This window comes from Alloalcanivorax mobilis (assembly GCF_002864685.1).
GTDB classification, from domain to species: Bacteria; Pseudomonadota; Gammaproteobacteria; order Pseudomonadales; family Alcanivoracaceae; genus Alloalcanivorax; species Alloalcanivorax mobilis.
On the sequence record NZ_NMQZ01000028.1, the window covers coordinates 1 to 54,385 of the forward strand.

The following is a 54,385-nucleotide window of genomic DNA, read 5'->3' on the forward strand; positions in this document are numbered from 1 at the left end:
TCCGACTCCGTGGGCCATCCTTCGGACCGTCGCTGTCGCGACGTCCAAATCGCTCCCGGCGATTTTGTCTGGCCGCCGCCGGTCGGAGCATCCTCTGGGGCGTGGTCGAGTCTGGCCGTGGGCGCTATGCTGGGGCTTCCTGATTCGAGGGGGTGCGCCGGTGATCCATGGATTTCATGCCCACGTCTATTACGACGAGCACACTTTCACGCAGGCGGCCGCGCTTTGCCAGGCCGCGCATCAGCGCTTTGATGTGCCGATGGGCCGTTTGCATCGCCGCCCGGTGGGGCCGCATCCCTGCTGGAGTTGCCAGCTGAGCATTTCCATTGAGCAGTTCCAGGAAGTGCTGTTGTGGCTGATGCAGGCCCGCAACGGCTTAAGTGTTTTCATCCACGGTCTGAGCGGGGACGACCTGCGTGACCACACCGAGCTGGTAATGTGGCTCGGGCGCAGCTACCCCCTGGATCTGTCTTTGTTCGGTTCCCCGGCCGACGCCTCCCGTTCCTCACGCTCATAGAGCCATTGCTCGGCCTGATCCAGCCAATCGGGGCCGAGTTGCTCCTGAATATAATCGCGAATGAACTGGCGCACCTTCTGTGAGGCAGTAACGTCTTCGCGGGCGCACAGGTACTCCAGGGCGGCTTTTTTGCGTGGGTCAATCAGCAGGGTCAGGCGAGCGGTGCGTTTTTCCATATGGCTTTCCCGGTCGGCAATGATGTTAATTTGATTAACATGCAGGGCGTATTGTAACGGCATAGTATGCCCATGTTGACCCGCCGCCCACCCTGGCCGGCCACCCTGGCCGCCCACCCAGAGAGTCCCGATGTCCCATCACGATGCTCTTCTTTCGTTGAGACCGTTTCACGCGGTGCGCGAACGCCTGGCCGAAGGGTACGGCAAGGCGGATCTTGGCCGCGATCTGCTGGCCGGGCTGACCGTCGGGGTGATCGCCATACCGCTGTCGATGGCGCTGGCCATCGCCAGCGGCGTGCCGCCGCAATATGGACTGTATACGGCCATTGTCGCCGGCGCGGTGATCGCCTTGACCGGCGGTTCGCGCTTCAGCGTGTCCGGGCCGACCGCCGCGTTCGTGGTGGTGCTCTATCCGATTGCGAAAAGCCATGGCTTGAGCGGCTTGTTGATGGCCACGATGATGGCCGGTGCTCTGCTTATTCTGCTCGCTGTGCTGCGCCTCGGACGGCTGATCGAGTACATTCCGCCGCCGGTGACGCTGGGCTTTACCGGCGGCATCGCGGTGGTGATCGCCACCTTGCAGATCAAGGATTTGCTCGGCCTGCCCCTGGCGGGCTTGCCGGAGTCCTACATCGGCAAACTGCAGGCGATTGTCGGCGCCTTGCCCTCCATCCACTGGCCCAGTATGGCGGTGGCCTCGCTCACTTTTCTGTTGCTGGTGATCTGGCCGCGGCTGCGCACGCCGGTGCCGCCGCATTTGCCGGCACTGATGGCGGGCACACTGCTGGCCTGGTGGTTGAACCACCAGGGCCTGCTGGTCGATACCATTGGCAGCCGTTTCTCTTATCAGCTGGACGACGGCGCGATCGGGCAGGGGGTGCCGGCCGGAGCGCCAATCTTTGCCTGGCCCTGGCTGCGCGCCGGCGATATCGGCCTGCAATGGCACTGGTCGATGCTTCGCGAACTGCTGCCGGCGGCCTTCGCCATCGCCATGCTGGGCGCCATTGAGTCGCTGTTGTGCGCGGTGGTGCTGGACGGCATGAGCGGCAAGCGACACAGCGCCAACAGCGAGCTGCTCGGGCAGGGTATCGGCAACCTGGTGGCGCCGCTGTTCGGAGCGATTCCGGCCACCGCCGCGCTGGCACGCTCGGCGGCCAACTTTCGAGCCGGCGCGCGATCCCCGATCGCCGCGCTGGTACACGCACTGGTGGTGCTTTTTGGCATGGTGGTGTTGGCCCGCTGGCTGGGTTTGTTGCCGATGCCGGCCCTGGCGGCGCTGTTGTTGCTGGTCGCCTGGAACATGAGCGAGGCGGATAAGACCCTGAAGCTGGTCAAAACCGCGCCCTGGGGCGATGTGCTGGTGTTGATAACCTGCCTGTCGCTGACCGTGTTCCTGGACATGGTGGTGGCGATCACCGCCGGTGTATTGCTCGCCGCGATCCTGTTCGTGCGCGAGGTGGCGGGCATGACGCGGGTGACGGACGTGTCCGCCCAGGAGCGTCTTTTGACCGGGCCACTGCCCGAAGGATGGTCGGTGTTCAAGATCACCGGTCCCTTGTTCTTCGCGGCGGCGGACCGGGTGTTCGCAGAGATATCCAACCTGAGTGTCGGCAAGAAAGGGGTTGTTCTGTATATGGACGGCGTCACCGTGCTCGACGCCGGCGGCCTGGCTACTCTGCTGCGCCTGGGCGAGCATTTTATCGCGTCGGGCACCCGCCTGATGATCGCTGATTTAAGCTACCAACCCTTGAGAACCCTGGCGCGGGCTTCGGTGCAGCCGGTGCCGGGGGCGATCAGCTATCACGGCACACTGGCTGAGGCCTTGCGGGTGTTACGCGAAGGCTGACGCCGACTGATGGTCGCGGTTTACCGGATTTTGCGTTTTGCCAGGTTGTTTTGCTGGGCTGGCGCGCGCATCACTGTGTAATCTGAAGGACCCCTTGTCCAGTTCATTCACTTTGCCCAGGAGCTTCCATGAGCGATAAGCAGCCGTTTCTCACCGACATCAAAACGCTCCGTGAACGGGCCCGTAAGCACATTGAGCAGGGCGCGGTCACCGAAGGCTACGCCGCCGACCGGGACACCGTGATCCGGCTTCTCAATGAGGCTCTCGCCACCGAGATTGTCTGCACGCTTCGCTATAAGCGTCACTACTACATGGCGGACGGGCTCAATGCGAGCATCGCCGCGGCGGAGTTTCTTGAGCACGCGCAGCAAGAGCAGCAGCACGCGGACTGGCTCGCCGAGCGCATTGTTCAGCTTGGTGGCGAGCCCAATTTTTCTCCGGAAGGGCTGCTGAGCCGCTCCCACGCGGAATACGTGGAAGGCAATACGCTTAAGGAAATGGTCAAAGAGGATCTGATCGCCGAGCGCATCGCCATCGACAGCTACCGGGAAATCGCTGTTTATCTGGGCGACAAAGACCCCACCACCCGGCGCATCATGGAAGATATTCTCGCCCAGGAGGAAGAGCACGCCGACGATATGGCGGCGATCCTGGAAGCGCTTTGAACCCGGCGGCGCCATGGTGGCGCCGCTGGCAATGTCCGGGGCGCGGCCATGCGCCCCAGAATCGGGAGGCAGATCGCGGATGACGACACCCAGGAAAGAGAGCCGCAACGGTAAGGTTGTCGCCGGCATCCAGATACGCACCAATAACAATCTGGAGATGGAGGCGGACGATTCCCGGCTGAGCCGGTTGTGGGAGCGTTTCAAGGACGAAGAACTGGCCGAACGGATACCGGACAAAGCCGCCGGCTCGCCGGTGTACGGGGTTTATTCGGAGTATGAAAACGGCACGCAAGGCGATTACAGCGTGCTGGCCGGTGTTGAGGTCAGCGACGAAGAGAAAGTGCCGGACGATTACGCCACCCTGATTCTGGAAGCCGGAGAGTACCTGGTGTTCGAGGTGGCCGGCTCGGCGGTGGAGGCCGCCCCGGAAGCCTGGGGTCTGGTCTGGAGCTATTTCGAGCAGGACGACGCGCCACAGCGGGCCTTCGCCACCGATTTCGAAGTCTACTGCCTGGCCGACGATAAGGTCGAACTGTACATCGGTATTAAAGGCGGCTAATCGCGGATCACCCGGCCCCGGTAGACGACCTTGCCACCGCCTTTCCGGGATGTTTGGGGGTCGGTCCGTGGGGCATCGCTATCCGCGCCGTCGGCCGCTCCGCTTCGGCGGTGCGGAGCAGGTGGAGGGGCATTCTCAGACACCGGTTGGCCACGGTACATGCGACGCGCCGGCTCGGGTGGGTCCGCGGCGGTGTGGGTCTCCGTGGTCCCGGCGACGCTCTGAGAGCTTTCGATTTCTCCGCTGTCATCGGTGCCGGTTCGCGCGGCGATCTCGCCCATCAGTCGGGACAATTCCGGGGCCTTGCTGAGGGCGGTGTAGTGTTCCAGTTTGGTGCGCAATGCCTGGTCGGTGAGTGACAGGCGGACATTGAACTCATCGCGGATCAATCGACGGCACTGGTTCACCAGCGCCACCACCCGGTAGTTCATCAACCAGTGGGCGTTCAGTCCAGCATCCATCGCTTTCCCCAGTGATAGCCGCTCCTGTCTTAATCAAGCAGCTTCCGTGCCACCGCTTCGGGGGCGTCGTCTCAGCGGGCGGCGGGGGGCGTCTGTTTATCGTTGTAGACGCGGGAAAAGAAGGTTTTGCTGGCCTGGGCGATGTCTCCCTTCGGGTGCCCTTCATTCTCCCTCTCTACTCTCCAAGGACGGAGCCGCGGGAAATTGATGGCCGGGTCGGCGACGAGACGAGCCTGCGGCCCCGGCCCCGAGCTTGCATGCTCGGGGCGCTACGCTGGGCTAAGCAGTGCTTCGCTTAACCCGGCTTCGCCCTGTCGTCCGCCGCCTCAGTTGGCCGTGCTGTCAGTGGCCAACTGACCCTATCAATTTCCCGCGCCTCGGCAACACAACAAGGGGGGAGCCCTCCAGAACGGCACGGCCGGGCCGTTACGGTCCTGGCGGTGCTATGGACCCGTGGCGGTGACGCTGCTCAGTGAGCGGGGCAAGGGCGGTGCCTGGAGGGAGCTGTTTGGCCAGGGATGGCCAAACTAACAGCGGCCATGGATGGCTTGAGCGGTCCCGGAAGGCACCGGTCTTGTCCCGCGCCCCCATGGCCCAGCCCTGTGAACAGCTAAAAACGACTTTCCCTAAACCGCGATGAACATTATTTTTTCGCCAATACGTCCTTCAAGAAGCGCGCGGTATGGCTGCCTTTTACCTTGGCCACCTGTTCCGGCGTGCCTTCGGCGATCACCTGGCCGCCCCCGTCGCCCCCTTCCGGGCCCAGATCCACGATCCAGTCGGCGGTCTTGATCACGTCCAGGTTATGTTCGATCACCACGATGGTATTGCCGTGGTCGCGCAATCGGGTCAGCACATCCAGCAGCATCTGAATGTCCTGGAAGTGAAGGCCGGTGGTCGGTTCATCCAGGATGTACAAAGTACTGCCGGTGTCCCGGCGGGACAACTCCCGCGCCAGCTTGACCCGCTGCGCCTCGCCGCCGGAAAGCGTGGTGGCGGCCTGGCCCAGTTTGATGTAGCTCAGGCCCACGTCCAGCAGGGTCTGCAAACGCCGTTGCAGAGCCGGCACCGCATCAAAAAAGCCGCGCGCTTCCTCGATGGTCATGTCCAGCACTTCGTAGACGTTCTTGCCTTTGTAGGTGACTTCCAGCGTTTCCCGGTTGTAGCGGCGGCCCTCGCACACTTCGCAGGGGACGTAGATGTCCGGCAGAAAGTGCATCTCCACCTTGATCACGCCATCGCCCTGGCAGGCCTCGCAGCGGCCGCCCTTGACGTTAAAACTGAAACGGCCCGGTTTGTAGCCGCGTGCGCGCGCTTCCTGGGTGCCGGCGAACAGTTCCCGCACCGGGGTGAAAATGCCGGTGTAGGTGGCCGGGTTGGAGCGCGGTGTGCGGCCGATCGGGCTCTGGTCGATGTCCACCACTTTATCGAAGTGCTCCAGGCCCTCCAGGCTTTCATGGGGCGCCGCCTGCAGGGTGGTGGCCTTGTTCAACCGGGTGGCGGCCAGCGGATAAAGAGTATGGTTGATCAGCGTCGATTTGCCCGAGCCGGAAACCCCGGTAACGCAGGTGAGCAGCCCCACCGGCAGGTTCAGCGGGTGGCCCTTGAGGTTGTTGCCGCTGGCCCCGAACAGCGTCAGCCAGCGGTCGTCCTTGTTGGTGTGCCGCTGTTTCGGCACGGCGATGCGTTTGCGCCCTGACAGATAATCGCCGGTCAGGGAGGCTTTGTTGGCCGCCACCTGTTTGGCGGTGCCCTGGGCCACCACCTGGCCGCCGTGCACGCCGGCACCGGGGCCGATGTCGATGACGTGGTCGGCGGTGCGAATGGCGTCTTCGTCGTGCTCCACCACCAGCACCGTGTTGCCCAGATCACGCAGGCGGGTGAGAGTGTTCAGCAACCGTTCGTTGTCGCGCTGATGCAGGCCGATGGACGGCTCGTCGAGCACGTACATGACGCCCACCAGGCCGGCGCCGATCTGGCTGGCCAGGCGTATGCGCTGCGCCTCGCCGCCGGACAGGGTTTCCGCGCTGCGCTCCAGGGTCAGATATTCCAGGCCCACATTGACCAGGAATTGCAGGCGGTCACGAATTTCCTTGAGGATCTTCTCGGCGATCTCGCCGCGGCTGCCGGGCAGTTTCAGGCTGTCGAAATAGGCGAAGGCTTTGCCCACCGCCAGACGCACCACCTCGGGCAGGGTGATCTCGTCGATGAACACGTGCCGGGCCGCTTCGCGCAGGCGCGAGCCGTTGCAGGTCGGGCAGGTGGACGTGGACAGATAGCCGGCCAGGTCTTCGCGCACCGCGTCGGATTCGGTTTCCCGGTAGCGGCGCTCCATGTTCGGGATGATCCCCTCGAACGGATGATTGCGCTTGATGATGTCGCCGCGATCATTGAGGTAGCGGAATTCCACGCTCTCTTTGCCGGTGCCCTGGAGGATCTTTTTGCGCACCGCCTTGGGCAGGCTCTTGAAGGCGACATCCATATCGAAGCCGATGCTCTGCGCCAGCGAGTTGAGCATCTGAAAATAATAGACATTGCGGCGGTCCCAGCCACGGATGGCGCCTTCCGCCAGCGACAGCTCCTCGCTGGTGATGACCTTGCTTTCATCGAAGAACTGCTTCACGCCCAGGCCGTCGCAGCTGGGGCAGGCGCCGGCCGGGTTATTGAACGAGAACAGGCGCGGTTCCAGTTCAGGAATCGAATAGCCGCAATGAGAGCAGGCAAACTTGGCGGAAAACGTCACCTCCTCGGGTTTGCTGCCCTTGGCGGGGGTGTCCATGGAGGCAATGATGGCGATGTCGTCGGCCAGGCCGAGCGCGGTTTCGAACGATTCCGCCAGCCGGTTCTGCAAATCGCCGCGAACTTTGAAGCGATCCACCACCACTTCCACGGTGTGCTTCTTGTTCTTTTCCAGGGCCGGGGTGTCGTCCATGTCGTAAATGCGGCCATCGATGCGCACCCGGATAAAGCCCTGGGCGCGCAACTCTTCGAACAACAGAGCGTGCTCGCCTTTCTTCTCGCGCACCACCGGCGCCAGCAACATCAGCCGGCTGCCTTCTTCCATGGCCAGCACCTGATCGACCATCTGGCTGATGGTCTGCGCCGCCAGCGGTGTACCGTGTTCCGGGCAGCGTGGCTCGCCAACCCGGGCAAACAGCAGCCGCAGATAGTCGTAGATCTCGGTGATGGTGCCGACCGTGGAGCGCGGGTTGTGGCTGGTGGACTTCTGCTCAATGGAAATCGCCGGGCTGAGCCCTTCGATGTGGTCGACATCGGGCTTTTCCATCATCGACAGAAATTGTCTGGCGTAGGTGGACAGAGACTCCACGTAGCGCCGCTGCCCCTCCGCATAGAGGGTGTCGAAAGCCAGGGAGGACTTGCCCGAACCGGACAGACCGGTGATCACCACCAGCTTGTCCCGGGGAATGTCCAGATCCACGTTTTTCAGATTATGGGTGCGCGCGCCGCGAACCAGAATGGTATCCATGAGATGGCGAACCCTCGGCTACTGTCAAAATGAACAGTGTAGTATAGGGCAAAGATCGTGAAGGGGAAAAGAAAGGAAGCGCCGGCACGCCACACGCTTCACGCGGGCACGCCTCCAGGCGTAGGCGCGAGAGCGTGCCGGCGCGGTGCGCGGTGTGGGTTACAGGTTTTCCTGGGCCCAGTTAACCGCCTGCAGGCGGTTGGAGGCGTTGATCTTTTTGAAGATGTTGTAGATGTGGGTCTTGATGGTGTGCGGGCTGAGGCTGAGCACGTTGGCGATTTCGGAATTCTTGGCGCCGGTGGCCATCACCTTCAGTACCTCGATTTCGCGGTCGGTGAGATTCACCTCGTTGCGTGCGAAGGTCTTATTGAAGGCCCGGCTTTTCACCAGATATTGCTGCAGCACCTTGCGCGGGAACCACAGCTCGCCTTCAAAAATGGCTTTAATGCCTTTGGTCAGAAGGCCCTGGGGGCAATCGTGCAGAAAACCGCCATTGACCATGGGCAGGCCCGCCAGCCGGGCGAGGGCTTCTTCGTTATCCACATTGAAGACGCCAATCAGAATATCGCTGTCCAGGCGTTTGTCGGTATCCAGCAGTTGGGCGATCACATCATTGACGTCCACGGAGTGGAAATCCACCAGAAACAGATTCTGCTCGATCCGGCCGAGTTGTTCTTCCTCCACCTGGCCGACGGTTTTGACCGCGACGGCGGGGATCGACTCTTTGTCAAGAAATTCGGTAAGCAGGGCGTTCTGAAGGTGCTGACTCCCCACTACGTACACTTGTGCCGATTGCGTTTCCATTGGTTCGTCCATGATGAGTCCCGAGGATATCGGGGTGAACTACGAAGAAAAACTGATTCAACTGTGAAATCTATCACTGCTTCGGTGGGGGTTCAATTTGCCATTACCGGATCGACACGCTTTCTGCCTCGCCGCCGAGCCGCCGATCCCGGGCCGCCGCGGAAGCGGCCGAGAACGGAACCTCCGACCGGCCAGGGAATCTGATACACTCCACACCCCATTTTTCACTGTCCTTGCTCATGACCGATGCTTCCCAGGCCGCCCTGCGGCGCGCCGAGTTGACCACCACAGGGTCTCTGGCGGCGATTTTTGCCCTGCGTATGTTCGGGCTGTTCATGATTTTGCCGATCTTCGCGGTATTCGGCGCCCGGCTGGAAGGCGCCACACCGCTTTTGATCGGCACCGCGATTGGCGCCTATGGCCTGATGCAGGCGCTGCTGCAGATCCCCTTCGGGATGCTCTCGGACCGGTTTGGCCGGCGGCCGATGCTGGTGATCGGGCTGTTGCTGTTCGTGGCCGGCGGCGTGGTGGCGGCGCTCAGCGACACCATCCACGGCGTGATCGCCGGGCGGGCGCTGCAGGGCGCGGGCGCCATCGCGAGCGTCATCATGGCGTTGATCGGCGATGTTGTCAGCGAACGGCATCGCACTCGGGCGATGGCGCTGATCGGCATGTCGGTGGGTTCATCGTTTATTCTTGCGTTGATTCTTGGCCCGCTGCTGGCCAACTGGTTGGGCCTGAGCGGGCTGTTCTGGCTCACCGTGGTGCTCGGCCTGGTCGCCGTGGTGGTGACTTTATGGGTGCCCTCGCCGGATGTGCGCGCCAGTGAGCCTCTTGCTCTGGGTGAGCGTTTCCGGCGCAGCCTGGGCAGCGCCAATCTGCGCCGGCTTGATCTGGGCATTCTCACCCTGCACCTGACCATGACCGCCTCATTCGTGGTATTGCCACAGCTGCTGCGCCATCGACTGGGGCTGAATCTCGAGCAGCACAGCCTGCTGTATCTGGTGGTTCTGGTGGGCGGGTTCCTGGCCATGGTGCCATTGATTATCGCCGCTGAGCGGCGTGGGGCGATGCCGATCAAACGGCTGGCGGTGACCCTGCTGATCGTCGCCGAAGTGCTTCTGGCCCTGGCGGGCAGCACGCTATGGCACTTTGTGCTGGCGCTGTTTATTTACTTCATGGCTTTTAATCTGCTTGAGGCTTTACTGCCCTCGCTGGTGGGCCGCGCCGCGCCGGCGGGCACCCGAGGCACGGCCATGGGCATCTATTCCACCAGCCAGTTTCTGGGCGTCTTTATTGGCGGCCAGCTCGGCGGCGCGCTTTATCAGTGGGTGGGCGCGGAAGCGGTGTTCTTCGGCTGCGCGGCGATGGGCCTGGTGTGGCTGTGGATCCTGCGGGGCATGGCGGAACTGCCCAAGCTCGACAATCGCGCCATCCGCCTGCGTGCCGGGGTCGACTGGGGAGAGGCCGCCGATCGGTTGCGCGCGGTGCCCGGGGTGCTGGAAGCGGTGGTGGTGGCCGAGCAGAGCCTGGCGCTACTCAAGGTGGACAACCAGCAACTGGATGAACAGGCCCTGGCGGCGCTGACCGCCGATGTGCAAAGCGCCTGAGCCCTTTCCGGGGGCGTCGCCGCGAGCTCGCCCGCTGACCATGCGCAAGGGGGTTATTCGGCGGGCGTAAAGCTGCCACAATAGCCGATCCGCACCATTCCGTGCCGGTATTTTACCGGCCCAGCAGGCCCTCTAGAAACAAGGGAGCAGATAGCCATGGCGAGAGGCGTTAACAAGGTTATTTTAATCGGCAACCTGGGTGCCGATCCGGAAACCCGATTCATGCCCAGCGGCGGCGCCGTGACCAATGTCCGGCTGGCCACCAGTGAAAGCTGGAAGGATCGCCAGACCGGCCAGATGCAAGAGCGCACCGAGTGGCATCGGGTGGTGTTCTTCAATAAGCTCGGCGAGATCGCCGGCGAGTATCTGAAGAAAGGCTCCAAGGTGTACATCGAGGGCTCGATCCGAACCCGCAAGTGGCAGGGGCAGGATGGCCAGGACCGTTACACCACCGAGATCGTCGCCAACGAGATGCAAATGCTCGATGGCCGTGGTGGCGAAGGCGGCGGTGGTGGTGGCTACCAGCAGAATCAGGGCGGGGACCGGCAGGGCGGCGGTTATGCCAACAATGATAATAACGACTACGAGTCGGGCAATGAAGCCAGTAAGCCGCGCGGTAATTTCAACGGCCCGGCGGATGACTTCGACGACGATATCCCTTTCTAAGAGCGGCTAATGATCTTCACGGCAGCGAGTGGTCGCCGGAAAGGGCCGGAGCGATGTGCTCCCGGCGCAGGCGCCGTGAGAATCATGGACAGGCTCTAAAGGCTTTTTTTGGGTGGGTTGACGATGCGGCGTTGGATCGCTCTGGGGGCGGTGTTTTTCCTCAGTTTATGTGTATTCCTGGTGGCGCTGATGCCGGCGGCGGTGGTGGTGGATCGGCTGCCGGCGCTGCGACCCGGTGGCGCTCCATTGGTGCTCTCGCAGCCCCGCGGGCGCTGGTGGGATGCCACGGTGAACGCGCGCTGGCGTGATCAGCAGGGGACGCTGGCCTGGACGTTGGACTGGCACGGCTTGACCCCGGGTTTACAGCTTTCTTTACGTTCCGATGACCTGCAAGGTGACGGCTGGCTGGGTGCCGACTGGGGGGACTGGCGTCTTGAACAATGGCGTGCCACAGTACCGGTCGCCATGATCAGCCGGCAGGTGCCGCAGGGCAATGCCGACGGTACCGCTCATGTTTCCCTGATGGTTCTGGAACTCGCCGGTGGATCGGTGGTCGATGCCAAAGGCACGCTGGATTATAGCGGCGGCACGGTCACCTGGAGCAGCGGCTCGGCTCGGGTGCCGCCTCTGGATGGCCGCCTGTTCATGGGTGAGCAGGGGCCGCGGCTGCGGGTAACCGGGCCGGATCAGCAACAGCTGGTCGAGGCCAGCATCGAGAAGAAGATGTTGAAGGTTCAGGTGCATCGGGCCTGGCCTCAACTGCTCGGTGTCAGCCAGGGGGGCGACCCCTCGGATGTGGTGTTTCAGATGAGTCAGCCGCTGAAGTTCGGCTCCTGAGCCAGCGCCGCGGCGCTGAAGAAAAACAAAATGTGCAGGGTGGCGTGACGTTTCGCGTATCTTGAACGACTGCGCCGCCACACCCGGGCACCGGAGCATCACTTCGGGCCTCAATATAACAAGCGGCAGTGACCGCAGGGCCGACCGGCCTGGAAAAACCGGCCACGGACAACCGGCTGTTTATAGCGAATCTTTTGATCGCCGGTGGGCCGGATAACGATAAGTGGGATTGTGGATTTATGATTCAGTGGGCCCGGAGGGGAAACCAGCAGAAGTGGTCCGGACGGCTGCGTATCGTGATGGCGCTGTTGCTGCTCGTGCTGCTGGCATACGTGATTGCCCAGACCGCCTGGATACTCTGGTATGGGCCCAGCGACGCTCTTCCCCCCTCCTCGTTACAACAGGTGCGAACGGCGGCCGGCGACAACGGTGGCCGGCAACTCTCCCAGTCCCAGGTGGAGGGCTGGCAGCTGTTTGGCCTCTATCAACAAGAAGCGCAGAACAATAATGATCGCCCCGTGGACGCGCCGGACACCCGGCTCAAGCTGGAACTGCTCGGTTTATTCCAAACCCGGGATCGCGACAAATCCTCCGCGATCATCGCGGAAAAAGGCAAGGACGCGGAGCTCTATCACATCGGCGACGGTATTCCCGGTAACGCCAAGATCGACGAAATCTACGCGGATCGCGTGATCCTGCGTCGGCAAGGTCGTCTGGAGACGTTGCGTCTGAACGAACTGAGCGCTCTGGGTGGCGTCACCCAGGTCACCGAGCCGGCTCCCCGCGAGCCTTCTCCAAGCCCGCAAACGGATCTCAGCCAGCAGCGCTCGGCGGTGATTCGGCAATTGGGGCTCAAGCCGGTGAGCGAGGGAGAGACCCAGGGTTATCAGATCGGCGCCCAGGCGCCCAAGCAGTTGATCGAGCAGGTTGGCCTTAACCAGGGTGATGTCATTGTGTCGGTAAACGGCTATCCGCTGGGTACCGAAGACAGCGATCTTGCGGCCATGCAGTCTTATCAGGACACCCAGGCGGCCTCCATCGTGGTCCAGCGTGGCGATCAGCAATTTACCGTGAACTATCCACCGTAGCGAGATTGTTATGGAGCCTTTGAACATCCCCTTTGAAGCCGCGGGCTCCCTGAGCGCGGCGCCGGCCCGGCGGACTCTGGCAGGCACAGTGGGGTCAGGCCGGAACCGCGCAACCCGGAACGTGACGCGCTCGCGCTGGAGTATCGCCTGGCAGGCGGCCATGGTGGCCCTGGTGCTGACGTTGCCGCTGGGCGTGCACGCCCAGCAGGCCAAAAACGAAGTCACTCGCAGCAGTGACGGCAAGTCCTGGACGGTGAACATCCGCAACGCCGACATTCAGGCGTTCATCAGCCAGGTCGCCGAGATGACCGGCAAGAATTTCGTTATCGACCCGCGCGTTCGCGCCCGTGACGTGACGGTGATCTCTAACAAGCCGCTCAGTTCCGATGAGGTCTATCAACTGTTTCTGTCGGTTCTGCAGGTGCACGGTTACGCCGCGGTCCCGGCGGGCAACGTGATCAAGATCGTCACCAACACCACCGCCAAACAGAGCAATCTGCCGCTCACCCAGAGCACCACGGTGGATGGCGAGGAGCTGATCACGCAGGTGATTCCGGTGGACAATTCCCCGGTGGAAGAGCTGGTGCCGGTGCTGCGTCCGCTGGTGCCGCAATATGGTCACCTGGCGGCGGTGGGGTCCGCCAATGCGCTGATCATCAGCGATCACGCGGACAACATCGGTCGTATCCGCGCCATTATTCAGAGCCTGGACGGCGCCGAGAGCGACGATGTGGAGATCGTTCAGCTCAAGCACGCGTTCGCCGGCAACATGGTGGCCCTGCTGCAGGAACTCACCAAGCCGGACCCGGGCAACCGGCGAGCGGCGAACCAGAGCAACGCCACCGTGGTCGCCGACGAGCGTACCAACCGGCTGATCATCAAAGGGGATCGGGGCACCCGCGCCCGCTTGTTGCCGTTGATCAGCAAGTTGGACACGCCGTCCGCCGCCGCCGGTGGGGTTCAAGTGGTGCGCCTGAGCCATGGCGATGCCGAAAAAATGGCGGACTTGCTGAAGAATTTCGCCGAAGGCGCGTCCGCCGTTAAGCAGGGCGATACCAAGGGCTCGCCGGCGGCGACGGCAGGTGGCACCAGTGCCACCGCGCGAGTGTCGATCCAGGCGGATGTCTCTCTGAACGCCCTGGTGATTCGCGCCGAACCGGAGATGATGCGCGAGCTTCAGTCGGTGATCAGTCAGTTGGATGTGCGCCGTGCGCAGATTCTGATTGAAGCGGCGATCGTCGAGGTCACCGGTGACAAAGCCAGCTCCCTGGGCTTCCAGTACGTGGCGGGCAGTGGCGAGAACGGCATTGGCGCGGTTAACTTCAACAACAGCGGTGTCAGCATCCAGGATCTGCTCAGCGCGGTGATCACCGAAGACCCCTCACAGATTTCCCTGGGCGACGGTCTGGCCGCGGGCTTTGGCAAAACCAATTCGAACGGTGATCTGGAATGGGGCGCGCTGGTGCAGGCGCTGGCCTCCACCACCAACACCAATCTGTTGTCCACGCCCAGTATTCTGACTTTGGACAACCAGGAAGCGTCGATCATCGTCGGTGAGAACGTGCCCTTCGTGACCGGCCAGGCCTCCAGCACCGGCTCCGGCGTATCCAACCCCTTTACCACCATTCAGCGTGAGGACGTGGGCCTGACATTGAAGGTCACGCCCCATGTGGCCGGCTTGAACACCATCCGTCTGGAACTGGAACAGGAAACCTCGGCGGTCAAGGATTCGGTGGGCGAGGCCGTGGATATCGTGACCACCAAACGCAAGCTGACCACCACGGTGCTGGCGGACGATGGCGAGACCATCGCTCTGGGTGGCCTGATCTCCGATGACGTTCAGGACACCGTGCGCAAGGTGCCGTTGCTGGGGGACATCCCGCTACTGGGCGTGCTGTTCCGCTCCACCAGCAAGAGCCATGTGAAGCGTAACCTGATGATCTTCATCAAGCCCACCGTGCTGGTCGACAATGAGCGTCTGGTGGACATGACCCGCGAGAAATACATGGGCGTGACCGCCATGCAGTTCCGCGTCGATGAAGACGGCAATCTGGTGCGCGACACGGCGTTCCCGCTGCCGACCCGTGCCAGCCAGTTGTTCGATGGCCGTTCGCCGGTGTCCGAGGATTACCGCAAGGCGTATGAGAGAGAGCAAAACAAGAGCGTTGATGAAAGCGCCGCGCCGAGCACCTCCGAGCCGGTGATCGAGAACGAGGGCTTCCTGCCCGGCGTCAAGGAAGAGTCGCCGCAGGAAGAGCGGCGCGAAGAACGGCAAGATGATGACCGTGGTGACGACCAGGCTGCCCGTGGTGGCGAGGCGCCGTCTCCGCGCTCATAGTCAGGGCGTGGAGCCGGGCCTCGTCCCGGCTTTCTGGCGGGCCTTTTTCTTCAGCCCCTCTCCCGCAAGGGCTGAGGGGCTTTGACGTCAACCAATGGCACTCAAGCGAGCGGCACCGCGCGTCGGGTGGCCTCGTCGCAGGTCGCGGGCGCACCATTGGCTTTGTTTGAGAGGCCTCGTTTAAGTCTCGTCCAGTGAGCGCAGGTTCTTCAGCACTTTGCGGCTGCGTTCCAGCTTCTTGATCAATTCTTCGTTGTCCGGTTGCAGCGGGGCAACCTGACGCCATAGCCGGTAGGCATCGCGATACTCGCCGCGCGCGTACAGGGCCTCGCCACGCGTCATGGCATCCTGGAAGCGCTGCTGACACCAGGCATCCACCTGATGACGAAGGGCTCCCGGGGCGCTGTCCGGGTGTTCCATAAGATAAGTGCGCGCGGCCAGAAGGTCGTTCAGCTCGCCGCTGTCCTGATACGCCGCCACCAGGCTTTGCGCCTGTCGACGCTGGGCCTCGCTGCGCTCGGAGCGGCGCCGGTCGCGGCTGCTGCTGATGTGGTGGCGGGCCTGCTCCAGAGCCGCCGGCTGCTGGCGGCTGGGGCTGAGGCGTTGGGCCATGTCCAGCAAGCGTAGCGCCGGCGCCCACTGCTCCTGGTTCGCGTAGCTGTGGCCCAGGTCGGTGAGCGCGACCGTGGCTTCGTTGCGCAGGCGATTCCATTCGGCGCGGGCCGCGCCGGCTCTGGCGGCTTCGAAGGGCGCCAGTTCGCTGTTCAAATCGCCACTGTCCAGCACCGCTTGCCCCACGGCCAGATACCAACGGCTCAGGCGCTCACGCAGACGGTCCGCTTCCCGTGCCTGCAGTTGTTGTTTCAGCGTGCTGAGAGGTTGGTTGTCCACCACTCTCGGCGACGTCTGATCCAGCGTCTGATACGCCTTTTGCCAGTCTCCCCGGGCGCCGAAGGCGCGGGCCCGGTCAAGCGCGTCGCCGCGGTATGCGTGGCTCGCCTCCAGTACCGCCGGACGTCGCGCCAGCAGGGCGGCGTTAAGCGGGTCATCCGGATCGGCGCCGTCGATGATCGCCAGGGCATCAGCGTAGCGATCCTCGGCGATCGCATCGTCCAGCCGTTGGCTGTTGTCGTTGGAGAACAGTGGGAGACTGGAACAGGCCGACAGCAACACGGCCATCGCCAAGGTCACCGCGGCGGCCCGCGGGCCGCGTCGGGTCTCAGTAGCGGCCATTGGACGCCTCCGGGCTGAGCGATGAAAGGAACTGGGCGATGCGCTGCTCCATCAGGGTTTCGGACAACGCGTGCACGCCATCGACCCGGTAGGTACCAACCTGCTCGGTACGGCCCCGCACGCGCATGGCGCCGTATTCCGTGGCGCGCACACGCGAGGCGATGTTGGCGTCGGCGAACAGGGTATCGGCGGCGATGATCTCACCGGCGGCGGCCATATTGGAAAGCCGCGAGGCGAGATTCACCGCATCGCCGACCACCGTGTATTGCATCCGCTCCCGGGAGCCCAGATTGCCGGCCAGCATGGCCCCGGCGTTAATGCCGATGCGAAACTCCACGGTGGTTTGCCCGCGGGCCTCGCGATGCTGATTCAGGCGCGCCACCAGCCGCTGAATCATTACCGCGCAGCACAGGCCATGAAACAGGTGCTCGGAATCCTCCTCCGGCACGCCGAACACGATCATCGCGCAGTCGCCCATGTATTTGTCGATGGTGCCCCGGTAGCAACCAGCGGCGGTGGTGATGGCGTCGAAATAGACGTTCAGCATGTTGGCGACCGCTTCCGGCGCCAGAGTTTCAGACAGCCGGGTAAAGCCGACGATGTCGGCGAACACCACGGTGGCCACCACATCCCGGCCGCCCAGGGTGACCTGGTTGAGGTCCGCCATCATCTTGCGCGCCACCGAGGGGCTGACGAAGCGCTGCAGCACGCGCTCCACCTGATCTTTCTCAAGCATGCTGTGCGCCATGCTGTTGTAGGCCTCGATCAGGTGGCCGATTTCGTCGTTGCGCCGCTCATGGATGCGATATTCCAGATCGCCTTTGCGCAATGCGCTGGTGGCGGCGAGCAGATTATGGATCGGCTGGGCCAGGCGCCGGCTGATCAGGAACGAGGCGATGATCGCCAGCAGCCCCATCACCAGGGTGGCGGTGATCATGGTGTCGCGCACGTCCTTTTGGGCGGCGATGATCGGGCGGTCGGAAAGCGTTACCGCCACCGAGCCGGCCAGCGCCTGCTCCACCATCACCGGCGCGAAATAGGTGCTCAAGGCGTGGTGCTCCAGGCGCCAGCGGCGCACGGTGTGCGTGGCCGGCGTGCCGCCGGGGGGCACCAGGCCGGCTTTGTCCAGTTGTTGTCCGTCGCGATCAAACAGGGCTGCGCCATGGATGTTGCCACTGCGGACCAGGTTATTGATGTGCACTTTGAGCAGAAAGCTGTCTTCGGCGAGCAGCGGCTCCTGGGCGGTGTGCGCGAGCTGGGTGGCGATGGCGTCGCCAAAGGTATCGGCCTGGGCGCGCATGCGTTCCAGTTGATTATTGAGCAGCAGGGAGCCCAACAGCGCCATGCCGATCAGCAGCAACGCCGAGATCGATAGACCCATCTTCCAGGCCACTGGGAAATAGGCGGGAACATAGGGTTTGATCAACGCATTAAAGCGCTGCCTGGGGGTCGAACGCTGGCGGGTCGGGGGCTGGGTCACGGCGGCTGGCACGGCTTCGCTTGTCACGCATGAATTGCAGTGTCACATTGCCAGACTGGCCGGCTGGAAACCAGCCTGAAACCCTGGGATTGAGCAAACAGATCGATTCGATATGGCATTTATCAGCGAACGGCGCCTGGCCGCCAATGGATTGGACTTCTTTATTGCCGAGGCCGGTGAGCCCGATGCCCCCCTGGTGCTTTGCCTGCATGGTTTCCCCGAGTGCTGGGCGTCGTGGCGTTATCAACTGCCGGTGCTGGCGCAATCGGGCTACCACGCGGTGGCGCCGGACCTGCGCGGTTACGGCGAAACCGGTGGCCCCGATGAGGTGGAAGAATATCGCCAGTCGCGGCTGGTGGCCGACGTGGTGGCGCTGATTGACGCTCTGGGCGCGCAGCGCGCCGTGTTGATTGGGCACGATTGGGGCTGCGCTCTGGCCTGGCAGGTGGCGCGCCGGCACCCCGAGCGGGTCGCGGCGGTGGTGGGGTTGTCGGTGCCCTATGGTGGCCCCGCGCCCCGGCCGCCCACCGAGGCAATGCGCGCGCTGTTTGGCGATCATTTTTTCTACATGTTGTACTTCCAACAGCCGGCGTTGCCGGAGCAGGAGCTGCAGGAAAATGTTCAGGACAGCCTGCGCCGCCTATTTCACAGCCTCTCCGCGGACGGCATCGACGACTTTCGTGTCGGCCACGATGACCGGCGGATTCTACAGGCCATGTCCAGGCCGGAGACACCACCGCGCTGGATGCGCGATGAGGATCTGGCCTACTACGTAGCCCGCTTCGAGAAGACCGGTTTTACCGGTGCCATCAACTGGTACCGGGCGATGGACGCCTCTTGGCGGGAAAGCCGGGACGACCCGAACTGGACGATCCCGGCGCCGGTTCTGTTTCTCGGTGGCATGCAGGACCCGGTGCTGATCTTCGGCCAGAAAGCGCTGGCGCGCATGCCCGATTACGTGCCCGATCTGAGCACCGTGATTCTGGACCGCTGTGGCCACTGGATTCAGATGGAGCAGGCCGCCGAAGTGAACCGGGAGATCCTCGCCTTTCTTGAAAGAGTGGGCGAGGGCGCGCCGGCTTGATTCGGGCGTCGCCTCACCTCACGAAGCCGCTGTGGGAGCAGGTCAAGCCAGCGAACCGAGCCGAAGGCGAGGCCGGGGGCGAGGCAACACGCGACACGCCGCCCGCTTGCGCTTCGCGCAACACGCCAAGTCAAAATCGGCGCCACTGTGCGGTGCGCAAAAGCGCATTGTGAATCCGCTAACGTCGCAGCTGGCTTCGATTCAGCGTGCTGCGTGCCTGCGCCCTTAAATCAAAAGAATTCGCTGGCTGGGCCTGCTCCTACAAAACACCCGATCCTGATCGGCCTACCAGTGAATGCCCTTGAACAGCCGTGAGAACGCCGCCTGCTCGCGTTTGATCCGCTTCGGGTTGACCTCTTTTTCACCGCGCGCGGCGGCTGAGTCGGAAAACAGCTTGTAGCCGGTGTTCATGATCGTCTCGGTGACTCTCGGGGTGATGAAATGCATCACCTGGCCAAGAATGCCCAGGCTGGTGGCGATGCGCTTGGGCTGGCGGACCACCGCCTCGCAGATCATGTCCGCCGCCTGATTGGGGCTGATGGTGGGGACATGGTTGTAGATCTTGGTGGGGGCGATCATGGGCGTGCGAACCAGCGGCATATTGATGGTGGTGAAGCGCACCCCCTGGTGCGCCAGCTCGCTGCCGGCGCAACGGGTAAAGGCGTCCAGCGCGGCTTTCGAGGCGACGTAGGCGGAGAACCGCGGCGCGTTGGTGAGCACGCCGATGCTGGAGATATTGATCACATGGCCGAAGCCGCGCTCGACCATGGTTGGCAGCAGTTTCATGATCAATCGCAGGGCGCCGAAGTAATTGAGCTGCATGGTGCGCTCATAATCATGAAACCGGTCGAAGGCGTGCACCACCGAGCGGCGAATCGAGCGGCCGGCATTGTTGATCAGGATGTCCACCCGGCCATAGTCCGCCAGGACTTTTTCCACCAGTTCGTCGATCTGGTCCAGATCGGTGACGTCGCAACGATAGGCCCGGGCGGTGCCGCCGAGCTGCTTGATCTCATGCAGTGTCTCTTCCAGTTTTTCCGGTGTGCGCGCCACCACTAGCACGGTGGCACCGGCGCGGGCCAGCTTCAGCGCGCTGGCCTTGCCGATGCCGGAGGTGGCGCCAGTGATCAGAACGATCTTGTCTTCCACCCGCTCAGGCAATGAGGGCAAGGGCTGCAGCTCGTCTTCACGCTCGTCGCGGTCCGGGTCCAGGTGGTTTTCCCAGAAGTCCCACAACTGCTGCATGTAGTCTTCCACGTCCGGCACCTTAATGCCGCTGCCCGCCAGCGCGGCCTGGGCGCGCTGATTGTCGTATTCCGTGGGAAAGGTCAGGAACGGCAAGATCGACGGGGGAATGTCGAGATTTTCCAAGGTCTGATTGATCAGCATCCGTGGCGTCAGGGCGCTCATGCCCTTTTTCACGAAGCCGGGCACGGCATCGAACATTCGCTGATTCAGATGCACCGCCATGCGCGGCGCCTGGGCCGCGCTGGCGATAATGTCCAGCAACTCACCGAAGTTGTAGCTGCGGTCGGCGGTCAGGTGGAAGCACTGGCCGTTGCCCTCGGGCTGGTGGGCAATGTGGTCCAGCGCGTCGGCGACGAAATCCACCGGCACCACATTGAAGTGGCCCACCTCCACGCCCAGCAAAGGAATCCAGTTGGGCAGATAATCCTTCAGCTTCTGCACCACCTTGAAGAAATAATAGGGCCCGTCGATCTTATCCATTTCCCCGGTTTGCGAATGCCCGACCACCAGTGACGGGCGATAAATGCGCCAGGGAATGCGGCTCTCCTGGCGAACCAGGCCTTCCGACTCATGCTTGGTGAGCAGGTAAGGGTCGTCCAGGCCCACCGCCTCTTCGAACATGTCTTCGGTGAAGGTGCCTTGATAAAGACCGGCGGCGCCCACCGAGGAGATATGGTGGAAGCATTTGACGTTGAGCTTCTCGGCCAGTTTCAGGGTCTGCCGGGTGCCTTCGATGTTGATGTAGCGCTGGGTGTTCTCGTCGGCGTTGAGGTCGTAAATGGCGGCGAGATGGAAGAAGTGATCGATTTGGCCGACCAGATCGTCCTGGTCCCGTTTGCCGATGCCCAGCAGCTTTTTGGTCAGGTCGCCCTTGATCGGTACCAGCCGATCCTCTTCCACGCACAGCCGGCGGCGCAATGCGTCGAGTTTGTACTCGGAGCCGGGCCGCACGATCGCGAACACCCGGGCGCCTTCGCGTCTGAGCAAGCGCGCGACCAGAAATCGACCAATAAAGCCGGTAGCACCAGTGACCAGGTAATTCATTAAGAGCCCCTTGCTGTACGTCCTTGATGTAGCCGCGCCGACGGCGGTGGGCACCCCATGCGCCGTCATTGCGATGATGCGCCGCCCGACCCGAAAGGGCCAGTGTTCCTCCGGCGTGCCAGAATTACAACTAACAACTGTGAGTTATTTTCAGCATGGAACAAGCCTTCGTCAATTGTTTACACGCGCCATTGCTATGAAACGGTGTTTTATGGCTAGATAGGGCATGAATTTAAACTAACGTTTGTAAGGCTAATGTCCGATACCCCCCGACAACGTCAAAAGCGCGAAACCCGCGAGCGGATTCTCGACAGCGCCACCAGCCTGATGGCCGGCGGGCGCAGCTTCGACAGCCTTGGCCTGCGCGAGGTGGCCCGCGAGGCGGGGCTGGCGGCGACCTCGCTGTACAACCATTTTCCCGACATGGAAGCCTTGGGGCTGGCGCTGATCGACCGGGCCTGCTTTCGCCTGCGTGGCGGGATGGCCGAGGGCCGGCGCAGCATGATCGAAATCGGCGTGGCCCGGGCGGTCCGTGAGCTGGTGGGTCGGTTTGGCCGTTTTCAACACCTCTATGAAGACGAATTCCGGTTGCTGCTGCAGCAACGGCTGGGGCGGCGGCGCGCCTATCGGCTGCGAATCCACGGTGAGTTGCAATTGTTGATCGACGAGCTGGCCGAGGACATCCGCCAGGTGGTGGCTTCGCAGGGGCGCCCGCCGGTGCCCGCCGAGCGTGAGGCGGAGGCGGCGGTGGCGCTGATGTTCAGCCTTGGCGTGGCGATGTTGGATGTGTCCCCGGCGCGCCGCGAGCAATTGGCTCGCAACGCCGCGGAACAGTTGGAAATCCTGGCGCTGGGCGGGCGCCGCTGGGCGGCCGGCGAGCGGCTCTAGCAACGGGCGTGACCAGGACGGGCGCGACCGGTGGGTCATCGCCTTTTATTCGGCAACTGGGTAGGATGAAACACCATTCCATAATCCAGGGGAACCTCTGAACAACTCCCGATGGTTCTGGCTTTCCGGGCGGTGCCTGATCAAGGCGCGTCTTCGAAGGCATAGCGGGCTACGTCGAGAAGGCGCAACGCCGAGCAGGCATCGCCCGGAAAGCCCCGCAGGGCGTGCTGTAGCACCCGCAGAGCCATTGGGGGTTGTTCAGAGGTTCCCCGGTATTTGTTCCGCCCGATCCGACAACAACAGGAGTCATTATGACCGCGGATGCAGTCTCCCTCGCCGATGCCATGCGCCAGCGCCGCTCAGTACGCGGCTTTCAGGACCGCCAGGTGCCCGAGGACGTGCTTGAACAGGTCTTTTCGCTGGCCCAGCTGGCGCCGTCCAACTGCAATATTCAGCCTTGGAAAGTGTTCGTGGCCTCCGGAGAGGCGCGTGATGAACTGCGCCGCCGGATGGTCGAAAAGGTGGCCGCTGGCATTCCCATCGAGCCGGATTTCGAGCCCAACGCGGGCACGTTCAACGGTGTTTACCGCCAGCGTCAGATCGATTGCGCGGTGGAGTTGTACAACAACATGGGCATCGCCCGCGACGACAAACCCGCCCGCCAGCGCGCCCAATTGCGCAATTTCGAGCTTTTTGACGCCCCGCACGTGGTGTTCATCGGCATGGAGCGATCGTTCGGGACCACCGTGGCCATGGACGTGGGCATGTACATTCAGTCGTTGATGCTGGCGATGACCGCCCATGGCATCGGCTGCTGCGCCCAGGGCAGCATGCGTTACTACCCCAACGACGTGCGCGACGTATTTGGCGAGCCCGATTCCACCGTGATCATGGTCGGCATCAGCTTTGGTTACGAAGACGAAACGGTGGCCGCCAACCGTACCCGCGTTGGCCGCATCCCCTTGGCCGACTCGGTGACCTTCAAGCAGCGCCTCTAGCCAGCCTGCCGGCACTCCCGGGGCCTGCGCCCCGGCGATTGCCGATCCATGTTATACTGTTCGGTCTGTTTGACTGGATTGTAAAGGCAGCATGGTCATCGTTAAAGGTGTGATACCGGTCCGCGACGCGACGCGGGACAAAGCCCTGGCTCTGATCCAGGAACTGGCCAGCCATGCCCGCGATGAGGATGGCTGCCTGTCCTATGAGGTTTACGTCAAAGCGGACGCGCCCCGGGTAATCATGCTCTGGCAGCAATGGCGAACGCTGGATGCCCTGGAGCGCCATTTTGATTCCGACCATCTGGATCTGTTTCTGGACCGTATTCCGGAGATGATTGACGGCGAAGTGCATTCCCTGCATTTCGATGTCAGCGACGATGAAGACGAGGGCAACGACCCGTCCGGCATGATGCTGGCGGATGACACCGTGGTGCACTGAGCGCAACCGCGCCGGCCGATTGTCCGTATCCCCCATGGCGGCGACGGTTCCCGTCTCTGCCCACGACCGGCGACTGTCCTAAACTTGAACCTCTTCTTCACAGCCGAGCCCGACATGAAAACCCGTATCGAGTCCGTTGAGGATGTGGTCCGCAATTTCGCCGCGCAGGATTACATCTGCGACCAGCGCACCGCCCTGGCGGTTTATCTGGCCGCGCAGTTGCACAAACCGGTGCTGGTGGAAGGCCCGCCGGGGGTGGGCAAGACCGAGCTGGCGAAAGCCGCCGCCGCGTTCCTGGAGGCGCCCCTGATCCGCATGCAGTGTTATGAAGGGCTGGATGAAAGCCGGGCGCTGTATGAATGGAAATACGGCAAGCAATTGCTCTATACGCAATTGCTGCGCGACAAGCTCAGTGACCTGCTCGGCGACGCGGAAGGCCTGGAGGCCAGCATCAAGCGCCTTGGCGACCTGGGTGACGCTTTCTACAGTGAGACCTTTCTGGAGCCACGCCCGCTGTTGAAGGCGTTGCGCTCGGACGAGCCGGTGGTGTTGCTGATCGATGAGATCGACAAAGCGGACCAGGAATTCGAGGCGTTTCTGCTGGAGTTGCTGTCCGATTTTCAGATCTCGATTCCGGAGATGGGCACCGTCAAGGCACGCCATCAGCCGCTGGTGTTTCTCACCAGCAACGACCAGCGTGAACTCTCCGATGCCCTTAAGCGTCGCTGCCTGCATCTTTATATCCCGTACCCGGGCGCGGATCTGGAGCGGCGCATTCTGGCCCAGCGGGTACCCGAACTGGGGGAGCAGCTGCGCGAGCAGCTGGTGGCGTTTATTCAGCATCTGCGTGAACAGGACATGAAAAAACTGCCGGCGATCTCCGAGACATTGGATTGGGCGCGGGCCCTGGTGTTGTTGCACGCCGAGACGCTTGAGCCGGAGCTGGTTGAGCAGACGTTGGCGCTGGTGCTGAAAAACGAACAAGACGTCGCCCTGGCCCGGGACATACTGCCGCACTGGTTCCGTAAGCCGCGCGCCTCCTGAGGGCTGAGTCATGGCCGAGCGTCGTTTGCACGAATTCATCCAGGCCCTGCGTGGTGCCGGGGTGCGCATCTCTCCGGTGGAAGCCGAAGAGGCGTTCCGCGCCGCCGCGCTGGTGGGCTATGCCGGCCGCGACCGGTTCCGCGAATCGCTGGCCATGACCCTGGCGAAAAGCCAGCTCGAGCGGCTTGAATTCGACCGCTGCTTCGAGGCCTTTTTCCAGTTCGAGAGCGTTGACGGCGACGGCGAGAACGACGCCACGGATGGCGCCCGCCCGGACGGTGAAGGGTTGGAGGAGGAGGTCGCCGAGCTGGTTGCCCAGACCCCCGAGGGCCTGGAGCAGACCCTGGCCCGGGCCGCGGGCGAGATCGACTTCACCGCCATGGAAGTGATTACCCAGCAAGGTCTGTACGCGCGCCGGTTGCTGATGAGCATGGGCATGGGCGCGGTGGACGACGAAATCCTGCGGCTGGACGGCTCCCCGAAAAGCGCCGATCAGCGCCGCGCCGCGCAGCTGCGTGACTGGCGCCAACAGGTGCGTGACCTGGCGGTGGGCTATGTGCGCCGTCAGTTCGAACTGCACGGTCGCGCCCACGGGCGGGCGCTGCGCGAGCACACCATGCGCGCGGCGCCCTTCCGGGAGTTGCGCGAGTTCCAACAGGTGCGCCTGCTGGTACAACGCATGGCGCGACGTTTGGCGAGCCTGCATCAGCGCCGCCAGAAACGCGCCAAGCGCGGCGCTTTGGATGCGCGCCGTACTTTGAAAGCCAGCCTGCGCTACAACGCCGTCCCGGTGGAAATGCACTGGCGCGACCGCCAGCGCTTGCGCAGCAAGGTGCTGGTGATCTGCGATGTGTCCAGTTCCGTGCGCGAGGCGGCGCGCTTTCTGCTGCAGTTTCTTTACGCGATGACCGATGTGCTGCCGAAAGTGCGCAGCTTTGCGTTCGCCTCTCGCTTCGACGAAGTCACCGGGGATTTTGATCGTTACGAGCCGGACATCGCGGTGGGCCGGATTCTGGATCGTCTGTCAGGCAGTGGCACCGATTACGGCACCATGTTCAAGGAATTCGCCAACCTGTGTGGCGGCGAGATTGATCGTCACACCACGGTGATTGTGCTTGGCGATGCTCGCAATAACGATCTGCCCGCCGGTGAGCAGCATCTCGCCGAGATCTCCCGGCGCGCCCGGCAAGTGTTCTGGCTCAACCCCGAACCGGAAAGCCGCTGGAACAGTGGTGACGCCATCATGGCCAGCTATTTGCCGTTCTGCCGCAGCGCGCGTCGCTGCGCCAACCTCAATGACCTGAGCCGCTTCACCGATTACCTGCTGCGTAACGTTTAATTCAGGCCCTGCCGCCGTCGGCGACCCCGCGCAGCGTGTCCTGCAGCGCCTCGTTGAGGCGGCTCAGGTTCACCGGCTTGGCGATGTGTCCGACCATGCCGGCATCGTGGCAGGCGGCGATCTTGTCCGGCACCGCGTGGGCGGTGAGCGCGATCACCGGGATCACCGGCAGGCGCCCCTCGCGCTGCCATTGCTGGATCGCCCGGGTGGTTTCGAAACCATCCATATCGGGCATTTCGCAATCCATCAGAATCAGATCGAAACGGTTCGGCGCCGCCAGCAGGGTAGCGAGTGCCTCCGCGCCGCTCTCGGCGGTGTCGCACTGATGGCCCAATTTCCGGCACAGACCCTCGGCGACGCGCAGATTGATGTGGTTGTCGTCGACAATCAGCAAGCGTGCGTAGCGCTGGCTGTCTGGCTGATCGGGCAGGGCCGGCTCATCCGGCCGGGTTCGCCCCGGCGGTAACGGCAACCGGACCCAGAACTTCGAGCCGCCGCCGGGTGGGGCCTGCACGCCAATTTCGCCACCCATGATTTCCGCCAGTTGCCGGCATATCGCCAGGCCCAGGCCGGTGCCTCCGTAGCGGCGCTGGGTGCTGCTGTCGCGTTGTTGAAAGTGCTCAAACAGCAGGGCGCGTTGCCCGGCTGGAATGCCGACGCCGCTGTCGGTGACACTGAAAAACACGTAATCGCTGTTGTCGACTTCGCGATGCACGGCCACGTCAATGGCGCCGTCCTCGGTGAACTTGACCGCGTTACCGATCAGGTTCATCAGGATCTGGCGCAACCGCACCGGGTCGCCGACACAGTAATCCCCCAGTGAATTGGAGAGCGTCCAGCCAAGCCGATTGCCATTCAGCCTGGCGCGTTGCTCGAACGGCGCCACGCACTCGCCGACCAGGGCGGGCAACTCAAAGGCGCTCTGCTCCAGTGGCATCTTGCCGGCGTTGAGGCGGGAATAATCGAACACATCGTTGATCAGATTGAGCAGGCTGGCACTGGAGCGCTCGATCACGTGCAGATGGACACGCTGGTCCTCGTCCAGGTGGGTGTCGCGAAGCATGTCCAGGGTGCCGACGATGCCGTTCAATGGGGTGCGAATCTCATGGCTCATCACGGCGAGAAACTCGCTGCGTGAACTGAGCGCGGCATTGAGCTCGCTGGTGCGCTCGCTGACCCGCCGTTCCAATGCTTCGTTGGCCTCCCGCTGGATTCGCTCGTTCTCTGCTTTGAGCGTGGTCATTCGGTGGGCCAGGGCGAACGAGAGCAACACCGCCTCGGTGGCGGTGCCCAGTTGCAGGGCGTTTTCGATCAGCCAATGGCCGCCGATAACGTTGAAGGTTTTGAGAATATAGATCACGCAGGCGATGCTGATCGCCGCCGACGCCAGCAGGTAATAACGCGCCGGGCTGTAACCGCCGCGCAGCAGCCACACCGCCAGGGTGATCGCGATCACCGTCCAGGGCAGGGCCACCGCGGACGAAAACCAGATAAAAAAGTGGAAATGAAGCAGGCTCAGCGGCGCCGCCACCAGCAGTGCGCCTGCGGCCAGGGTGAGCCACCGATTGAACGTGGTGGCGCGCTGCTTCAATTCCAGAAACGCGCAGGAAAACAGGATGGAAAAGGCCAGGGTGATCAGATTGAGTGCTGGCAGGCAGAGGTGGTTCCACTGGCTGGCGCCGGGCCAGAGCCATTGGTAGGCCAGCCCCTCGCGGGCAAACAGATTGAGGCCAAAGGTGCCCAGGTAAAGCACGTAATAGAGGTAGCTGAGGTCACGGATGGACAGGAAGATCAGCAGGTTAAACAGGCACATGATCGCCACGCCACCGAAGTAAAATCCGGAGGAAAGGGTGAGGCGGGTATCCATCTGGTTGAAACGCTCAGGCGAAGAGATCGTCAATGGAAAGTCGATCACATTGGCGCCCCGGGCCAGGAACAGCAGCGAGCTGTGCGTACCGGTTGGCAGGGTAACCGGCAACACCAGCCGATGGTGAGCAAAGGCTCTCGCCGCGAACGGCCGCCGATCGCCGCTTGTCTGATGCTGGATCAGGCGGTTCTGATCGTCAAAGACGTAGAGGTCGAGGAAATCCAGATGGGGCCGGGCCACGTTCAGGTACCAGGTGTCGCGGGAGCCACGATTGGTGATCGGCAGGTACAACCACTGATTGCCCTGGCGGAAGCCGAGGGTAGGGTAGTCCTGACCGAGCATCTGGCCGCCGCCGGCGTGCAACCGTCGCAGTGCCTGGTCGGGTTGCAAGCGTGCGGCCGCGTCGTCCAGCCAGCGTAGCTGGGCCGCGGCTTCATAGAATTCCCCGCCGTTCAGCGTCAGCCCCTGGCTGGCGCCGGTGCACAGCAACAAGCACAGCGTCAGGCAGAGCCGCCATCCCCCTTGGATTTCTCTTCTCATGCCCTTCCCTGATGTTGTCGAAGCGGGGCCCCCGGATAAAGCGAACGGAATGCGAACTCCGTCATCCCCTTTTACCCCATTTAACGGGGGTTAAGGAACGCCCCCGGTTAGGCTGGTCAAAATTCGAGGAGCATTGGCGGAGCGCCTTGCGGATTCACCGGGCCTGGAGCGGCGCGGCGGGCAACGGGCGCTGGAGTGCTGCTCCGGACTTCACACGCAAAAGGAGACGCAAATGAAGGTCAAAGTATTGGGTAAAGCGATGGTTCTGTCGTGCTCGCTGGTGGCGGGCGGCGCGTTCGCCGCGGGGCCTTATATCGGCGCCAACTACACACAGTTTCAATACGACAACGATGAGTATGACAGCGACACCCTGAAGATCGACGGCGCGGTGCTGCGTGGTGGCGTGGAATTCACCGACTGGCTCGGCCTCGAGGTGCGTGGCGGTGCCGGTTTCAGTGAAGACTCACAGGGCATTGTCGATTTCGAACTGGACAATATGTACGGTGCCTACGTGAAACTGGCGGCGCCGATTTCCGAGTCCGTGCACCCCTACATCATCGGCGGTTACACCAAGATGAAAGGGACCGTCAAAGCGGAAGGTTCGGTGGCGGGCATCGATTATTCAGTGGACGATGACGAACACTTCGAGGATCAGTCGTACGGGGCGGGTATCGATTTCAATCTCACCGATACTCTGGGCGCCAACCTGGAATACATGCGCTATTACGACGACGGCGATGAAGAGATATCGGGCATCAGCGTGGGTTTGCGTTCCGCGTTCTGAACCCCCATTGACCTGGCGCCAGGGAAGGCGCCGCCCTCCATCGCGGCCGCCAGCGGCCGCGATTTCGTTGTGCCAGCTACCCCGGGCCGCGTGCCAGTAACTCCTCCAGGGGCGGCCGGAACGCGGCCTTCACGCGCAGGCTTTTCAGCGTCCAGTAATGACCGCCGACCACGCGCTGTACCAGCAGGGTGCGCGAACAGGGCTGGAACTTCAGCATTTCTTCCAGCGGCGTGCGTTTGGCTTGCTGAATCAGCTCCTGGTGTATCCGGGCGCTGCCAAAATCGAAGCCCTGGTCGGAAAAGCCCTGCACCAGCAGCGGGACCCAGTTGCGATACAGGCGCTCGGAGACCTGTTCAGAGCGGTCACGGCGGGCGCCGATCTCCAGCAGCGCCTGATCCAGCGCCTGCCAGTGGCCGTCGAGAGCGGCGCGTACGATCCGTGCCATCAATTGAACGTCCTGTTCGGGCAGGCGCTTCACCGCGCCGAAATCGTAGAGCACGATGCTGCCGTCGGTGCGGAAGGCAAAATTGCCGGGGTGGGGATCGCAATGCACCACCCGCAGATCAAAGATCTGCCGGGCAATCAGGTCGAACAGGCGCGTGCCGAACCGGTCGCGCAGCGCCTGATCAAAGCCGTTTTCATCATTGACCTGCTCCAGCGGCGTGCCTTCCTCCAGGCTCAGGGTCAGCACGCTGGCGTTGGAAAGAGCCGGGAACACGCGCGGGATCACCACATCGGCGTCGTCGGCGTGGAACTCGTGGAACAGGCGCAGATTGTCCGCTTCCTTTTGATAATCCAGTTCATCATCCAACTGCGTGCGAATTTCCCGAAACACCGCGTCCAGGGCGTTTTCGTCCACCCGCAGCAGACTGCCGAGCTTGAGGATGCGCTTGAGGTGTTTCATGTCCGAATCGATGGAGGCCTTCACCGCCGGGTACTGCACTTTCACCACCACCGGTTCGCCGCTCAGGGTGGTGGCGCGGTGGACCTGGCCGATGGAAGCGGCGGCGAAGGGCTGCTCCTCGAAATGCGAAAAGTGCTCGGCGATCGGTCCGCCGAGGGCCTGTTCCAATTGCCGCCGGATCACATGGAAAGGCATCGGCGCGGAGGCGTTTTGCAGCACCGCCAGCTGTTCCGCGATTTCGCGCGGCAGCACGTCCTGCATCTGGGAGGCGATCTGCCCGACTTTCATCACCGCCCCTTTCATTTCACCCAGGGTGGCGGCCACTTCCCGGCCGATATGACGCATTAGCGCCTCCCGGTTGGCTTCCCTTGCCTCGGGGGCTTGGAACCAGCCTTTCACCTGGTGGGTCGCCACGCGGGTGGCGATGGAGGTGGTCATGCCGGTGAGTTTCCAAAGCCGGCCGCGGGAGCTGGTGGGCCGTTGATCCCGTCCGCGTTTGGCCATCGACGTCTCGTAGTGGGTAAAGGTTTAAAGGGCGGTTGCCGTTGCACCGCAAGCGGCGTTGTCGGGTAGCTGCTCGCCAGGCCCGGCCAGGCTTGGCCGGAGGCGGCGCGGTGGTAATGGTGAAGCAACTATAACAGACCCTCAAGCGCGCGGCGCCGGCTGTCACCGTGGTCGTCCCGGGAGCGAGGGGGCAGGTCGGCACGAGTAAGAACAGAGCGTGCAGGGAGAAAGAGAGTGCGAAAGAGAGGGCGAAAGAGAGTGTGGGGAAAAAGCAAAGCCGGCGCGGGCCGGCTTTGCCTCGGCCTGGTCAGGCGCTTTCTTTTTCGCCAGTGCTGACCAGATCGTCGAACAGCCGTTGGCTGCGCTGGCGCAGGGTGCTGACCGCGCCGATGCCGGCCAACACGAGCTCGTTGGCCTGAGCCGAGTCTTCGCCGCGCTCTTGTTTGCCGGTGGCAATCCATTGTTCGTAGAGCTCACCACGCTTGGCGGGCGCGTCCTCAAGGAGTTTGCGAGCACTAACTACCGCGCCGCGCCCCGCCAGCAAAAGGGCCGGTTTGCGTTCGGCGTCATCGCCATAGGCCTGCGTGCCTTCTTCCAGATAGCGCTGATAGAGCGCTTCGGAATGGTTGGTGGCCTTGCTGTAGGCGCCCAGCCCGGCAAGATAAAGGGTATTGCTGAGGCGCTTGGCGCGGTGAATCAGGGTCTGTTGTTGCTCTCGAAGTTGCTTTAATTCGCCCATGGCTGGTCTCTGCTTCCGCTGCTGGTGGCTGTGTAAGTGGGCAAAGTTTAGGGGCGGCCATGGGCGGCGAGGTTATTTTTTGTCCAACAATTGTACCTTTGTTGATGGTGAGATGCGAAGAGGTGTGAACCGGGTCCCAGCGCCGACGCCAAATGGCCCGTGGCAGGAACAATGTCCGGGCACGTACACTCCATACGGAGAAGGTGTGAGATCGCCGCCGCCCGGCGTAGCGCCGACGGGGGAGAACGATATTCTGGCAGGCGTCCGGCAACAGCCGGAGCCGTTGCGTAATCCGGATCGAGACAAGCCATCAATGATAGAAAAATTCATCGCCAAGGTGCCCAGCCGCATCTGGGCTGACGGTCGGCCCGCGCGCGCGCGTCAATGGGACGCCGAGTTCAATGTGGCGGCCTGGGCACGGGTGTCCGGTGCCACCGGCACGGTGCAACTGTTAGTGCGCTATCTGGACAGCAGAAACGACCAGGCGGTACTGGTGGACGCCGCTGAGATCAGCGGCGACGGCAGCGCTTTGTTGTCCGGGCTGGTCAAGCTGCGCTTCACCGACAGCGTCGAACAGGTGCAGATTTCCTTGCGGCTCTCGGACCCGGCCATGCGCTATGTGGTCGAAGAGCTTTACATGCAGCGTCGTGGCACCGTATTGCGCCCCCAGGACAAGCTCATTTCCAACTACTGATTCGACCTGCTCCACGAGCCCGACTCGCGAGCGGGTGGCCGGCTCTGTTAACTACCCAACTGGCCGACCCGCGCCATCCGCTCGGCAGCCTCCCCAGGGCTCTCATCCGATGGCGTGTTTCCCCGCTCCACGCCGTCCTGTTCCACGCAGTCGAGCAATGACTCCGGCCACCGCTCGAACTCCAGACCGGTGACCCGGTTGAGGTTTTCCAAGGCCGCTTCCGGGTGTCGCTTCTCGATCCGCACAATCTTTGTCATGGCCGCTCACCCATTGTTTGCCCTGTCTGCTCAGGGTCCGTTACAGCGAGAATCGTGCCAAACGAAGAAAGATAAAAAATTCATATTTATCAAACGGATACAGGCTCGATGGCAGCAAGGGGCCGGAGAAAGCCCCGCGCCACGGCAGGTTGTGACAATTTGCGCCACCGGCGCCGGACGTTGCGTGTCAGTCGAGAAAAACCGGGGCGGACCGTCCGCCGCAGACCGTCTGCCGAGAGGCCCGGGCCAACCGGAGGTGCGCGCGAGGTGGTCAGGCCATACCCGCGAACAGTCCGATCTGGTACGAATGTTCACAATGGCCTTGCGCGAATGGGATCGAACCGGGTATCTTTTGGCTTTTCGGTCATTTCGGGCCATGGCGACGATGAGTCGGAGAGACAATGACAATTCTAAAAATGAGCGCCGAGGACTACTCCATCTCCGCGGAGTATCTGACTTTGATGTTGGAGGTTCTGGCTAAGCGCGGCATTTCCGAAGACCAGGCGTTGGCCGGCTTGAGGATCGAGGCGGGCAGTTGGCGTGACCCCAGGGCCCGGCTGACCGCCAAGGTGTTTGATCGGTTTGCCCGGCGCGTACTGGCACTCACCGAGGAGCCCTGGCTCGGGTGGGAGCTGGGCGCCTCCATGACGCTCTCTTCCCACGGTTTTCTGGGCTACGCGGCGATGAGCAGCGATACCCTTGGCGACGCCCTGGAGCTGGCGGTGAAGTACTTCCGCACCCGCAGCACCATCGTTCAACTGGAGCTGTTCGTGGACGGCGAGTGGGCGGTTCTGCAGGTCAACGAAATGCTTTCCTTGGGTGAGCTGGCACCGTTGGTGATCGAAAGCCTGTTTTCCAGTTTTCACTTTATGGGCATGCAGCTTCTGCCCGACATGGAAATCTTCGGCGAGTTGCGCTTTTCCTACCCGGAGCCGGCGTATTTTCAGAAGCTGCGGGCGTTGATTCCGGTGCCGATTTATTTTGACTGCGCCTACAGCCAGATGCGTTTTCCCGCAGAGCGGCTACAGCGCCGTTTGCGCTTCGCCGACCCGCGGCTGGCGCAAATGGCCGCCGCTCAGTGCGAACAGGAGATGGAGCAGATCAAAGCGCCACCGCCGTTGCTTGGACGGGTGCGCCGCATCATGCTGGCCGGCTCGGGTGGTTTCCCCGGGGTTGAGGATGTCGCCTCCGAAATGCACATGTCCTCGCGCACCTTGAAACGAAAGCTCCAGCAATTGGGTACCAGTTATCAGCGTCTGCTCGACGACCTGCGCAAGGGGTTGGCGGTGGAATACCTGACCCAGAGCCAGCGTTCGGTGGATGAGGTGGCGCTGGCGCTGGGCTATTCGGACGCCTCCAATTTCGCCCGCGCGTTCCGCCGCTGGACCGGGCGCAGCCCGTCGGATTATCGCTGACCCGGTTTCACGGTGGGCAGCCGGACCAGGCTAACCGCTCAGACAAAGACGGTAGACGGCGCCGGCCAGGCCACCGGCGAGCAGCGTCAGGGTCACCAGTAAGCCGGCCAGAAAGCCGGTGCCGCGCTCCCGCGGCTGTTCCAGATAATCGTTGAAGTAGCGCTGCCGGGCGAGAATGAAGGCGCCGCCGAGTACCGCCGCTGCGCGCGGTTCCAGATACCAGGCGAACAGCCAGAGTGCTGGCAGGAACAAGATCAGTTGCTCCACCGTATTGGCATGGATACGCAAGGTGCGCTCGAACAGTTCATGGCCCTGCACGGCCGGGGCGCGAATCTGGTATTTCACTCGGGCCCGGCCGACCACAAAACTGAACAGCGTGCATTGAATCAACGCGACCGTGGTTACGATGGCAACCCATTCCATGATCTTCCCCCAATCGGTAAGGTGAACGCCGGTGGGCGATCACCCGGATGCATAGATGGTGCCCTCCCTGGTAATTGAGGCCGGTGTTCCTGCCGGTCTTGAGGCGACGTTCAATAACGTCTCGGTATGACAATATTTTTGCGTATGATCCTAGAGCTTTTTTTCAGTCTTTGCACGTTGCCCGGTCCTGGCCACCGGTGAGGCGGGGCCTTTTCCGGAGACTCATCCATGGTAGAACTGCATTCCCGTCTGGCCGCCGACACCGGCGCTCTGGGCGAGACCTCGCTGTGTTGGCTGCGCTGGATGCGTGATGGCCGCTTTCCCTGGCTGATCGTGGTGCCTAAACGCGAAGCGTTACGCGAATGGCATCACTTGCCGGTGGTGGAGCAGGGCCGGCTGTTGAGCACGGTGAATCATCTGGCGGCCGAGCTGGAGCGGGTCACCGGCGCGGAGAAGATCAACATCGGCGCGCTCGGCAATCTGGTGCCGCAGTTGCACGTGCACATCATCGCCCGCTTCCAGAATGACCCCTGCTGGCCGGGGCCGGTATGGGGGCAGGGCACGCCTCAGCCGATCGAGGCGCCGCCCGCCTGGCTTGGCGATCTGCGCCTGCCCCAATAGCACGGTGGAAAGCGGCATGGCGGAAAGCGGCACGACGGAAAGCAGCACGATGGAAAGCGGCGCACAGGAGCGAAAGTGATGGAGTTGATTGCGGTAAGCGTGCAGTGCCCGCACTGCTGGGAGCACTTTGATGCGCTGGTGGACCCCTCCCAGGGCGATCAGGAGTACGTGGAGGATTGCCACGTCTGTTGCCAGCCTCTGCTGCTGACGGTGGCCCTCGAAGACCCCGAGAGCCCCCAGGTGACGGTGCGCGCGGAGAACGAATAAAGCCGATGTCCGGGCCGCCCTTTTCGTTTCAACAAGGGCCGGCCCGGCGCGGGGATCAGGGCGTGTCGTTACCGGACAGGAAGTTGAGCATTTCCGGGTCTTGCAGCATGCGCTGGATCGCCTTGCCCAGAATGTCATTGATCATGGTCTGGTTGCGTGAGGCGTTCGGCGTGAACGGCACATCGTGCACCACGCTGCTCTTGTAGGTGCCGGTGTGCGTGGTCGGCCCACGGCGGGCCTCCGCCAGCAGTTCCAGGTTGAGGGTCACTTCGTTGACCACCGAGCCCTGTTCGGGGATGTAATCCAACTGCTCCAGGCGCACTTCCAGCGTGGTGGCGTCCTGGCCCGGATTGAAGGCGTTGAAACCCTGGCTTTGCAGGCCTTTGCGCACCGATTCGGCGATTGCCTGACGAATGTCGTTGGCCGGTTGCACCAGGGCGGTGTCCTTATAGACTCCGCCGCGCGAGCCGAACGCCTGCTTGGAGCGGGAATCCACCGCGATCACCTGTACCGGCATGTTATTGCCCCGGTTGACGGTGGGCACGGTGACATTGGGCTCGATCTCAATCTGCTGCGGGCTCAGCGCGCAACCGCCCAGCAGCAGTGCCAGCACGGTGATGGTCAGTAGGTGTCGCATAAAACCCTCTCCCTTGATGATGGATGGCGGTTCAGTGAGTGCGTTTGAGCGACTCTTCCGCCAAGGTATAGAGTGCTTCCTTATACTTGGAGTTCGCCACCGGTTCCAGCGCCTCCAGGGCCAGGCGGGTGTGCTCGGCGGCGCGGTCGATGGTGTATTGCAGGCCGCCGCACTCGCGCACCGTGTCAACGATCTGGGTCAGATTGTCCAGGCCGCCGGAGCGGATCGCACCGCGAATCAGCTCCGCCTGCGCCGCGTTGCCATGCTGCATGGCATAAATCAGCGGCAGGGTGGGTTTGCCCTCGGCGAGATCGTCGCCCACGTTTTTGCCCAGTTCCGCCACGTTGCCCTGGTAGTCGAGCACGTCATCGATCAACTGGAAGGCGATGCCGAGATGGCGCCCGAAGCGGGCGAACAGCTCGCTCTGATCGTGTTCGCCGCGGATCCCCAGCACCGCGCCGGTTTCGGCGGCGGACTCGAACATCTTGGCGGTTTTGTGGTGAATCACCCGCATATAGCTGGCTTCGGTGGTGGTGGGGTCGCGGCGATTGATCAACTGCAACACCTCCCCTTCGGAGATGGTGTTGGTGCTCTGCGAGAGAATTTCCAGCAAGCGGTGGTTTCTCAGGGCAACCAGCAATTGCAGCGCGCGCGAGATCAGAAAATCGCCCACCAGCACGCTGGCGGAGTTGCCCCACACCGCGTTGACCGTGGGCCGGCCCCGGCGCAGGCTCGATTCGTCCACCACGTCGTCGTGAAGCAGGGTCGCCGTGTGCAGGAATTCGATCACCGCCGCCACGTCCACATGCTGGCCACCCTGATAGCCCGCCGCCCGCGCGCTGAGCAGGCTGACCAGCGGGCGCATGCGCTTGCCGCCGGAATCGACGATGTAATCGCCCACTTCCCGAATCAGCGGCACCCCGGTGTCGAGATGGTGAGTGATGAAGCGGTTCACCGCCTCGAAGTCGTCGTCGACGATGGAGCTGATGGCCTTAAAATCCATGGGGGCGCTGACCGAGTGGTTGGTATTGGGCCCGCCGCCCCGCGCCGGCGGCTGGCGAGCGGGCCAGCGGGCAGGCGCGCGGGGAAACAGGGCGCGAACAGCGGGCAATGCTAGCAGCGGCGCCCGGCCAGTCAAGAAAAGCCCTGCAACGGTGTAAAAACCGGCCGGTGCCGCGAAAACACCGGTCTCGGCGGGCTTGAGCCGGGCCCGGCTTTGGCGTAAACTTCGCGGCCCGATTTGATCGTCCCACGGGCACCGAAAGCGACTCGTCATCGGAACGGTCTCACCGACCGTATTTCCGATCTGGTCCGCCCGCGAGGATTTACTGGAGCAAGTGTAGATGTACGCAGTCATCAAAACCGGTGGCAAGCAGTACCGCGTGGAAGAGGGTGATACCCTGCGCGTGGAGAAGCTGGAAGTGGCCACCGGTGAATCCGTGGACTTCGACCAGGTACTGCTGGTTGCCGACGGCGATAACGTGCAGGTGGGTCAGCCGCTTCTGGCCGGCGCCAAAGTGACCGCCGAGGTGGTCGAGCAGGGTCGTCACAAGAAGATCAAGATTGTGAAGTTCCGCCGCCGCAAGCACTATCGCAAGCAGCAGGGCCATCGCCAGTGGTACACGGCGGTGAAAATCACCGGGATCCAGGGCTGATCCGGGCAACAGAGGATTGAGACATGGCACATAAAAAAGCCGGTGGTAGTACTCGTAACGGTCGCGACTCCCAGAGTAAGCGCCTTGGCGTTAAGCGCTTTGGCGGTCAGGTGGTCCAGGCCGGCGAAATCATCATTCGTCAGCGCGGTACCCGCTTCCACCCCGGTGTGAACACCGGGATCGGCAAGGATCACACGATCTTCGCCACCGAAGCCGGCCGCGTGAAGTTCGAGGTCAAAGGCCCGCTCAGCCGCAAATACGTGGTGATCGAGCCCGTCGCCTGATCCCTCCGGGATGCGGCCACAAAAGCCCCGTGAGGCTCGCGCCCGCGGGGTTTTTTTGTGGGGCAAGAGGCAGCGAGTAGCATCGGCCCTTAGGGAAAGCCGTTTAGATAACGGGGCAATGGGTTGAAAGTTAAAAGTTAAAAGTTGAAAGGTCGTGAGTGCTCGGCGCTTGCCCGCGGCCTACGGCCGGGCGGGGATAGGGTGAATCTTTCCAGTAAGCGCGGGCATGGTCTTGCTGTCTCAGCGGAACATCGCTCGCGTTTCAACTTTTAACCTTTAACTTTCAACAGGCGTTCGGCCGGCACGGCCTTTCCGCCACGCAAGCCCTGGCGTACAGCGTGCAGCTTGCAGCTGCGCTAGAATATCCACCGATCCGTTCTGAAGAGCCTCCATCATGCAGTTTGTCGACGAAACCACCATTGATGTACACGCGGGTAAAGGCGGCGATGGCTGTCTGAGCTTCCGGCGTGAAAAGTACGTGGAGTTCGGCGGCCCCGACGGCGGCGATGGCGGGGCCGGCGGGCACGTCTACGTGCAAGCGGACAGCAATCTCAACACCCTGGTGGACTATCGCTACGAGCGCATTTTCAAGGCGCGCAGCGGCGAGGGTGGCAAGGGCCGGCAGATGACCGGCAAATCCGCCGAGGACGTGGTGTTGGTGGTGCCGGTGGGCACCACCGTGGTGGACGTGGACACCCAGGAAGTGCTGGCGGATCTGACCCGCGCGGATGAAAAGGTGATGGTCGCCCAGGGGGGCCGGGGCGGGCTCGGCAATGTGCACTTCAAGAGCAGCATCACCCAGGCCCCCCGCAAGACCACCAAGGGCACCCCGGGCGAGTCCCGTCGGTTGCGCCTGGAATTGAAGGTGCTGGCGGACGTCGGGCTGCTGGGCATGCCGAATGCGGGCAAAAGCACGCTGATTCGGGCCATTTCCGCCGCCAAGCCCAAGGTCGCCGATTACCCCTTCACCACCCTGGTGCCGAACCTGGGCGTGGTGAAAGCGGACCGCTATCGCAGCTTCGTGGTGGCGGACATCCCCGGTCTGATCGAAGGCGCCGCCGATGGCGCCGGCCTGGGCATCCGCTTCCTTAAGCATCTGGCGCGTACCCGCTTGCTGTTGCATGTGGTCGACATCGAGCCGGTGGACGGCAATCCCGCGGATCATATCGACGCCATCGCCGATGAGCTGGATCGCTTTTCCCCGGCACTGGCCGAGCAGGAGCGCTGGCTGGTATTCAACAAGATCGATCTGCTCCCCGACGAAGAGGCGGAGCAGCGTGCCGTGGAGATTGTCGAGGAGTTGGGCTGGCAGGGGCCGGTCTTCCGGATCTCGGCGGCCGCCGGGGTGGGCTGCGAGGAACTGGTGTACGCCTTGATGAATGCGATCGAGGACCGCCGCCGCCTGGAGCAGGAAGACCCGCAATACGCCGCCGCTCAGCGTCAGCTTCGCGGGCGCCTGGAAGAAGAGGCCCGCGAGAAGGTGCAGGAGATCAAGCGGGACGCCAAAGTGGCGCGCCGACGTGATGACGACGATGACAATGACGATGACGACGACCACGATGTGGAAGTGGTCTACGAACGCTGATCAGGAACCGATGGGCAATTCATGGCGGAACGCGCGCGCTGGGTAATCAAAATTGGCAGTGCCCTGCTGACCAACGATGGCAAAGGGCTGGACCGGGCGCTGATGCAGACCTGGGTGGACCGCATGGTGGCCCTGCGTCACCGTGGCATCGAGCTGGTGGTGGTGTCCTCCGGGGCGGTGGCGGAAGGCATGACCCGTCTCGGCTGGAGCCGCCGCCCGGAATCCGTGCATGAGCTCCAGGCGGCCGCGGCGGTTGGGCAGATGGGGCTGGTGCGCGCCTGGGAGACCTGTTTCCAGGGGCATGGCCTGCACACCGCCCAGGTGCTGCTGACCCACGATGACTTGTCCGACCGTAAGCGCTACCTGAATGCCCGCAGTACTCTGCTGACCCTGCTCGGCTTCGCGGTGGTGCCGGTGGTCAACGAGAACGACACCGTGGTCACCGACGAAATCCGCTTTGGTGACAACGACACCCTGGCGGCGCTGGTGGCCAACCTGGTGGAGGCGGATCGCCTGGTTATTCTCACCGATCAGGATGGCCTGTTCGACGCCGACCCCCGGCAAAACCCGCACGCCGGCCTGATTCGCGAAGCGCGTGCCTCCGACCCGGCGATCGCCGCCATGGCCGGTGGCGGCGGCTCGGCGCTGGGGCGCGGCGGCATGGCCACCAAGGTGCGTGCCGCTGGCCTGGCGGCGCGTTCCGGCACCCTCACCTCGATCGCCTCCGGCCGCCGGCCCGAGGTGCTCACCGAACTGGCCGACGGGCTCGCGCCCGGCACCACGCTGACCCCGGATACCTCACCGCTGAACGCTCGTAAACAATGGCTGGGCGGGCATCTGCGCATGCGCGGCCGGCTGGTGCTGGACGCCGGCGCGGTGCGGCGGGTGCGGGAATCCGGCTCCAGCCTGTTGCCGGTGGGCGTGGTGGATGTGTTCGGCCAGTTTTCGCGGGGCGAGATGGTGTCCTGCGAAGACGAAAATGGCGAGCGCGTCGCCTGTGGCCTGGTCAACTACGACGCCGCCGACGCGCGCCGCATCTGCCGCCGAAAAAGCAGCGAGATCGCCGATGTGCTGGGCTTTATCAACGAGAAGGAATTGATCCACCGGGATAATATGGTGGTTTTGGGCGCCTGACGCTAGACGCCTGACGCTGGACGCTAAACCCTCAAACGGCTAGTTCCGGCGTGTTTTCTGCGTGCATTGTCAATAACACCTCAGGAAACACGCCCTCGCTCTCCGAACCGGGTTTAGCGTCCAGCGTCCAGCGTCAGGCGTCCAGCATCGAGCATAAAAAAACCGGCCGAAGCCGGTTTTTTTATTTGAACACGAACAAGTCGATCAGGCAGCCAAAGCCTTGATCTTGTCGTTCAGGCGGCTCTTGTGGCGAGCTGCCTTGTTCGGGTGATACTTGCCCTTGCGGGTGGCCTTGTCCAGCACGGAGGTCGCCTTCTGGAAAGCTTCCTGAGCGGCGCCTTGGTCGCCGGACGCAATGGCCGCGTTCACCTTCTTGAGGTACGTACGCACCATGGAACGCATCGCAGCGTTGTGCTGACGACGCTTTTCCGCCTGACGCGCGCGCTTGCGTGCTTGCGGTGAGTTAGCCAAGGTCCTGCTCCTATAAATCGTAGATCGACGGTCGTATTCGGTTGCACCGGGGCGCCAGGATGGGCTGCGCCGGTCGATAAGGCGGGCAACTATGCCCATCCGGGTAGCGATTGTCAATGGTCGTGGGCGATCTTCGGCGGCGTGGCGGCAGCGGCCGCCGGCGCGGCGCGGGCATCGGCCACAGTGGCGGCGGCGGGGGGCTTTGGGTACTCTTGGCCGGTTTTCTGGGAGCCAAAATGGAACAGCAGGATACGCAGGCAAAAAAAGGCGGATTGCTGGCCTCGACCCTGGTGGTGAGCGCCATGACCCTGCTCTCCCGGGTGCTGGGGCTGGTCCGCGACGTGGTGCTGGCCCGCTTGCTGGGCGCCTCCGCGGGCACCGATGCGTTCTTCGTGGCTTTCCGTATTCCCAACTTCCTGCGCCGCCTGTTCGCCGAGGGCGCCTTTAATCAGGCGTTCGTGCCGGTGCTCAGCGAGTACCGCAGCCGCTCCCGGGACGAGGGCCATCTGGCCGCCAGCAAGCTGCTGATCGACCGGGTCGCCGGCACGCTGGGTGGGGTGCTGGTGCTGGTCACCGTGCTCGGGGTGATCGGCGCGCCGCTGCTGATCTGGGTGTTCGCCCCCGGGTTTGGCGACGACCCCCACAAACGGCAGTTGGCGGTGGAAATGCTGCGGCTGACCTTCCCGTATCTGTTCTTTATTGCCCTGACCGCGTTCTCCGGCGCCATTCTCAACACCTGGAACCGGTTCGCCGTGCCCGCCTTCACGCCGGTGCTGCTCAACCTCAGCCTGATCGGCAGCGCTTTGCTTCTGGCGCCGCATTTCGCGGAAGGCCGCATGGCGGTGGCCCTGGCCTGGGGGGTACTGATCGCGGGTGTCGTGCAGTTAATGTTCCAACTGCCGTTCCTGGCCCGGCTCAGCCTGATGCCGGTGCCGCGCATGGCCTGGCGCGACGAAGGGGTGCGGAAAATATTGCGGCTGATGGCGCCGGCGCTGTTCGGGGTGTCGGTGAGCCAGATCAATTTGCTGCTCGACACGGTGCTGGCCTCAATGCTGGAAACCGGCTCGGTGACCTGGCTGTATTATTCCGACCGCCTCACCGAACTGCCGCTGGGGGTGTTCGCCATCGCCATTGGCACGGTGATCCTGCCGAGCCTTTCCAGCAAGCATGCCAATGCCTCGCCGGACGCCTTTTCCCGAACCCTCGATTGGGGCCTGCGGCTGGTGCTGCTGATCGGCGTGCCGGCGGCGCTGGCGCTGGCGGTGATCGCCGAACCGCTGTTGTCGACCCTGTTCAACCATGGCGAATTCAGTGCCAACGATGTGCTGCGCTCGGCACAGTCGCTGCGCGCTTACAGTGTCGGGCTGGTCGCCTTTATGCTGATCAAGATTCTGGCGCCGGGCTTCTATGCCCGCCAGGACACGCGCACGCCGGTGAAGATCGGCATCATCGCGATGGTCGCCAACATGGTGCTGAACCTGATTCTGATCTGGCCGCTGGCCCATGCTGGGCTGGCGCTGGCCACGTCGCTGGCGGCCTGGTTGAACGGTGGCTTGCTGTACATCGGCCTGCGTCGCAGCGGCGCCTACACGCCGGGCCAGGGCTGGCTGGCGCACTGGTTGCGGCTGCTGGTGGCGGGCGCCACGATGGCCGGCACCATCTATTTCATGGCCCGCCAGGCGCAGGTCTGGTTGCACGGCCCGTTAACGGATCGCATTGTCTGGCTGACGCTGATCGTGGTCGCCGGCGTGGCGGTTTATCTGCTGACACTGGTGATTGTTGGTCTCAGGCCTCGCCACTTGAGGCGATGATTTCTATAATCGGCCTCTTTTCATCCGGATCGGTCGCCCGATGGCTCTTTCGGGGTGGTCGTTTCGGAGTAGCAATGAGGGCGGAATGCGACTGATTCGCGGCATCCACAATTTGCACCGGGCCCAGCGGGGCTGCGTGGCGACCATTGGCAATTTCGATGGCGTGCATCTGGGCCACCAGCGCATTCTCGATCAGGTGCTCCGTGAAGCGCGTGCCCGCGGGGTACCGGCCACGGTGATGCTGTTCGAGCCGCAACCCCAGGAATTCTTCGCCCCGCAGCGGGCGCCGGCGCGGCTCACCAGCCTGCGCGATAAGCTGATCGCGTTGCGCGATTGCGGCGTCGATCAGGTGCTTTGTGTGCGCTTCGATGAGGCGTTCCGAAGCCTGGACGCGGGCACCTTCGTGCAACGCCTGCTGGTTGAGGGCCTGGGCATCGAATACCTGGTGGTGGGCGATGATTTCCGCTTCGGTTGTGGCCGCGACGGTGATTTCCATTATCTGCGCGAGGCCGGTGAGCGTTTGGGTTTTGAGGTCACCGACACCACCACCTGTGAAGTGGCCGGCGAACGGGTCTCCAGCACGCGCGTTCGCGGTGCCCTGGAAGCCGGGGATTTCGCCCTTGCCGAGAGGCTGCTGGGGCGTGCCTACGCGATCAGCGGGCGGGTGCGTCACGGTGACAAGATTGGCCGCACCATTGAGGTGCCCACCGTGAATCTGGCCCTGAAACGGGCCGTTTCACCCCTCAACGGCGTGTTCGCGGTGACCGTGGATGGCCCCGATTTCAAAGGCCTGCCCGGCGCCGCCAACATGGGCACCCGGCCCTCGGTGAACGGCACCGAGAACCGCCTGGAAGTGCATCTTCTGGATTACAGTGGCGATCTGTACGGCACCCACCTGACCGTGCATTTCCATCGCTTCGTGCGGCCCGAGGAGAAATTTTCGGGCCTGGACCAATTGAAAGCCGCCATCCGGCGGGACCTGGATCAGGTACACGCTTTTTTCAACCAAGACGACGGACTATGACGGACTACAAGGCGACGCTAAATCTTCCCCATACCGACTTTCCCATGAAAGCCGGCCTGTCCCAGCGCGAACCGCAGCGGCTGGAGCAATGGCGCGAGCGTGAGCTGTATCGGAAGATTCGCGAAAACGCCGCCGGCCGTCCCAAATTCGTGCTGCACGATGGCCCTCCCTACGCCAACGGCTCGATCCACATCGGCCACTCGATCAACAAGGTGCTCAAGGACATCATCGTCAAATCCCGGGGTTTCGAGGGCTTTGACGCGCCCTACGTGCCCGGCTGGGACTGCCACGGCCTGCCCATTGAGCATAAGGTGGAGCAGAAGGTCGGCAAAGCCGGCCACAAGGTGGACGCGCGCGCCTTCCGGGCGGAATGCCGAGCCTATGCCGCGTCCCAGATCGAAGGGCAAAAACAGGACTTTATCCGCCTGGGCGTGTTCGGCGACTGGGACAACCCCTACCTGACCATGAACTTCGACACCGAGGCGAACATTGTTCGCGCACTCGGCAAGATCGTGGACAAGGGCCTGCTCACCAAGGGCTTCAAGCCGGTGCACTGGTGTCTGGATTGCGCCTCCGCTCTGGCGGAAGCGGAAGTGGGATACCAGGACAAGCAATCGCCGGCCATTGATGTCGCCTTCGCCGTGGTGGACCCCGCCGACTTCAGCGCCCGCGCCGGCGTCGAGGCCAGCGCCCCGGCCCTGGTGATCTGGACCACCACGCCCTGGACCCTGCCCGCCAACCAGGCGGTGGCGGTGCACCCAGAGGTGGACTATGTGCTGCTCAGCGGCGAGCAGGACGGCCGCGCCCGTGAACTGGTGGTGGCCGAAGCGCTGGCGGATGCGGTGATCGAACGTTATGCACTGAGCGGCGCTGAGCGTTCCGCGCCCTTCAAAGGCGAAGCTCTGGAACATCTGGTGTTGCAACACCCGTTCCTGGTGCGTCAGGTGCCGGTGGTGCTCGGCGAGCACGTCACCGTGGACGCCGGCACGGGCTGCGTGCACACCGCGCCGGGCCATGGTGAAGACGATTTCGTGGTCGGCAAACGCTACGGCCTGGAAGTGGACAGCCCGGTGCAGGACAACGGCGTGTTCCGTGAAGACCTGCCGGTGGTCGGTGGCCTGCACGTCACCAAGGCCAACGGCCCGGTGATCGAAGCGCTGCGCGAAAGCGGCGCCTTGGTGGCGCTGGAAACCATCACCCACAGTTACCCGCACTGCTGGCGGCACAAGACGCCGATCATCTTCCGCGCCACCGCCCAGTGGTTTATCGCCATGGGCGAGGGCGGCCTGCTGGCCCGCGCCCGTGAGGAAGTGAAACAGGTCACCTGGACCCCGGACTGGGGGCAGGCGCGCATGGAAGGCATGCTGCGCGACCGCCCGGATTGGTGCATCTCCCGCCAGCGCACCTGGGGGGTGCCGATCGCCCTGTTCGTGGACAAGGCCACCTCGGAGCCGCACCCGGACACGCCGCGCCTGATCGAAGAGGTGGCCAAACGGGTCGAGAAAGAGGGCATCGAAGCCTGGTTCCAGCTCGATCCGGCGGACCTGCTGGGCGCCGACGCCGAGCGTTACAGCAAGGCCACCGACGTGCTGGACGTGTGGTTCGATTCCGGCACCACGCACTTTTCAGTGCTGGAGCAGCGCTCGGAGCTGACGGTGCCGGCGGACCTGTACCTGGAAGGCTCCGACCAGCACCGTGGCTGGTTCCAATCCTCGTTGCTGACCAGCACCGCGATTCGCGGCGCGGCGCCCTATAAGGGCGTGCTCACCCACGGCTTCACGGTGGACGAGCAGGGCCGCAAGATGTCCAAATCCCTGGGCAACGTGATCGCCCCCCAGGAAGTGTGGAACGACCTGGGCGCGGACATCCTGCGCCTGTGGATCGCCTCCACGGATTATCGCGGCGAAATGACTGTCTCCAAGAACATTTTCAAGCAGGTCGCCGACAGCTACCGACGCATCCGCAATACCGCCCGCTTCCTGCTCTCCAATCTGAGCGGCTTTGACCCGGCGGCGAACCTGCTGGCGCCGGATGCCATGCTGGCGCTGGATCGCTGGGCGGTGGCCCGCACCGCCCAGCTTCAGGAAGAACTGCGCGAGCTCTACACTGGCTATCAGTTTCACCAGGTGTATCAGCGCCTGCACAACTTCTGCGCCAATGAGTTGGGTGGCTTCTATCTGGACATCATCAAGGACCGCCAGTACACCACCGCCGAAGATTCCGTGGCGCGGCGTTCCTGCCAGAGCGCTCTGTATCACATCGCCCAGGCGCTGGCGCGCTGGATGGCGCCGATCCTCAGCTTCACCGCCGAGGAGGTGTTCGAGCACCTGCCCGGCGACAAGCCGGAATCCGTTTTCCTGACCACCTGGTACGACGGGCTGTTCGATCTGCCGGCGGGCGCCGATATGGATCTGGCGTTCTGGGAGCAGGTGCAGGCGGTGAAACAGGCGGTCAACAAAGCCATCGAGGAGGCACGCAACCGCAAGGAACTGCGCGCCAATCTGGCCGCCGACGCCACCCTGTACGTGGACGACCGCCTCGCCGGCGTGCTGGAACGGCTGGGCAACGAGCTGCGCTTCGTCACCATTACCTCCACCGCCACCCTCAAACCGCTGGCGCAGGCGCCGGCGGGCCTTGAAGAGAGCGCCGTGCCCGGCCTCAAGGTGAGCGTGTCGCCGTCGCCGCACAGCAAGTGCGCGCGCTGCTGGCATCACCGCGAGGACGTTGGCGTTGACCCGGCGCACCCGGAGATCTGCGGCCGCTGCGTGACCAATGTGGAAGGCTCCGGCGAGGAGCGTCACTATGCCTGAGGCCATTAAGGCGCAGGCGCTGCGCAAGGGTCAGCTTGGCTGGCTGTGGTTGACGGTGCTGGTGATCGCTCTGGACCAGATCAGTAAACACCTGATTGTTGGCCGCTTTCAGCTTTACGAGCGGCTTGAAGTGAGCGGTTTCTTCAACCTGACCCTGGCTTACAACACCGGTGCCGCGTTCAGTTTTCTGGCCCAGGCGGGGGGCTGGCAGCGCTGGTTCTTCGCGCTGATCGCGGTGGTCGCGGCGGTGCTGATTCTGACCTGGCTGGCCCGGCTGAAACCGGCCGAGCGCCTGCAAGGGGCGGCCCTGGCGCTGATTCTCGGCGGCGCTCTGGGCAACCTGTATGACCGCATCGTGCTCGGCCACGTGGTGGACTTTCTCGATTTCTATTGGGGCGATTATCACTTTCCGGCCTTTAATATCGCCGACAGCGCCATCACCATAGGGGCAGCGTTGATCATTCTCGACATGATTCTGGGAGGCCGCCGTGTCCGCCAGCAATGAGTTACGCGCCGGGCCACAAATGCGGGTGACGCTCCATTTCGCCGTGCGCTTGATGGACGGCACCGAACTGGACAGCACCTTCAAGGGCGATCCGGCCGCGTTCACCTGGGGCGATGAATCCCTGCTGCCGGGCTTCGAACGCGCCATTCTCGGCCTGCGCGCCGGCGACAAGCGCAGTGTGTTCATCGACGCGCAGTCCGGGTTTGGCGAGTACAACGAGCAGAATCTGCAGCATTTTCAACGCAGCACCTTCGCCACCCAGGACGCGCTCGAGCCGGGCATGGTGATGAATTTCGCCGACGCCGCCGGCGCCGAGTTGCCCGGCGTGGTCGCCTCGCTGGATGACGACTGGGTGACGGTGGATTTCAACCACCCGCTGGCTGGCCGTGATCTGACTTTCGAAGTGGAAATCATCAAGGTCGAACACGATGCCCCCGAGCAAGCGGTGCGCCTGAACTGAGATGCGCCTGAACTGACGAGCGCCGGCCGGACGCGCTACACTGTTGATCCATTGCTACCGAGTTCGTTATGCAAATTCGTCTCGCCAACCCGCGCGGCTTCTGCGCCGGGGTGGACCGCGCCATCGAAATCGTCAACCGCGCCCTGGAAGTGTTCGGGCCGCCGGTCTATGTGCGCCATGAAGTGGTGCACAACCGCTATGTGGTGGAAGACCTGCGTGAGCGCGGCGCGGTGTTCGTCGAGGAGCTCGATGAGATTCCCGATGACGCCATCGTGATCTTCAGCGCCCATGGCGTCTCCAAGGCGGTGCAGGACGAGGCCGAACGGCGCGCGCTCAAGGTGTTCGATGCCACCTGTCCACTGGTCACCAAGGTGCACATGGAAGTGATCCGCTATGCCCGCGAAGGGCGTGAAGCGATCCTGATCGGCCACCAGGGCCACCCGGAAGTGGAAGGCACCATGGGCCAATATGACACCGCCCGGGGTGGCCGTATGTATCTGGTGGAAGACGAGCGCGATGTCGGTCGTTTGCAGGTCACCGACCCGGACAACCTGGCGTTCGTCACCCAGACCACGCTCAGTGTCGACGACACCGCGCGCATCATTGATGCCTTGCGCACCCGGTTCCCCAATATCCTCGGCCCCAAGCGCGAGGACATCTGTTACGCCACCACCAACCGTCAGGACGCGGTGCGCCAACTGGCGCTGGAGTGCGACCTGGTGCTGGTGGTCGGCTCGGTGAACAGCTCCAACTCCAACCGTCTGCGCGAGCTGGCGGAGCGCTGCGGCACGCCGGCCCATCTGCTGGATGATCCGGCGATGATCGATGCCGCCTGGCTGACCGGCAAAAAATCCATCGGGGTGACCGCCGGCGCCAGCGCCCCGGAGCAGCTGGTGCACCAGGTGGTGGCGCGTCTGCGCGAACTGGGCGGCGGTGACGCGGCGGAAATCCCCGGCCGTGAAGAAAACATCCGCTTTTCCATGCCCCGGGAACTGCGCAGCTGAGTACCTTTTTTGGGGCCCGCTCGTGGCCCCGGAATGTGATCGCCGTCACGTCTTCAATCCCCGAAAACGTCGTTTTTTCAATCGCTTATACCGCTTATTCCGGCCAGCGGTCCGTTTGTCCGCCGGGCATTGCCCGTGGTTAAGGCGCTGTTACAGTAAGCCTCCAAACGTAAAATCGCCGGCCCGAACACGGGACCGGCCAGCAGCATGCCAGGGGGCAAGAACAACATGGGGGGCAGGGGCAAACGCACACCGGTGGCCGCGCCATCGCACGGTTTTACCATCATCGAATTGATGGTGACGGTGGCGGTGGCGGGTGTGCTGCTGGCCATCGCCGTGCCGTCGTTTCGCACCCTCACCGCCAACAACGCCCTACGCAGCACCGCGTCGGATCTGGTCACCGCGCTGCACACCGCGCGTGCCCAGGCGGTGAACCTGCGCGCCGAGGTCCGGCTCAGTGCCAGCGGTGGCGATTGGAGTGACGGCTGGCTGATCGATTATCCGGCCGGCTCCGTGGAAACGGACCAGAGCTTCACCGCCGCCGGTGGCGTCGCCGTCAGCGAGGACAGCGGCCTCGACGAGCTGATTTTTGCTCCCTCCGGAATGATCGACAACGCGGCGTTGTTCATCGTCTGTGACGGTCGTAGCGGCGAGACCGGGCGGCGCATCCGGCTGGGCCGGTTCGGCCGTATCGAGAACGATTTCTTCGAGTGTGATCAGGGGCCGTGATGAGCATGATGAGACGCCACCAGCGGGGGGTGGGAATGGTGGAAATTCTGGTCGCGCTGCTGGTGCTGGCGATCGGCGTGCTGGGCTACGCCGGCCTGCAACTGAGCGCGCTCAAGGGCGCCGAAACCGCCCACATTCGTGCCCGCGCCACCGCTCTGGCCCGCGACACCCTGGAGCGCATGCTGGTGAACCCGGAAGCGGTCAGCGTTTACCTGGACGCGGATTCCTGGCCAGACACCCCGCCCACTGCCGGCGAAGAGCCTGATGGCTGGTCCGATTGCACCGGAGCCAGTGTCTGCGACAGCGACGCCATGGCGGAGTGGGACATCCAGCAATTGGCCTGGCAGGCCGCCAACATCATGCCGGCGGGCACCATCCGCGTGGACACCTGCGAGATGTCCGGTGCCAGCAATTGCGTGGTGGTGGCCTGGGGCGAGCAGGACGCGGACGACTGCATGGGCGATGGCGGTATCGAGACCGCCGCCGATTCCCAATGCGTGGTGATGGAGGTGATCCGATGAACCGGCGTGCGTTTCAGGGTGGTTTCAGCCTGGTCGAATTGATGGTGGCGATGGTGCTGGGGCTGCTGATTACCGCCGCCGCCGCCTCCCTGTTAAATACCAATCAGCGCACTTTTCAACTGCAACAGGCGGAATCCCGGTTGCAGGAGCAGGGCCAACTGGCCATGCGTTTTATCGTCGATGACGTACGCATGAGTGGCTTTCGCGATGACAGTGTCGCCGCCGCCTTGTTGCCGGCCATTATCACCACCGCCACCGGTGGCATCGCCGCCTCCGCCAACGATGACGACAACGGTAATGACCGCCTCACTGTCTCCCACCACGCCCGCCAGGATTGCGAAGGCAACCCGGCGCCGGGTGCCGGCGTTGATATCGAGGACATGGCTTACCAGGATGTGATCAATACCTACTGGGTCGACGACGACGGCAATCTGCGCTGCCGGGGCAATCAGGCCACGCCGTTGACCAGCGGCGTCACGCTGCTCGCCGGCGTGTCCAGCTTCCAGGTGCTGTACGGCATCGACACCACCAATCACGATGGCATCCCCTTTGCCGGTCGCTACGTGACCGCCGACGATATTGGCACTGAGGTGGTGCTGGCGGTGCGCTTGTCGGTGCTGCTGGGCGCTCGGGCTCCGGCGCTGGGGGATGGCGGTGAGCAGACCTTCTATGTGCTGGATGAAGACGTCACCCTGGACACGGGGCTGTCGTTATTCCGTCAATTCAACGCCAGCGTGGCGTTGCGCAACTATCCATGGGACACGATCTGATGAAAGTGTTGCACTCTCCCGGACGGACCAGCCAGAGCGGTGTGGCCCTGCTGGTGGCGCTGATGATTCTGGTGATCGTGTCGCTGCTTGGCGTCACGGCAATGAAGACCAGTATGTTCAGCGCCAAGATCGCCACCGGCAGCCAGGTGGACGCGATGGCGTTCGAGGGCGCCGAGTCGGCGGTCAACGCCTCGTTCGGGCAATTGGCGGCGGCCGGCAGCAGCGGTCTTCAGCCGCTGCTCAATGGGGCGACGCTCAACCGTTGCCTGACCGCCGCCCAGGGGCTGTTGGATCGTGGCTGTGCTGGCAGCGACCGTTCCGATTCCCGCGGTCTGGTGCGGGCCGGCTCCCGGTTGCGCCTGAATGGCATGGAGCCAATCTCCGGCGAGGCGGTGGGCTTCACCGGCAACTCCTCGGTAAAGGTGGATTTCCGTATCGAGATTCTTGGCCAAAGCGAAATCGACGATTTCCACGTTGACAACAATCACCTGCAGGAAGCGCTCAAGCGCGGCCCGGTGGCGTCATCCGACCTTCAGAATCTGGTCAACAGCGGCCAGACCAACCCGGGGGAGACACCATGAATCGCCTTCCTTTCTTTCTGTTCGCGCTGCTGGCGGCGATCGTGCTGTCTCCCACCCCGTTGTACGCGGACGACACGGAAATCTATTTCGGCAGAGCCGATGTCGGCAACAGTGAAAACGAGGCCGCCGCCAACGTGCTGTTTCTCATCGATACCTCGGGCAGTATGTGCGATCCGCCCAGTGGCAGCCGGGATTGTTCCAAGAGCAGCACCAAGATGTATCAACTCAAGCAGGCGTTCACCCAGGTGGTGGACGGCCTGGGTGAAGGCGTGCGCATTGGCGTGGGCAAGTTCAATGGCGGCGCCGACAACAACGGTTACGGCGGTTACGTGTTCTATCCGGTCAGTGAAATGACGGCGGCCAAACGCACCGAAGTAAAAAATCTGGTCAATGGTCTGCAGGGCACGTCGAACACCCCGACCATGGAAGCGTACTCGGAGATGGCGCGTTATATGCTGGGCAAACCGCCCTCCAATTACGCCAAGGCCGGCGAGGCGCTGAATAATGACCCCAGGCTGTCGGTGAACATCCAGTGCTATGGTTCAGGCCGCAATCGCCAGTGCTACACCGACTCCTACTATTCGTCGCCGATGAACATGGCCAACCAGTGCGAAAGCAATCACATCATCGTGATGACCGATGGCGACCCCACCTACGATTCCGACGAAGACGCGGTCAATGACCTGACCAACGGCCGCTGCTCGGTGTCCGGTGGCAGCAGCAGCGGTAACAGCTACAACTGCCAGGTGGATCTGGCCAACTGGCTCTATGATAAAGACAAGAACGGCAAGCGTTCGGTGAAGACCTGGCAGGTCGCCTTCGGTCAAAACATTAGCAAGCTCAGTGACATGAAACGGGTGGCGGTGAGCGGTGGCACCGATGAAGTGCGTCTGGCCGACAACGCCGAGGAACTGGCGGCGGAGTTCAATGACATTCTTGACCTGATCGCCGAGGACTCCCAATCGATTGTCTCGCCGGGGGTGACAATCAACCAGACCAACCGGCTGGAGCATCTGGACCAGCTTTATTTCGCCGTGTTCAAGCCGGAGAAAACCTCGGTCTGGGCCGGTAACCTGAAGCGCTACAAGCTCGACGACGGCGAGGTGGTGGACAAGAACGGCCGCGCCGCGGTGGATGACGACACCGGCTATTTCCGCGACGACGCCACCAGCTTCTGGTCGCCGGAAGTGGACGGCGCCGACGCCAAGAAAGGCGGTGCGCTGTCGCAATTGCAGAACCGCAAGCTGGTGATCGGCAACAGCGACGGCAACGGCGAAGTGCTGCTCAACGATGCCCGAATCGCCGATAATAATCTGACCAACAACGCCACCTTTGGCATCCCCGACAACAACGCCAACCCCGAATTCGACAATAAGTACAAAGTGTATAACGCCCTGAAAACCCTGTGGGCGGACCCGATGCACAGCGTGCCATTGCTGGTCAACTACGAGGTTGGCAGCGACGAGGACGGCTCGGACCAGACCAACTACCTGTTCGTCTCCAGCAACAGCGGCATGCTGCACGCCATTGATACGCAAAACGGTGAAGAAAAATTCACTTTCATGCCCGACGAAATGGTCAAGCGGGCCTACGATTTCGTGCGCTCACCGCCACTGGAAGAAGGGAATCGGCGCAGCCTCTACGGCATGGACGGCACCTGGGCGGTCTGGCGCACCCAGGACGACGATGGCGACGCGGATAACGTCTATATCTATGGCGGCATGCGGCGTGGCGGCAACGCCTACTATGGGCTGGATGTGTCCGATATCAACGATCCCGAGGTGATGTGGCGGGTGCACGGCCCGCGCGCGGGTGAGTCGGCCACCTCCGGTTTCGAACTGCTCGGCCAGACCTGGTCCACGCCCACCGTCACCCGGGTGAGAACCGGTGACGGCGTGAAAAACGTGCTGGTGTTTGGCGGCGGTTATGACCCGCAAAGCCATGACACCATCGGCCAGCGCGCCGGCACCGACGAGGTGGGCCGCGCCGTCTACATGGTGGACGCGGAGACCGGTGAGCTGATCTGGTCGGCCAGCAAGGGCCAGAACAATCAGGGCGAGCACACCAGCACCGGCAGCATGGACTGGTCAGTGCCGGGGGGCATGACGGTGGTGGATCTGAACTTCGATGGCCTCGCCGATTACCTCTATTTTGGCGATCTGGGCGGCCAGGTATTCCGCGTCAATATCAATAACTCCGGCGGCGATGATCTGGTGGACGGCGTGGTGCGCCTGGCGAAGTTCTCGACCAACAGCGCCAGTGGCTACCGGCGTTTTTATGAAGCGCCGGCGGTGGGTTACGTCAAGAGCGGCCTCAGCGAGACGCTCTATGTGGGGATTGGCTCCGGCTACCGGGCCCACCCGCTGGACGAAACGACCCACGAGGCGTTCTACATGATCGCTGACAGTGATTTCCGCCAGGCCTCTCAGCCCGACCAGGTGCTCGGCCCCAATGATCTGCCGGTGCTCAGTGCCGCCAACCCGTCCCTGGACGAAGCCGGCTCCGGCTGGCAGTTCAACCTTCGCGAGAACGGCGAGAAAGTGCTGGCGCAGGCGACCATTTTCCAGGGCGATGTGCTCTTCACCACTTTCGTGCCCAGCGTCGACGACCAGGATGACGACCCCTGCGTGGTGCGTTACGGCTCCGGGTTTGTTTACCGCTCCGACATGGTCACTGGCGAACCCCGGCAATTTAATAACGACGGTGTTCTGGAGGGCGGCGCCTGGGATGACCCGCTGGAAACGGACAACGGCGGCATTCCGCCACCGGTGGTTCCGTTCTATGACAGTGACGACACGACCAAGTTTTTGGTTGGTGCCGAGGTGATCGGCGGTGAACAAAATAAATTCAATAACCTGCGCAAACACCGCTGGTATCCGATGCAGAAAAACAAAGCCAACGAGTACTTCCCGCCCGTTCAGGAGGCCTCCGATGAATAGCCCGGCTTTGCGCCAGCAGCGCGGCTTCACCCTGATCGAGCTGATGATCGTGGTGGTGATCGTCGCCATTCTGGCGCTGATCGCCTACCCGTCGTACACCGAGCAGGTGCGCGAAGGGCGCCGCTCCGAATATCAGGGCAAGCTGATGGATCTGGCCACGTCGCTGGAAGGCTTCCGGGCGCGCAATTTCAAATACACCGACGACCTGTCCAAGGTCGGCCCCGGTTTGCAGAACGATTCGTACTACACGGTCGCCATCACCACCGACAACGACGACCAGGCCTACGTGATCACCGCCACCCCCAAGGGCGGCATGGACGGCGACGGTGTCATCAAGCTGGACAGCCAGGGGCGCACCTGTTTCGTTAAGGGCGCCGCCAGTTGCACGCTCAGCAGTACCTCGTCCTGGCATGATTGACCGGCAGGTTCTGTAAGGCAGGGTTCTGTAAGGCAGGGGACAGGTTGAAAGGAACAGCACGGGCCATGCCGGTTCAGGAGGCCAGGCTTTGTGGGTCGGGGTTGCGGGCTGCAAGCCGCAAGCCGCAAGCCGCAAGCCGCAAGCCGCAAGCCGCAAGCCGCAAAGAGAAGCGCCGGCTCCA

At 63.0% G+C, this 54,385-nt stretch carries 51 protein-coding genes; 36 read left to right on the forward strand and 15 right to left on the reverse strand.

Annotated elements, in window-relative coordinates:
- The first annotated feature begins 160 nt into the window (after positions 1-160).
- Positions 161-517, forward strand: coding sequence for a DOPA 4,5-dioxygenase family protein (locus CGS25_RS13485; protein WP_198588800.1), 357 nt, complete (start codon positions 161-163; stop codon positions 515-517).
- Here the strand turns inward: CGS25_RS13485 and CGS25_RS19235 are convergent.
- Entirely contained in the window at positions 454-693 is a 240-nt protein-coding gene (locus CGS25_RS19235; protein WP_232802406.1) for a CopG family transcriptional regulator, read from the reverse strand. The two genes, CGS25_RS13485 and CGS25_RS19235, sit on opposite strands and share 64 nt — an antisense overlap.
- 130 nt (positions 694-823) lie before the next feature.
- Here CGS25_RS19235 and dauA point away from each other — a divergent pair, with 130 nt between their 5' ends.
- The 3 genes from dauA to CGS25_RS13505 all read left to right on the forward strand — a co-directional run bounded on the left by dauA (position 824) and on the right by CGS25_RS13505 (position 3,763).
- Positions 824-2,539: a C4-dicarboxylic acid transporter DauA gene (gene dauA, locus CGS25_RS13495; protein WP_101675798.1), complete on the forward strand. Its 1,716-nt coding sequence runs from the start codon at positions 824-826 to the stop codon at positions 2,537-2,539.
- A 128-nt stretch (positions 2,540-2,667) separates the two neighbouring features.
- The gene (locus tag CGS25_RS13500) at positions 2,668-3,204 is read left to right on the forward strand and encodes a ferritin-like domain-containing protein (RefSeq protein WP_089033185.1); all 537 of its coding nucleotides are present in this window, start codon (positions 2,668-2,670) and stop codon (positions 3,202-3,204) included.
- Positions 3,205-3,283: 79 nt separating this feature from the next.
- The gene (locus CGS25_RS13505) at positions 3,284-3,763 is read left to right on the forward strand and encodes a GyrI-like domain-containing protein (RefSeq protein WP_157933833.1); all 480 of its coding nucleotides are present in this window, start codon (positions 3,284-3,286) and stop codon (positions 3,761-3,763) included.
- On the opposite strand, the gene CGS25_RS13510 is transcribed toward CGS25_RS13505, so the two are convergent.
- The 3 genes from CGS25_RS13510 to CGS25_RS13520 form a co-directional block, all read right to left on the reverse strand.
- Positions 3,760-4,224 carry a hypothetical protein gene (locus tag CGS25_RS13510; RefSeq protein ID WP_101675799.1) on the reverse strand — a complete coding sequence of 155 codons (465 nt, stop codon included), beginning with the start codon at positions 4,222-4,224 and terminating at the stop codon, positions 3,760-3,762. The genes CGS25_RS13505 and CGS25_RS13510 overlap by 4 nt on opposite strands.
- Positions 4,225-4,867: 643 nt before the next feature.
- Positions 4,868-7,711, reverse strand: a complete 2,844-nt coding sequence (gene uvrA, locus CGS25_RS13515) for an excinuclease ABC subunit UvrA (RefSeq protein ID WP_089033182.1) — start codon at positions 7,709-7,711, stop codon at positions 4,868-4,870.
- Between the two features lie 159 nt (positions 7,712-7,870).
- Positions 7,871-8,527, reverse strand: a complete 657-nt coding sequence (locus CGS25_RS13520) for a response regulator transcription factor (RefSeq protein WP_089033181.1) — start codon at positions 8,525-8,527, stop codon at positions 7,871-7,873.
- A gap of 227 nt (positions 8,528-8,754) precedes the next feature.
- Here CGS25_RS13520 and CGS25_RS13525 point away from each other — a divergent pair, with 227 nt between their 5' ends.
- The 5 genes from CGS25_RS13525 (at position 8,755) to gspD (ending at position 15,054) form a co-directional block, all read left to right on the forward strand.
- Complete coding sequence (locus CGS25_RS13525; RefSeq protein ID WP_089034585.1) at positions 8,755-10,125, forward strand: MFS transporter; 1,371 nt, start codon at positions 8,755-8,757, stop codon at positions 10,123-10,125.
- A gap of 156 nt (positions 10,126-10,281) precedes the next feature.
- Complete coding sequence (gene ssb, locus CGS25_RS13530) at positions 10,282-10,791, forward strand: single-stranded DNA-binding protein (RefSeq protein WP_089033180.1); 510 nt, start codon at positions 10,282-10,284, stop codon at positions 10,789-10,791.
- 123 nt (positions 10,792-10,914) lie between these two features.
- The gene (gspN, locus tag CGS25_RS13535) at positions 10,915-11,628 is read left to right on the forward strand and encodes a type II secretion system protein N (protein ID WP_089033179.1); all 714 of its coding nucleotides are present in this window, start codon (positions 10,915-10,917) and stop codon (positions 11,626-11,628) included.
- Positions 11,629-11,867: 239 nt separating this feature from the next.
- Positions 11,868-12,716: a type II secretion system protein GspC gene (gene gspC / locus CGS25_RS13540; RefSeq protein WP_089034584.1), complete on the forward strand. Its 849-nt coding sequence runs from the start codon at positions 11,868-11,870 to the stop codon at positions 12,714-12,716.
- Positions 12,717-12,837: 121 nt separating this feature from the next.
- Positions 12,838-15,054, forward strand: coding sequence for a type II secretion system secretin GspD (gspD, locus tag CGS25_RS13545; RefSeq protein WP_232802408.1), 2,217 nt, complete (start codon positions 12,838-12,840; stop codon positions 15,052-15,054).
- A gap of 180 nt (positions 15,055-15,234) precedes the next feature.
- Here the strand turns inward: gspD and CGS25_RS13550 are convergent, their stop codons facing one another.
- The gene (locus CGS25_RS13550; RefSeq protein ID WP_101675800.1) at positions 15,235-16,287 is read right to left on the reverse strand and encodes a hypothetical protein; all 1,053 of its coding nucleotides are present in this window, start codon (positions 16,285-16,287) and stop codon (positions 15,235-15,237) included.
- Complete coding sequence (locus tag CGS25_RS13555) at positions 16,274-17,767, reverse strand: adenylate/guanylate cyclase domain-containing protein (protein ID WP_232802410.1); 1,494 nt, start codon at positions 17,765-17,767, stop codon at positions 16,274-16,276. Before CGS25_RS13555 ends, CGS25_RS13550 begins: the two co-directional genes overlap by 14 nt.
- Before the next feature lie 112 nt (positions 17,768-17,879).
- On the opposite strand from CGS25_RS13555, the gene CGS25_RS13560 reads away from it, so the two are divergent.
- Positions 17,880-18,851, forward strand: coding sequence for an alpha/beta fold hydrolase (locus tag CGS25_RS13560; RefSeq protein WP_101675802.1), 972 nt, complete (start codon positions 17,880-17,882; stop codon positions 18,849-18,851).
- A 285-nt stretch (positions 18,852-19,136) separates the two neighbouring features.
- Here CGS25_RS13560 and CGS25_RS13565 read toward each other — a convergent pair whose 3' ends face one another.
- Positions 19,137-21,143 (reverse strand): SDR family oxidoreductase, encoded by a 2,007-nt coding sequence (locus CGS25_RS13565; RefSeq protein ID WP_101675803.1) that lies wholly within the window; start codon positions 21,141-21,143, stop codon positions 19,137-19,139.
- 255 nt (positions 21,144-21,398) lie between these two features.
- Here CGS25_RS13565 and CGS25_RS13570 point away from each other — a divergent pair, with 255 nt between their 5' ends.
- The 5 genes from CGS25_RS13570 (at position 21,399) to CGS25_RS13590 (ending at position 25,851) form a co-directional block, all read left to right on the forward strand.
- Positions 21,399-22,031: a TetR family transcriptional regulator gene (locus tag CGS25_RS13570; protein ID WP_089033173.1), complete on the forward strand. Its 633-nt coding sequence runs from the start codon at positions 21,399-21,401 to the stop codon at positions 22,029-22,031.
- 311 nt (positions 22,032-22,342) lie between these two features.
- A complete protein-coding gene (locus CGS25_RS13575) occupies positions 22,343-23,029 on the forward strand; it encodes a nitroreductase (protein WP_089033172.1) in 687 nt (228 codons plus the stop codon).
- 91 nt (positions 23,030-23,120) lie between these two features.
- Positions 23,121-23,468, forward strand: a complete 348-nt coding sequence (locus CGS25_RS13580; protein WP_089033171.1) for a putative quinol monooxygenase — start codon at positions 23,121-23,123, stop codon at positions 23,466-23,468.
- 114 nt (positions 23,469-23,582) lie between these two features.
- Positions 23,583-24,512, forward strand: coding sequence for an AAA family ATPase (locus CGS25_RS13585; protein WP_089033170.1), 930 nt, complete (start codon positions 23,583-23,585; stop codon positions 24,510-24,512).
- Positions 24,513-24,522: 10 nt separating this feature from the next.
- Positions 24,523-25,851, forward strand: a complete 1,329-nt coding sequence (locus CGS25_RS13590; RefSeq protein ID WP_101675804.1) for a VWA domain-containing protein — start codon at positions 24,523-24,525, stop codon at positions 25,849-25,851.
- A 1-nt stretch (position 25,852) separates the two neighbouring features.
- Here the strand turns inward: CGS25_RS13590 and CGS25_RS13595 are convergent, their stop codons facing one another.
- Positions 25,853-28,258 carry a hybrid sensor histidine kinase/response regulator gene (locus CGS25_RS13595; RefSeq protein ID WP_101675805.1) on the reverse strand — a complete coding sequence of 802 codons (2,406 nt, stop codon included), beginning with the start codon at positions 28,256-28,258 and terminating at the stop codon, positions 25,853-25,855.
- Positions 28,259-28,490: 232 nt separating this feature from the next.
- Here CGS25_RS13595 and CGS25_RS13600 point away from each other — a divergent pair, with 232 nt between their 5' ends.
- Positions 28,491-29,042: a porin family protein gene (locus CGS25_RS13600; RefSeq protein ID WP_089033167.1), complete on the forward strand. Its 552-nt coding sequence runs from the start codon at positions 28,491-28,493 to the stop codon at positions 29,040-29,042.
- A 76-nt stretch (positions 29,043-29,118) separates the two neighbouring features.
- Here CGS25_RS13600 and CGS25_RS13605 read toward each other — a convergent pair whose 3' ends face one another.
- Complete coding sequence (locus tag CGS25_RS13605) at positions 29,119-30,450, reverse strand: ABC1 kinase family protein (RefSeq protein ID WP_101675806.1); 1,332 nt, start codon at positions 30,448-30,450, stop codon at positions 29,119-29,121.
- 307 nt (positions 30,451-30,757) lie between these two features.
- Positions 30,758-31,189 (reverse strand): hypothetical protein, encoded by a 432-nt coding sequence (locus tag CGS25_RS13610; protein ID WP_089033165.1) that lies wholly within the window; start codon positions 31,187-31,189, stop codon positions 30,758-30,760.
- Positions 31,190-31,502: 313 nt separating this feature from the next.
- On the opposite strand from CGS25_RS13610, the gene CGS25_RS13615 reads away from it, so the two are divergent.
- Positions 31,503-31,883, forward strand: a complete 381-nt coding sequence (locus CGS25_RS13615; protein ID WP_089033164.1) for a hypothetical protein — start codon at positions 31,503-31,505, stop codon at positions 31,881-31,883.
- Between the two features lie 47 nt (positions 31,884-31,930).
- Here the strand turns inward: CGS25_RS13615 and CGS25_RS13620 are convergent, their stop codons facing one another.
- Positions 31,931-32,140, reverse strand: coding sequence for a hypothetical protein (locus tag CGS25_RS13620; RefSeq protein WP_089033163.1), 210 nt, complete (start codon positions 32,138-32,140; stop codon positions 31,931-31,933).
- Positions 32,141-32,541: 401 nt separating this feature from the next.
- Between CGS25_RS13620 and CGS25_RS13625 the strand changes: the two genes are divergently transcribed.
- Positions 32,542-33,555 (forward strand): AraC family transcriptional regulator, encoded by a 1,014-nt coding sequence (locus CGS25_RS13625; protein WP_089033162.1) that lies wholly within the window; start codon positions 32,542-32,544, stop codon positions 33,553-33,555.
- A gap of 30 nt (positions 33,556-33,585) precedes the next feature.
- On the opposite strand, the gene CGS25_RS13630 is transcribed toward CGS25_RS13625, so the two are convergent.
- A complete protein-coding gene (locus CGS25_RS13630) occupies positions 33,586-33,978 on the reverse strand; it encodes an MAPEG family protein (RefSeq protein WP_101675807.1) in 393 nt (130 codons plus the stop codon).
- Between the two features lie 228 nt (positions 33,979-34,206).
- Here CGS25_RS13630 and CGS25_RS13635 point away from each other — a divergent pair, with 228 nt between their 5' ends.
- Positions 34,207-34,599 (forward strand): HIT domain-containing protein, encoded by a 393-nt coding sequence (locus CGS25_RS13635; protein ID WP_101675808.1) that lies wholly within the window; start codon positions 34,207-34,209, stop codon positions 34,597-34,599.
- A 78-nt stretch (positions 34,600-34,677) separates the two neighbouring features.
- Positions 34,678-34,866, forward strand: coding sequence for a CPXCG motif-containing cysteine-rich protein (locus tag CGS25_RS13640; RefSeq protein WP_232802413.1), 189 nt, complete (start codon positions 34,678-34,680; stop codon positions 34,864-34,866).
- A gap of 55 nt (positions 34,867-34,921) precedes the next feature.
- Here CGS25_RS13640 and CGS25_RS13645 read toward each other — a convergent pair whose 3' ends face one another.
- Both CGS25_RS13645 and CGS25_RS13650 read right to left on the reverse strand, forming a co-directional pair.
- On the reverse strand, positions 34,922-35,503 hold the full coding sequence (locus tag CGS25_RS13645) for a YajG family lipoprotein (protein WP_101675809.1): 582 nt from the start codon (positions 35,501-35,503) through the stop codon (positions 34,922-34,924).
- 31 nt (positions 35,504-35,534) lie between these two features.
- Positions 35,535-36,506, reverse strand: coding sequence for a polyprenyl synthetase family protein (locus CGS25_RS13650; RefSeq protein ID WP_089033157.1), 972 nt, complete (start codon positions 36,504-36,506; stop codon positions 35,535-35,537).
- 340 nt (positions 36,507-36,846) lie between these two features.
- On the opposite strand from CGS25_RS13650, the gene rplU reads away from it, so the two are divergent.
- The 4 genes from rplU to proB all read left to right on the forward strand — a co-directional run bounded on the left by rplU (position 36,847) and on the right by proB (position 40,161).
- On the forward strand, positions 36,847-37,158 hold the full coding sequence (gene rplU / locus CGS25_RS13655) for a 50S ribosomal protein L21 (RefSeq protein ID WP_089033156.1): 312 nt from the start codon (positions 36,847-36,849) through the stop codon (positions 37,156-37,158).
- Between the two features lie 23 nt (positions 37,159-37,181).
- Complete coding sequence (rpmA, locus tag CGS25_RS13660) at positions 37,182-37,442, forward strand: 50S ribosomal protein L27 (RefSeq protein WP_089033155.1); 261 nt, start codon at positions 37,182-37,184, stop codon at positions 37,440-37,442.
- 394 nt (positions 37,443-37,836) lie between these two features.
- Positions 37,837-39,027, forward strand: a complete 1,191-nt coding sequence (cgtA, locus tag CGS25_RS13665; protein ID WP_089033154.1) for an Obg family GTPase CgtA — start codon at positions 37,837-37,839, stop codon at positions 39,025-39,027.
- Between the two features lie 21 nt (positions 39,028-39,048).
- The gene (gene proB / locus CGS25_RS13670) at positions 39,049-40,161 is read left to right on the forward strand and encodes a glutamate 5-kinase (RefSeq protein WP_101675810.1); all 1,113 of its coding nucleotides are present in this window, start codon (positions 39,049-39,051) and stop codon (positions 40,159-40,161) included.
- Positions 40,162-40,365: 204 nt separating this feature from the next.
- On the opposite strand, the gene rpsT is transcribed toward proB, so the two are convergent.
- Positions 40,366-40,632: a 30S ribosomal protein S20 gene (rpsT, locus tag CGS25_RS13675; RefSeq protein ID WP_089033152.1), complete on the reverse strand. Its 267-nt coding sequence runs from the start codon at positions 40,630-40,632 to the stop codon at positions 40,366-40,368.
- 236 nt (positions 40,633-40,868) lie between these two features.
- Here rpsT and murJ point away from each other — a divergent pair, with 236 nt between their 5' ends.
- The 12 genes from murJ to CGS25_RS19300 all read left to right on the forward strand — a co-directional run bounded on the left by murJ (position 40,869) and on the right by CGS25_RS19300 (position 54,204).
- Positions 40,869-42,443 carry a murein biosynthesis integral membrane protein MurJ gene (gene murJ, locus CGS25_RS13680; protein WP_101675819.1) on the forward strand — a complete coding sequence of 525 codons (1,575 nt, stop codon included), beginning with the start codon at positions 40,869-40,871 and terminating at the stop codon, positions 42,441-42,443.
- Between the two features lie 85 nt (positions 42,444-42,528).
- Positions 42,529-43,467 carry a bifunctional riboflavin kinase/FAD synthetase gene (ribF, locus tag CGS25_RS13685; protein WP_089033151.1) on the forward strand — a complete coding sequence of 313 codons (939 nt, stop codon included), beginning with the start codon at positions 42,529-42,531 and terminating at the stop codon, positions 43,465-43,467.
- Positions 43,464-46,277 (forward strand): isoleucine--tRNA ligase, encoded by a 2,814-nt coding sequence (ileS, locus tag CGS25_RS13690; RefSeq protein ID WP_101675811.1) that lies wholly within the window; start codon positions 43,464-43,466, stop codon positions 46,275-46,277. Before ribF ends, ileS begins: the two co-directional genes overlap by 4 nt.
- Positions 46,270-46,782 carry a signal peptidase II gene (gene lspA / locus CGS25_RS13695; protein WP_089033149.1) on the forward strand — a complete coding sequence of 171 codons (513 nt, stop codon included), beginning with the start codon at positions 46,270-46,272 and terminating at the stop codon, positions 46,780-46,782. The genes ileS and lspA overlap by 8 nt, the downstream gene beginning before the upstream one ends.
- Positions 46,783-46,801: 19 nt before the next feature.
- Positions 46,802-47,242: an FKBP-type peptidyl-prolyl cis-trans isomerase gene (locus tag CGS25_RS13700; RefSeq protein ID WP_089033148.1), complete on the forward strand. Its 441-nt coding sequence runs from the start codon at positions 46,802-46,804 to the stop codon at positions 47,240-47,242.
- Positions 47,243-47,310: 68 nt separating this feature from the next.
- Positions 47,311-48,246: a 4-hydroxy-3-methylbut-2-enyl diphosphate reductase gene (gene ispH, locus CGS25_RS13705; protein ID WP_101675812.1), complete on the forward strand. Its 936-nt coding sequence runs from the start codon at positions 47,311-47,313 to the stop codon at positions 48,244-48,246.
- Between the two features lie 207 nt (positions 48,247-48,453).
- Positions 48,454-48,975, forward strand: coding sequence for a GspH/FimT family pseudopilin (locus CGS25_RS13710; RefSeq protein WP_232802412.1), 522 nt, complete (start codon positions 48,454-48,456; stop codon positions 48,973-48,975).
- Positions 48,975-49,496, forward strand: a complete 522-nt coding sequence (gene pilV, locus CGS25_RS13715) for a type IV pilus modification protein PilV (protein ID WP_101675814.1) — start codon at positions 48,975-48,977, stop codon at positions 49,494-49,496. Before CGS25_RS13710 ends, pilV begins: the two co-directional genes overlap by 1 nt.
- Positions 49,493-50,266, forward strand: a complete 774-nt coding sequence (locus CGS25_RS13720) for a PilW family protein (protein WP_158672526.1) — start codon at positions 49,493-49,495, stop codon at positions 50,264-50,266. The genes pilV and CGS25_RS13720 overlap by 4 nt, the downstream gene beginning before the upstream one ends.
- A complete protein-coding gene (locus CGS25_RS13725; protein ID WP_157933834.1) occupies positions 50,266-50,847 on the forward strand; it encodes a pilus assembly PilX family protein in 582 nt (193 codons plus the stop codon). The genes CGS25_RS13720 and CGS25_RS13725 overlap by 1 nt, the downstream gene beginning before the upstream one ends.
- Entirely contained in the window at positions 50,844-53,786 is a 2,943-nt protein-coding gene (locus CGS25_RS13730) for a PilC/PilY family type IV pilus protein (RefSeq protein WP_101675817.1), read from the forward strand. The genes CGS25_RS13725 and CGS25_RS13730 overlap by 4 nt, the downstream gene beginning before the upstream one ends.
- Entirely contained in the window at positions 53,779-54,204 is a 426-nt protein-coding gene (locus CGS25_RS19300) for a type IV pilin protein (RefSeq protein ID WP_089033141.1), read from the forward strand. The genes CGS25_RS13730 and CGS25_RS19300 overlap by 8 nt, the downstream gene beginning before the upstream one ends.
- Positions 54,205-54,385: the final 181 nt, after the last annotated feature.

What these genes read in the sequence shown, in the direction of transcription:
- CGS25_RS19235 (WP_232802406.1), bottom strand. Translation starts at nt 693, where the DNA reads ATGGAAAAACGCACCGCTCGCCTGACCCTGCTGATTGACCCACGCAAA.
- dauA (WP_101675798.1), top strand. Translation starts at nt 824, where the DNA reads ATGTCCCATCACGATGCTCTTCTTTCGTTGAGACCGTTTCACGCGGTG.
- CGS25_RS13500 (WP_089033185.1), top strand. Translation starts at nt 2,668, where the DNA reads ATGAGCGATAAGCAGCCGTTTCTCACCGACATCAAAACGCTCCGTGAA.
- CGS25_RS13505 (WP_157933833.1), top strand. Translation starts at nt 3,284, where the DNA reads ATGACGACACCCAGGAAAGAGAGCCGCAACGGTAAGGTTGTCGCCGGC.
- CGS25_RS13510 (WP_101675799.1), bottom strand. Translation starts at nt 4,224, where the DNA reads ATGGATGCTGGACTGAACGCCCACTGGTTGATGAACTACCGGGTGGTG.
- uvrA (WP_089033182.1), bottom strand. Translation starts at nt 7,711, where the DNA reads ATGGATACCATTCTGGTTCGCGGCGCGCGCACCCATAATCTGAAAAAC.
- CGS25_RS13520 (WP_089033181.1), bottom strand. Translation starts at nt 8,527, where the DNA reads ATGGACGAACCAATGGAAACGCAATCGGCACAAGTGTACGTAGTGGGG.
- CGS25_RS13525 (WP_089034585.1), top strand. Translation starts at nt 8,755, where the DNA reads ATGACCGATGCTTCCCAGGCCGCCCTGCGGCGCGCCGAGTTGACCACC.
- ssb (WP_089033180.1), top strand. Translation starts at nt 10,282, where the DNA reads ATGGCGAGAGGCGTTAACAAGGTTATTTTAATCGGCAACCTGGGTGCC.
- gspN (WP_089033179.1), top strand. Translation starts at nt 10,915, where the DNA reads ATGCGGCGTTGGATCGCTCTGGGGGCGGTGTTTTTCCTCAGTTTATGT.
- gspC (WP_089034584.1), top strand. Translation starts at nt 11,868, where the DNA reads ATGATTCAGTGGGCCCGGAGGGGAAACCAGCAGAAGTGGTCCGGACGG.
- CGS25_RS13550 (WP_101675800.1), bottom strand. Translation starts at nt 16,287, where the DNA reads ATGGCCGCTACTGAGACCCGACGCGGCCCGCGGGCCGCCGCGGTGACC.
- CGS25_RS13560 (WP_101675802.1), top strand. Translation starts at nt 17,880, where the DNA reads ATGGCATTTATCAGCGAACGGCGCCTGGCCGCCAATGGATTGGACTTC.
- CGS25_RS13565 (WP_101675803.1), bottom strand. Translation starts at nt 21,143, where the DNA reads ATGAATTACCTGGTCACTGGTGCTACCGGCTTTATTGGTCGATTTCTG.
- CGS25_RS13570 (WP_089033173.1), top strand. Translation starts at nt 21,399, where the DNA reads ATGTCCGATACCCCCCGACAACGTCAAAAGCGCGAAACCCGCGAGCGG.
- CGS25_RS13575 (WP_089033172.1), top strand. Translation starts at nt 22,343, where the DNA reads ATGACCGCGGATGCAGTCTCCCTCGCCGATGCCATGCGCCAGCGCCGC.
- CGS25_RS13580 (WP_089033171.1), top strand. Translation starts at nt 23,121, where the DNA reads ATGGTCATCGTTAAAGGTGTGATACCGGTCCGCGACGCGACGCGGGAC.
- CGS25_RS13585 (WP_089033170.1), top strand. Translation starts at nt 23,583, where the DNA reads ATGAAAACCCGTATCGAGTCCGTTGAGGATGTGGTCCGCAATTTCGCC.
- CGS25_RS13590 (WP_101675804.1), top strand. Translation starts at nt 24,523, where the DNA reads ATGGCCGAGCGTCGTTTGCACGAATTCATCCAGGCCCTGCGTGGTGCC.
- CGS25_RS13595 (WP_101675805.1), bottom strand. Translation starts at nt 28,258, where the DNA reads ATGAGAAGAGAAATCCAAGGGGGATGGCGGCTCTGCCTGACGCTGTGC.
- CGS25_RS13600 (WP_089033167.1), top strand. Translation starts at nt 28,491, where the DNA reads ATGAAGGTCAAAGTATTGGGTAAAGCGATGGTTCTGTCGTGCTCGCTG.
- CGS25_RS13605 (WP_101675806.1), bottom strand. Translation starts at nt 30,450, where the DNA reads ATGGCCAAACGCGGACGGGATCAACGGCCCACCAGCTCCCGCGGCCGG.
- CGS25_RS13610 (WP_089033165.1), bottom strand. Translation starts at nt 31,189, where the DNA reads ATGGGCGAATTAAAGCAACTTCGAGAGCAACAACAGACCCTGATTCAC.
- CGS25_RS13615 (WP_089033164.1), top strand. Translation starts at nt 31,503, where the DNA reads ATGATAGAAAAATTCATCGCCAAGGTGCCCAGCCGCATCTGGGCTGAC.
- CGS25_RS13620 (WP_089033163.1), bottom strand. Translation starts at nt 32,140, where the DNA reads ATGACAAAGATTGTGCGGATCGAGAAGCGACACCCGGAAGCGGCCTTG.
- CGS25_RS13625 (WP_089033162.1), top strand. Translation starts at nt 32,542, where the DNA reads ATGACAATTCTAAAAATGAGCGCCGAGGACTACTCCATCTCCGCGGAG.
- CGS25_RS13630 (WP_101675807.1), bottom strand. Translation starts at nt 33,978, where the DNA reads ATGGAATGGGTTGCCATCGTAACCACGGTCGCGTTGATTCAATGCACG.
- CGS25_RS13635 (WP_101675808.1), top strand. Translation starts at nt 34,207, where the DNA reads ATGGTAGAACTGCATTCCCGTCTGGCCGCCGACACCGGCGCTCTGGGC.
- CGS25_RS13640 (WP_232802413.1), top strand. Translation starts at nt 34,678, where the DNA reads ATGGAGTTGATTGCGGTAAGCGTGCAGTGCCCGCACTGCTGGGAGCAC.
- CGS25_RS13645 (WP_101675809.1), bottom strand. Translation starts at nt 35,503, where the DNA reads ATGCGACACCTACTGACCATCACCGTGCTGGCACTGCTGCTGGGCGGT.
- CGS25_RS13650 (WP_089033157.1), bottom strand. Translation starts at nt 36,506, where the DNA reads ATGGATTTTAAGGCCATCAGCTCCATCGTCGACGACGACTTCGAGGCG.
- rplU (WP_089033156.1), top strand. Translation starts at nt 36,847, where the DNA reads ATGTACGCAGTCATCAAAACCGGTGGCAAGCAGTACCGCGTGGAAGAG.
- rpmA (WP_089033155.1), top strand. Translation starts at nt 37,182, where the DNA reads ATGGCACATAAAAAAGCCGGTGGTAGTACTCGTAACGGTCGCGACTCC.
- cgtA (WP_089033154.1), top strand. Translation starts at nt 37,837, where the DNA reads ATGCAGTTTGTCGACGAAACCACCATTGATGTACACGCGGGTAAAGGC.
- proB (WP_101675810.1), top strand. Translation starts at nt 39,049, where the DNA reads ATGGCGGAACGCGCGCGCTGGGTAATCAAAATTGGCAGTGCCCTGCTG.
- murJ (WP_101675819.1), top strand. Translation starts at nt 40,869, where the DNA reads ATGGAACAGCAGGATACGCAGGCAAAAAAAGGCGGATTGCTGGCCTCG.
- ribF (WP_089033151.1), top strand. Translation starts at nt 42,529, where the DNA reads ATGCGACTGATTCGCGGCATCCACAATTTGCACCGGGCCCAGCGGGGC.
- ileS (WP_101675811.1), top strand. Translation starts at nt 43,464, where the DNA reads ATGACGGACTACAAGGCGACGCTAAATCTTCCCCATACCGACTTTCCC.
- lspA (WP_089033149.1), top strand. Translation starts at nt 46,270, where the DNA reads ATGCCTGAGGCCATTAAGGCGCAGGCGCTGCGCAAGGGTCAGCTTGGC.
- CGS25_RS13700 (WP_089033148.1), top strand. Translation starts at nt 46,802, where the DNA reads ATGCGGGTGACGCTCCATTTCGCCGTGCGCTTGATGGACGGCACCGAA.
- ispH (WP_101675812.1), top strand. Translation starts at nt 47,311, where the DNA reads ATGCAAATTCGTCTCGCCAACCCGCGCGGCTTCTGCGCCGGGGTGGAC.
- CGS25_RS13710 (WP_232802412.1), top strand. Translation starts at nt 48,454, where the DNA reads ATGCCAGGGGGCAAGAACAACATGGGGGGCAGGGGCAAACGCACACCG.
- pilV (WP_101675814.1), top strand. Translation starts at nt 48,975, where the DNA reads ATGAGCATGATGAGACGCCACCAGCGGGGGGTGGGAATGGTGGAAATT.
- CGS25_RS13720 (WP_158672526.1), top strand. Translation starts at nt 49,493, where the DNA reads ATGAACCGGCGTGCGTTTCAGGGTGGTTTCAGCCTGGTCGAATTGATG.
- CGS25_RS13725 (WP_157933834.1), top strand. Translation starts at nt 50,266, where the DNA reads ATGAAAGTGTTGCACTCTCCCGGACGGACCAGCCAGAGCGGTGTGGCC.
- CGS25_RS13730 (WP_101675817.1), top strand. Translation starts at nt 50,844, where the DNA reads ATGAATCGCCTTCCTTTCTTTCTGTTCGCGCTGCTGGCGGCGATCGTG.
- CGS25_RS19300 (WP_089033141.1), top strand. Translation starts at nt 53,779, where the DNA reads ATGAATAGCCCGGCTTTGCGCCAGCAGCGCGGCTTCACCCTGATCGAG.